This is a genomic window from Clostridia bacterium (assembly GCA_017410375.1).
In the GTDB taxonomy this organism is placed as follows: Bacteria; Bacillota; Clostridia; order RGIG6154; family RGIG6154; genus RGIG6154.
In genome coordinates, this window is the sequence record JAFQQW010000013.1 from 57,672 (window position 1) to 103,229 (window position 45,558).

The 45,558-nt window shown below is 42.3% G+C and carries 43 protein-coding genes (1 of these 43 cut by a window edge); 8 read left to right on the forward strand and 35 right to left on the reverse strand.

Translation table 11 applies throughout. From position 1 onward, the window contains the following. From der to IJE10_01675, 10 genes are all read right to left on the reverse strand, one after another. A protein-coding gene (gene der / locus IJE10_01630) for a ribosome biogenesis GTPase Der (GenBank protein MBQ2966806.1) crosses the window boundary here: on the reverse strand, positions 1–1,041 show its 5' portion. Its footprint begins 285 nt before the window's first position; 1,041 of the gene's 1,326 nt are visible here — the first part of the coding sequence; it begins with the start codon at positions 1,039–1,041; the stop codon falls past the left edge of the window. After that, entirely contained in the window at positions 995–2,359 is a 1,365-nt protein-coding gene (locus tag IJE10_01635; GenBank protein ID MBQ2966807.1) for a DUF512 domain-containing protein, read from the reverse strand. Before IJE10_01635 ends, der begins: the two co-directional genes overlap by 47 nt. Before the next feature lie 133 nt (positions 2,360–2,492). Beyond that, a complete protein-coding gene (locus IJE10_01640; protein MBQ2966808.1) occupies positions 2,493–2,984 on the reverse strand; it encodes a Ureidoglycolate hydrolase in 492 nt (163 codons plus the stop codon). A 45-nt stretch (positions 2,985–3,029) separates the two neighbouring features. Then, the gene (locus IJE10_01645; protein ID MBQ2966809.1) at positions 3,030–3,944 is read right to left on the reverse strand and encodes an aldo/keto reductase; all 915 of its coding nucleotides are present in this window, start codon (positions 3,942–3,944) and stop codon (positions 3,030–3,032) included. 423 nt (positions 3,945–4,367) lie between these two features. After that, positions 4,368–6,413 carry a type I restriction enzyme HsdR N-terminal domain-containing protein gene (locus tag IJE10_01650; protein ID MBQ2966810.1) on the reverse strand — a complete coding sequence of 682 codons (2,046 nt, stop codon included), beginning with the start codon at positions 6,411–6,413 and terminating at the stop codon, positions 4,368–4,370. Positions 6,414–6,574: 161 nt separating this feature from the next. Then, positions 6,575–7,720, reverse strand: coding sequence for a hypothetical protein (locus IJE10_01655; protein MBQ2966811.1), 1,146 nt, complete (start codon positions 7,718–7,720; stop codon positions 6,575–6,577). Between the two features lie 82 nt (positions 7,721–7,802). Further along, positions 7,803–8,216 (reverse strand): EamA family transporter, encoded by a 414-nt coding sequence (locus IJE10_01660; GenBank protein MBQ2966812.1) that lies wholly within the window; start codon positions 8,214–8,216, stop codon positions 7,803–7,805. 84 nt (positions 8,217–8,300) lie between these two features. Then, the gene (locus IJE10_01665) at positions 8,301–9,200 is read right to left on the reverse strand and encodes an amidohydrolase family protein (GenBank protein ID MBQ2966813.1); all 900 of its coding nucleotides are present in this window, start codon (positions 9,198–9,200) and stop codon (positions 8,301–8,303) included. Positions 9,201–9,353: 153 nt separating this feature from the next. Next, entirely contained in the window at positions 9,354–11,222 is a 1,869-nt protein-coding gene (locus IJE10_01670) for an FAD-dependent oxidoreductase (protein MBQ2966814.1), read from the reverse strand. Beyond that, positions 11,219–11,974 (reverse strand): hypothetical protein, encoded by a 756-nt coding sequence (locus tag IJE10_01675; GenBank protein ID MBQ2966815.1) that lies wholly within the window; start codon positions 11,972–11,974, stop codon positions 11,219–11,221. Before IJE10_01675 ends, IJE10_01670 begins: the two co-directional genes overlap by 4 nt. Before the next feature lie 153 nt (positions 11,975–12,127). Between IJE10_01675 and IJE10_01680 the strand changes: the two genes are divergently transcribed. Next, complete coding sequence (locus IJE10_01680) at positions 12,128–12,931, forward strand: helix-turn-helix transcriptional regulator (protein MBQ2966816.1); 804 nt, start codon at positions 12,128–12,130, stop codon at positions 12,929–12,931. 51 nt (positions 12,932–12,982) lie between these two features. Here IJE10_01680 and rpmF read toward each other — a convergent pair whose 3' ends face one another. The 4 genes from rpmF to pta form a co-directional block, all read right to left on the reverse strand. Beyond that, positions 12,983–13,162, reverse strand: a complete 180-nt coding sequence (gene rpmF, locus IJE10_01685; protein ID MBQ2966817.1) for a 50S ribosomal protein L32 — start codon at positions 13,160–13,162, stop codon at positions 12,983–12,985. 37 nt (positions 13,163–13,199) lie between these two features. Continuing rightward, a complete protein-coding gene (locus IJE10_01690; GenBank protein MBQ2966818.1) occupies positions 13,200–13,700 on the reverse strand; it encodes a DUF177 domain-containing protein in 501 nt (166 codons plus the stop codon). Between the two features lie 151 nt (positions 13,701–13,851). Beyond that, positions 13,852–15,039 carry an acetate kinase gene (locus tag IJE10_01695; GenBank protein ID MBQ2966819.1) on the reverse strand — a complete coding sequence of 396 codons (1,188 nt, stop codon included), beginning with the start codon at positions 15,037–15,039 and terminating at the stop codon, positions 13,852–13,854. A 22-nt stretch (positions 15,040–15,061) separates the two neighbouring features. Beyond that, the gene (gene pta, locus IJE10_01700) at positions 15,062–16,060 is read right to left on the reverse strand and encodes a phosphate acetyltransferase (protein MBQ2966820.1); all 999 of its coding nucleotides are present in this window, start codon (positions 16,058–16,060) and stop codon (positions 15,062–15,064) included. A 115-nt stretch (positions 16,061–16,175) separates the two neighbouring features. Here pta and IJE10_01705 point away from each other — a divergent pair, with 115 nt between their 5' ends. Beyond that, a complete protein-coding gene (locus IJE10_01705) occupies positions 16,176–17,279 on the forward strand; it encodes a nucleotidyltransferase family protein (GenBank protein ID MBQ2966821.1) in 1,104 nt (367 codons plus the stop codon). Between the two features lie 8 nt (positions 17,280–17,287). Here the strand turns inward: IJE10_01705 and IJE10_01710 are convergent, their stop codons facing one another. Beyond that, on the reverse strand, positions 17,288–18,238 hold the full coding sequence (locus tag IJE10_01710) for an NAD-dependent epimerase/dehydratase family protein (protein ID MBQ2966822.1): 951 nt from the start codon (positions 18,236–18,238) through the stop codon (positions 17,288–17,290). Between the two features lie 149 nt (positions 18,239–18,387). On the opposite strand from IJE10_01710, the gene IJE10_01715 reads away from it, so the two are divergent. After that, the gene (locus tag IJE10_01715) at positions 18,388–19,146 is read left to right on the forward strand and encodes an AraC family transcriptional regulator (protein ID MBQ2966823.1); all 759 of its coding nucleotides are present in this window, start codon (positions 18,388–18,390) and stop codon (positions 19,144–19,146) included. Between the two features lie 19 nt (positions 19,147–19,165). On the opposite strand, the gene IJE10_01720 is transcribed toward IJE10_01715, so the two are convergent. From IJE10_01720 to IJE10_01785, 14 genes are all read right to left on the reverse strand, one after another. After that, positions 19,166–19,900, reverse strand: coding sequence for a hypothetical protein (locus IJE10_01720; GenBank protein MBQ2966824.1), 735 nt, complete (start codon positions 19,898–19,900; stop codon positions 19,166–19,168). Positions 19,901–19,911: 11 nt separating this feature from the next. Further along, entirely contained in the window at positions 19,912–20,838 is a 927-nt protein-coding gene (locus IJE10_01725) for an AEC family transporter (GenBank protein ID MBQ2966825.1), read from the reverse strand. Between the two features lie 41 nt (positions 20,839–20,879). Next, positions 20,880–22,307: a hypothetical protein gene (locus IJE10_01730; GenBank protein MBQ2966826.1), complete on the reverse strand. Its 1,428-nt coding sequence runs from the start codon at positions 22,305–22,307 to the stop codon at positions 20,880–20,882. Positions 22,308–22,368: 61 nt separating this feature from the next. Beyond that, complete coding sequence (locus IJE10_01735) at positions 22,369–23,502, reverse strand: M20/M25/M40 family metallo-hydrolase (GenBank protein MBQ2966827.1); 1,134 nt, start codon at positions 23,500–23,502, stop codon at positions 22,369–22,371. Between the two features lie 86 nt (positions 23,503–23,588). After that, positions 23,589–23,891: a Dabb family protein gene (locus tag IJE10_01740; protein MBQ2966828.1), complete on the reverse strand. Its 303-nt coding sequence runs from the start codon at positions 23,889–23,891 to the stop codon at positions 23,589–23,591. Positions 23,892–23,893: 2 nt separating this feature from the next. Next, positions 23,894–26,449, reverse strand: coding sequence for an NYN domain-containing protein (locus tag IJE10_01745; GenBank protein ID MBQ2966829.1), 2,556 nt, complete (start codon positions 26,447–26,449; stop codon positions 23,894–23,896). An 88-nt stretch (positions 26,450–26,537) separates the two neighbouring features. Further along, entirely contained in the window at positions 26,538–27,869 is a 1,332-nt protein-coding gene (locus tag IJE10_01750) for a hypothetical protein (protein MBQ2966830.1), read from the reverse strand. A gap of 113 nt (positions 27,870–27,982) precedes the next feature. Beyond that, positions 27,983–29,932: a hypothetical protein gene (locus IJE10_01755; protein MBQ2966831.1), complete on the reverse strand. Its 1,950-nt coding sequence runs from the start codon at positions 29,930–29,932 to the stop codon at positions 27,983–27,985. 27 nt (positions 29,933–29,959) lie between these two features. After that, complete coding sequence (locus IJE10_01760; GenBank protein ID MBQ2966832.1) at positions 29,960–30,913, reverse strand: protein kinase; 954 nt, start codon at positions 30,911–30,913, stop codon at positions 29,960–29,962. Positions 30,914–30,945: 32 nt separating this feature from the next. Continuing rightward, the gene (locus tag IJE10_01765) at positions 30,946–31,866 is read right to left on the reverse strand and encodes a hypothetical protein (protein ID MBQ2966833.1); all 921 of its coding nucleotides are present in this window, start codon (positions 31,864–31,866) and stop codon (positions 30,946–30,948) included. After that, positions 31,863–32,549, reverse strand: a complete 687-nt coding sequence (locus tag IJE10_01770) for a VWA domain-containing protein (GenBank protein MBQ2966834.1) — start codon at positions 32,547–32,549, stop codon at positions 31,863–31,865. The genes IJE10_01765 and IJE10_01770 overlap by 4 nt, the downstream gene beginning before the upstream one ends. A 22-nt stretch (positions 32,550–32,571) precedes the next feature. After that, the gene (locus IJE10_01775) at positions 32,572–33,183 is read right to left on the reverse strand and encodes a hypothetical protein (GenBank protein ID MBQ2966835.1); all 612 of its coding nucleotides are present in this window, start codon (positions 33,181–33,183) and stop codon (positions 32,572–32,574) included. A 16-nt stretch (positions 33,184–33,199) separates the two neighbouring features. Next, positions 33,200–33,571, reverse strand: a complete 372-nt coding sequence (locus IJE10_01780; protein ID MBQ2966836.1) for a hypothetical protein — start codon at positions 33,569–33,571, stop codon at positions 33,200–33,202. Positions 33,572–33,710: 139 nt separating this feature from the next. Further along, positions 33,711–34,349, reverse strand: a complete 639-nt coding sequence (locus IJE10_01785) for a DUF1653 domain-containing protein (GenBank protein MBQ2966837.1) — start codon at positions 34,347–34,349, stop codon at positions 33,711–33,713. Between the two features lie 202 nt (positions 34,350–34,551). Between IJE10_01785 and IJE10_01790 the strand changes: the two genes are divergently transcribed. Next, entirely contained in the window at positions 34,552–35,235 is a 684-nt protein-coding gene (locus IJE10_01790) for a phosphoribosylaminoimidazolesuccinocarboxamide synthase (protein ID MBQ2966838.1), read from the forward strand. 63 nt (positions 35,236–35,298) lie between these two features. Here IJE10_01790 and IJE10_01795 read toward each other — a convergent pair whose 3' ends face one another. Then, the gene (locus tag IJE10_01795; GenBank protein MBQ2966839.1) at positions 35,299–36,057 is read right to left on the reverse strand and encodes a helix-turn-helix transcriptional regulator; all 759 of its coding nucleotides are present in this window, start codon (positions 36,055–36,057) and stop codon (positions 35,299–35,301) included. 147 nt (positions 36,058–36,204) lie between these two features. On the opposite strand from IJE10_01795, the gene IJE10_01800 reads away from it, so the two are divergent. Continuing rightward, positions 36,205–37,539 (forward strand): family 20 glycosylhydrolase, encoded by a 1,335-nt coding sequence (locus IJE10_01800; protein ID MBQ2966840.1) that lies wholly within the window; start codon positions 36,205–36,207, stop codon positions 37,537–37,539. A gap of 165 nt (positions 37,540–37,704) precedes the next feature. On the opposite strand, the gene rpe is transcribed toward IJE10_01800, so the two are convergent. Genes rpe through IJE10_01815 form a run of 3 tightly spaced genes read right to left on the reverse strand, consistent with a single transcriptional unit; the run spans position 37,705 to position 40,715 of the window. Next, positions 37,705–39,267, reverse strand: a complete 1,563-nt coding sequence (rpe, locus tag IJE10_01805; protein MBQ2966841.1) for a ribulose-phosphate 3-epimerase — start codon at positions 39,265–39,267, stop codon at positions 37,705–37,707. 3 nt (positions 39,268–39,270) lie between these two features. After that, positions 39,271–39,717 (reverse strand): ribose 5-phosphate isomerase B, encoded by a 447-nt coding sequence (gene rpiB / locus IJE10_01810; protein MBQ2966842.1) that lies wholly within the window; start codon positions 39,715–39,717, stop codon positions 39,271–39,273. 14 nt (positions 39,718–39,731) lie between these two features. Then, a complete protein-coding gene (locus tag IJE10_01815; protein MBQ2966843.1) occupies positions 39,732–40,715 on the reverse strand; it encodes an alcohol dehydrogenase catalytic domain-containing protein in 984 nt (327 codons plus the stop codon). A gap of 160 nt (positions 40,716–40,875) precedes the next feature. On the opposite strand from IJE10_01815, the gene IJE10_01820 reads away from it, so the two are divergent. Then, positions 40,876–41,607 carry an AraC family transcriptional regulator gene (locus tag IJE10_01820; protein MBQ2966844.1) on the forward strand — a complete coding sequence of 244 codons (732 nt, stop codon included), beginning with the start codon at positions 40,876–40,878 and terminating at the stop codon, positions 41,605–41,607. A 35-nt stretch (positions 41,608–41,642) separates the two neighbouring features. Here the strand turns inward: IJE10_01820 and IJE10_01825 are convergent, their stop codons facing one another. Then, complete coding sequence (locus tag IJE10_01825; protein ID MBQ2966845.1) at positions 41,643–42,512, reverse strand: helix-turn-helix transcriptional regulator; 870 nt, start codon at positions 42,510–42,512, stop codon at positions 41,643–41,645. Between the two features lie 125 nt (positions 42,513–42,637). On the opposite strand from IJE10_01825, the gene IJE10_01830 reads away from it, so the two are divergent. Together IJE10_01830 and IJE10_01835 are read left to right on the forward strand one after the other, a co-directional pair. Beyond that, a complete protein-coding gene (locus IJE10_01830) occupies positions 42,638–43,687 on the forward strand; it encodes a DUF2961 domain-containing protein (GenBank protein ID MBQ2966846.1) in 1,050 nt (349 codons plus the stop codon). Positions 43,688–43,705: 18 nt separating this feature from the next. Then, on the forward strand, positions 43,706–45,262 hold the full coding sequence (locus IJE10_01835; GenBank protein MBQ2966847.1) for an ATPase: 1,557 nt from the start codon (positions 43,706–43,708) through the stop codon (positions 45,260–45,262). A gap of 20 nt (positions 45,263–45,282) precedes the next feature. On the opposite strand, the gene IJE10_01840 is transcribed toward IJE10_01835, so the two are convergent. Then, positions 45,283–45,558: hypothetical protein (locus tag IJE10_01840; GenBank protein ID MBQ2966848.1), on the reverse strand; the 276-nt coding region annotated here is incomplete at its 5' end.

A 45,558-nucleotide genomic window follows, 5' to 3' on the forward strand; every position in this document is an offset into this window, starting at 1 on the left:
ATAGGCAATCTGCTCAAAAAGCTGCGGCAAACGAAGACCGGTTTTAGCCGAAATAAAGATAATGGGTGCATACATCATAAAGTTTAAGCCTTCCTTTACGGTCAGCTTATACTGTGCCATGGTGTTGGTTTCTTTTTCAGGCAGATCCCATTTGTTTACCGCAACCACAATGGCTTTGCCCTGGTCATGGGCATAGCCTGCAATTTTGGTATCCTGCTCGGTTACCCCTTCCATGGCATCAATCATCAGCACAACCACATCCGAACGGTCAACCGCCATTAAGCTACGGACAACCGAATAATGTTCAATATTTTCGTTGATTTTGCCTTTTTTACGCAAACCTGCGGTGTCGGTAAACATATATTTTTGACCGTTCACCGTGGTTAAAACGTCCACCGCATCACGGGTTGTACCGGGAATGTCACTTACAATCACACGGTTCTCCCCTAAGATTTTATTAATCAGAGAGGATTTGCCGGCATTTGGCTTACCCACAACCGCAACCTTGATGGTATCGGTATCCTCTTCCTTGTCATAGTCTTCCGGGAAATGGGAAACAATTTCGTCCAGCATATCCCCAAGCCCTAAGCCGTTCACCGCAGAGATTGCCATGGGGTCTCCGATGCCTAAGTTATAGAATTCATAAAGTTCCATGGGTGCAGGACCTGCATGGTCTGCTTTATTGCACACAAGCACAATGGGCTTACCGCTTTTCTGAAGCATTGCCGCCACATCGTGGTCGGATGAAGTAAGACCCGTTTTGATATCCACCACAAACACAATAACGTCTGCGGTTTCAATAGCAATTTCTGCCTGACGCTTCATCTGCTGTAAGATAGTATCATCACTTTTAGGCTCAATACCGCCTGTATCAATCATCATAAAGGAATGGGTCAGCCATTCGCAGGGCGCGTAAATACGGTCGCGGGTAACACCGGGCGTATCCTCCACAATGGAGATACGGCTTCCCGCAAGCTTATTAAAAAGTGCCGATTTACCTACGTTCGGTCTCCCAACTATCGCAACTATCGGTTTCATAATATCCTCCGTTTCTGCTGTTTCTTGTTTCGTCTCCGTCTACCCCTGCTATTTTTTCAGCCAGGTCATACCCGTTATACGAAACCAGTACCTTGCAATTTAATTTCTGTTCCACCTCGGGAACGGTTACATCATCTAAAAATACATCTGTGTCGGCTCGAAGCATGTTGCTTGGAATAATCAATGCTTCGCCCAAGTCCTTGCCTTTTAAAGCATTAATCAAATCATTTCCCGTAATCAAGCCCGAAACGGTAACCGTTTCGCCGAAAAATTCGTTTTTAATAGCGTATACGGTGCAGTTGTTATCGGGAAGCCTGTCAATCAGCTTTCGCAGGAAATTTCCGCAAAGCTTTCCGGTTGCAACCGTTACTTTTTTGCGTGTACCCCTTTCAATGCTTTGCAATGCATCTGAAAATTCATCTTCTGTGACCCGAATCATGCCTACCCCGTTTTCCAGCTGCGGAAAATCCTCGTACGCATCATATTCAGGAAGCTCTACGCCTGCATTTAAGTAAAATTCATCCGATAGGTAGACAGTACGTCTGCCGTATTTTTTTAAGAATTTTTCCTGCCATGCAGAGACCTGTGCAATAACAGCTTTGCATTCTTCTCCATCAAAAAGCTCAATGGGATACAAATTTTCTCTGTACTTGGTTGCACCAAAGGGCACCACCGAAATGCTGAACACCGCAGGAATCAGTTCTTCTAAATCCGTTAAAGTTTTATCTAAGTATGCACCGTCATTGATATCTTTACACAAAACCACCTGACAATTCATTACAATGCCCGACTCTTTAAAAAGACGCATCCGCGGAAGTAAATTGTCCGCTTTTTTGTTGCCCAACATAAACTTGCGTTTTTCAGGGTCTGTAACCTGTACCGAAATGTTAATAGGCGACATGCGCATAGATGCAATATTTGCAATCTCCTTATCCGAAAGATTGGTTAAGGTTACATAATTGCCCTGCAAAAAGGAAAGGCGTGAATCATCATCTTTAAAATACAGCGATTTGCGCATGCCCTTGGGCATCTGATCAATAAAACAGAAAATACACTTGTTGGCACAGCTTTTCGCTTTGGTCATGAGCGGAAACTCAAAAGTTATTCCCAAATCCTCGCCATATTCGTTGTATATTTCAAGCACTTCAATCGAACCGTCCGCTTTTTGGATTTCCAGCTCAAAGCTTTCATCTGCAGTCAGATATTTAAAGCGCAATATATCGTTTATTTCCTCGCCGTTGACCGAAACCAGATAATCGCCCGGAACAATGCCGCCCTCTTGCGCGATACTGCCTTCTTCAACCTGCACAATTTTTGTCATACAGCCTCCAAAGTACATAAAATCTCAAACTACTCTTAACTTATATTATCGCATAAAAACTAAAAAATGTCAATAAAAAACAAGAAATAGGCGGACAAAAGTCACTGTCCGCCTGTTTTAATCTTTATTCTTTTTATTTTACGATTTCAAACTGCTCTTCCGGCTTTAAATCTACTACGGTGCAGTCGTTTGCATATGTGCATTCCGGCAGAATAATCATGGCAGTAAGACTGTCGCTGTTTACCGGAAGCGGTGCTAAATGCCAGATGGCAGAGTTAATCTTAATAAGTGTGTTTTTCGGCACAACAAACGCCTGCACATGGTCTGTAACCACTGCTCCGCCCGACGCAGGCGCACAATGGACAATCATGTCGTCATTCAAGGGCAAAATCATTTCCCAGGTGGTAGTGTGATACTCCTGCTGTGTGATAATCATTCTGTCCGGTTTTTGCACCACAATAGGCGAATACCCCACTCTGTGGTTGCTGTCGGCTACAATTCTGTCCGGAAAAAATTTATGGATTTCGCCGCAAAGCGGATAGCCGTCCGGCTTATCCATGGCATAAAACTGCCCGAAAGGCGCAAACGCCTCTTTGGTAATCGGTTGTGCTTTTATAATTTTCATCTTCTCTTCTCCTTTTCATTTTTATATACACTTTATTTTACATTTTCAAGGAAGCATATGACCTGCCGCGCGGTAAATTTCATACCATTCGGAGCGCGAAAGCTTCACGTCCGATGCTTTACAGATTTCCGTAAGATGCTCAGGGTTCATGGTGCCAGCAATCAACTGAATGTTCGCCGGATGTCGTAAAATCCATGTCGCCGCAACGCCCGTTTTGGGAAGACCGTATTTTTCACCGATTTCAGCAAGCTTTGCATTCAGTTCCGGGAAATCATCGTTGTCAACAAAATTGCCTTTGAAAAAGCCGTACTGGAAAGGCGACCACGCCTGAATGGTTATGTTTTTTATTCGGCTGTATTCCAGCAAAGCTCCGTCATGCATAACCGACTCGGCATTTTTCATGTTCACATTCATGCCGGATGTCACTAAACCCGCTTCGGTCACCGAAAACTGAAGCTGATTGATAATTAGCGGTTGTTTCACCGCAGTTTTCAAAAGCTCGATTTGCATCAAATTATGATTGGATACGCCAAAATGCTTAACCTTTCCTGCATTTTGTAGCGCATCAAAGGCTTCAGCCACCTCTTCAGGCTCCATAAGCGTATCAGGACGATGAAGAAGCAATGCGTCAACATAGTCTACGCCAAGACGGGATAAGCTTCCGTCCACCGCTTCTAAAATATGCTCTTTTGAAAAGTCATACTGTCCGGGACGGATGGCACATTTGGTCTGAATTTTCATTTTGTCCCTCTGTCCTTTATGCCGTTTCAGATACTCGCCAAAAACCGTTTCCGCCTGACCTTTGCCGTAAATATCCGCATGATCAAAAAAGTTAATGCCCTGCTCCAAAGCCGTATCCATAATGGCATCCACTCTTTTTTCGTCCAGTCCGCCCATGCGCATGCACCCGAGCGAAACCGCCGATGCCTGAAAGGCATTTCCGATTTTTATTGTTTTCATTTTCCCTCTCCTTTTTTTCTATCTTTGTTTTAGTCAATACGCAACACCTTACTGTAAAGACTGTATAATTTAAATGCCAATATTTTTAGCATTGCGAGTCATAAGGTTTAGATGCAACTTGTTTTAGCTAAATTTTGCAACAAGTTGCAAAGCTAAATTATTTCATCTTACTCCATAGCTAAATTACTCCTTTGGAGTAGCTAAATTAAATTCGCTTTAAGCGTGCGAAGCACATTTAGCTGCCATAGGCAATTTAGCTGAACTTGTTCAATTTAGCTCGCGATAGCGAATTTAGCTGCGTTGCTATGCAACGCAATTGCGACACATAAGGTTTAGATGCAACTTATTTTAGCGAATTTAGTTGCGGTCGCAGGTCGCATATGGTCAATTCAAGTTGTTCAAAACAAAATCACTTATTCTGAACTATAACTTTTTCTTTGACATATCATCACGGATAATTAAGTATGCTGTCAATCTCAATATAAAATCCTGAACCTCTTCGTCCGAACAATATAGCAATCTGTCCCTCTTAAACACTCCAAGTTGCACTATATTATTTTCTATCAATTCACCGCATACAGAATCGACATAATCAATGGTATCCTGTGTTTTCTTTTGAGAGCGAACACCATTGTGAAAAATTCTGATATGTTCAGTTTCTTCTTTTATACAAACATCAAGCCTCATCTCTAACCTTGCAATGGGAAGATTCGCCCTGTTAATTCCACAGATTAATGATGTATAACCACCACTTTTTTCACTTTTTGCCCATGTACCTAATACTGCATAATAGACAAGAAGTTCTTTTCCCTCTGTATCTTCAACAAGGAACTGTCTATATGTTCCTGGAAAGCTACCACCGGATGCATTCGTTACTTTAGTATCCACAAGACCATTATCTCGTTTTATCTTTATACCATATCCACTTATATTTTCAACTTTATTTTCCGTATCAAAAAAAGTCCAAAGTAAATTAAGTATATGCGGTGCGACATCATTTTTTGTATTTACACCTAAATACATTCCATCATTTCTGTATTGCTCAATTAATTTTTTCGAATTAATTTCTTTTATACTTGGTCGTTTCAGCTCGATTACACTAAAATTAGCAACAGGAAGCTCTCCATCTAACATTACCTTAAACTCAGGTATAGATAGAATTGCATCATATTTTCCTTCATTATTTCTTTGAAACACAAATGAATCTTTTCCGTTAGTAACACATAAGAATTTACTTTTCATTATGTTGTTGTATCCAAACAGTTGTCTGACAGGCTCTCCTTCTATAGTAATTTGCGGAGCCTTACATTCGATAATGAGTAATGTGTCATTGCCATTTCTTACTGTAATATCAGCTCTTATGGTTGCGTTTTTTTCATAATGAGCCATCGAGTCCTCACTAGCAATATTTTTTTCTGGAATATGACACACATCTAACAAATATCGCAAAACTTGCTGTCTTATTGTTTCTTCAGGTGTAACGGGTATCCCCTTTTTTCTTATCGGATCATAATATTTTTTTCCGCCACTATACTTTACAACTTCAGGTAATGGCATAGTAGTAAATCCTAAATCAATTTTATGTTTCACGAATTTGTTTCCAGCTACCTCATCTCCGTTTATAATCAATGGTGCGGACTGCATTAAATAATCATAATCATACATCCAGTCTTCGAGAAAATGTCTATCCTTTATCAATTCCAATATGTTTTTCATTTCCATATGATAGCCGTCTATGAAATAACAAATAGCTAGTTTTGATAAATAAAAATCATCTTCTTTTATACTCTCAAATACTCTTAAATACAAATGCACTGCCTCTTTTGTCTTATAGCTGTCCATATAAGAATCTGCAAGCATAAGAATTGTATCAATATTATTTGGATTTTTCTTGTATTCTTTTTCCCATATTGCAAGTGCTCTTTTATGCTGAAAATTCTCATCAAAAGATGTTGATACTTCTTGCAATTCTTCAAAAGTCTTCGCGTTTGCAAGTTTTTTATCTAACGCAGATGCGTCAAAGCTTACACAGTTTTCCTCACTACATATCTCTCTAATATAGTTATACACATCGTTGCTGGCATCAAAGGTGTAATCCTTTAAACTATAAAACCTATTTCTTTTATTCTTTGGAACAATATAAGCATCAGTAGCATCGCATATTATTTGCTTCCTACAATTAAGCCAATCATAGTTAACATGTTTTCTTAGCACCTCAGCATTTTTCATACATCCCACAACAACACATTTGTCTTTTGTTGTTTCTTGACAAATTAACACTGTTACATCCTTAATTACTGTAATCAAAGGAGATACATCAAAATAATCTTCAAGACAAATATCCGAATTATCATTAGTTATATGTGTAGCATCAAAGTATGCTTTTCCGTCCATATCACAAATAAAGTTTTCTATATCTTCATTTGCTTGTAAATCCTTTATAACGAAAACACTATTCATATTCTTCATTCGTCCACCTTCTTTCTCAAAGTAACATTTGATTATTTTTTATCCATCTAATAATTCCTGCTCAAGACCGTATAATTTAGATGCCAATGTTTCTTAGTGATAGTTCATGTCAAGACAGAATCAAAAAATATCATACAACCAGTCAACATGTTACACAATAATCAATAATTCAATCCCATCGAGCAATGGAAATCTTCTGTAAATTCATTTACACCCCAGGAGATAAGGCGTTCATATTCGTCGTAATCACGTCGCCCTATCGCCCAAGCAGAAGCAAAAAAGCCTGCGTCTTTGATTTTTGTTGCGATTTCCTGTGTATACTCACCAAACTTATATTCAATGCCCACACGACACAAATCAGTATTTATATTAAGATTTTTCATTAAATCAATTTTTGAATCATCCCATTTACCCACATCATAGGTGTATCCGTCAATTTCTGTTCCAAACACACTATAAGCAGTTTCAAGAATATCTATACCGAAGCTTTTGATATGAAAGCTCTTCAATAGTCCACGTTTTTCAAGCATATCCCTGACCTCATTCCACTGCTCTGCTGTAAGTCCCGGATGTGTACTGAACATTGGCTTCATACCTGTTCTTACACATAGATCAAAGAATTCTGAAAGCAGTGGCATTTTTGCACCTTTGAATATTTCATTTTTGTATGAGCCATATTCCCAATTTGAAAGCTCCTCATAGGTTTTATCCCATACGTATATTTGGTCAGTTGGAGGATTACCTTCTGAATCCCTTGCAGTTTTATTAATGGTATCATCGTGTATACAAACCAAAACACCGTCAAGAGTAACCTTTGGCACTACAATGCAGGTTTGAAAGTGGCACTCTGCTGCAAGCTCAAATGCAGGGAGTGTGTTATTGGGGCAAAGTCCATAGAAGCCAAGATGTGCATTGTGTCTTATTCCGCATACCCAGTCCTTTGAGTCCACATCATTTGTTGTTATAAAATCTTTCATATATAATACTGTTCCTTCAGGAATCTGAATGTTAACAGTAAGCTTCATATTTCTTAAGAAAATCGGCGGTACACGCCATAACTGACGGGTAAATTCTGATTTTTTACCGATCCTGTATAAATGCGATTCATAAAATGGGGTATCCTGTCCATCTGCTGTCAGAGCAAACTGGATTTTGGGTGCAATTTCCCCGGTATATGAGCATGTAGCATTATACACAAGACATCCTGTTGTTTGTTCAAATTTGTGAGTAAGAGAAAAGTTTTTTTCAATTTTTAAAGTATCGTTCAAAAAATTCCCAAAGGATAACATATCGTTAAAGCAAATCATATTTACATCTCCTTTATTAATTTATACAATTATACCCTTATAGTTCGTGTAAAGTTAAGCAAAAAAATAGATAAATTGAAATTTAAAGAACCATTACTATAGTTCCAATTCCAATAAGGATGCAACCTATCAACGATTTCATTGTAAATTGCTCATGCAAGAAAACAAAAGCTAAAACCAAAGTAATTACAACACTCAGTTTATCAACAGGAACAACCTTGGATGCTTCACCCATTTGCAGTGCTTTATAATAGCATAGCCATGAGGCACCCGTTGCCAATCCTGACAGAATAAGAAACCACCAACTCTTTTTGCCTATATCCATTATTCCGCCCTGTGCATTTGTGAGAAACACCATTCCCCAAGACATAATTACAACAACAACTGTTCTTATTGCAGTTGCCAAATTTGAATTAACGCCTTCTATACCGATTTTAGCCAGTATCGAAGTGAGTGCTGCAAATATTGCAGACAGCAAAGCGAATACAAACCACATAACGATTACCTCTTCTCTTTTTTCATTTCTTTCATTATCCATTGATTCTAACCATTTGTATGCTCATGTTATTAAAGCCAAAAATCAGTCCGCGTTGAGTAGTCTTAAGGCGTTTTCTCTGCAAATATTTTTGTATGCGGTAAGACTAATATTGCCGTTTGCATAAGCATCGTCCAAAAACGCACACATTTCTTTCGCAGTGCCGTTTAAGGTAGTCGGCGAGCTGATATCGGTGGCAAAGAAAATTCTTTCGTTAAACTCCTCTATAAATTTATAGGCAAATTCTTTATCCCTTAAAAAGGCATTCAGTCCGCTTTTGGCAGAGATATCACACAAAAGCCCCGGATACTTTCTTAAAAGTGCTGACACTCTTCCCTCTTTTGTGATTTTACCCGTTGGAAATCTGTTTCTGGTGTCTTCCGTAACATCTGCAGAAATTTCGGACCAGAAGGTCATGGCATGTGCCAGAATTTTTAGTTTCGGGAACGCTTCCAAAACCTTTTCCAGTCGCGGAAGTCCTATATCGTCTGCAACACCGCACCCTTCCCCCATCTTTCCGAAATGAATGGTAACAGGAAGTCCCGACTTTTCGATATGCGAAAAAAGATTGAGAACCTTAGGGTCATCTATGTACATATTTGCCTGAAGCTCGCCTACCCCTTTTGCCCCTTGTTCTTTAAAATAGTCAAGGTAATAAGAAAGGTTATCCTCAGGGGAATTGGTTGCCATTCTGGGGTCTAATGCACAAAACCACCAGCCTAAAGTTTCGGGATACTGCGCAGAGAGTGCTCTGGCATCTCTTGATGTTATCGGGTCGTGCATACGCTCGGGCGCGCATCTTGCCATTTCTACACCCTTTTCAATACCCAGCGCATCATAAGCAGGCCGCAATTCTTCAGGGGTGGGCCAGGTGCCGCCCCGTAACCGCTCAGGTCCGCCTGCAAAATGTGCATGCACATGCATATCTATTTTTTTTACCGTCATTTCTGCAACCCTCCCGGTATTGTATAATTTCACAAGCCTGAAATTCATCGTCCTCTTTTTCAAGTGAACGTGTATATATTAATTCTACCACACACACAAATGAATTGCAACTCCAAAAATAAACACCGCAAAGAATCTTTTGCGGTGTTTGTGTTATTTATTCCAATTTTCGATTGCAGAAAATGCAATGTTTCTGATGCACTGCACCATATTGCCCTCACTGCTCTTTTTCGGGCGGGTGGTGATTCTTTTGTAATAGCTGTCATCCGAAAAAGCGGTTTTAAACGCCTCTTCGATTTTAGAACGCAGATTTTCGTTTGCGTTTCCGATACGTAAAAGTGCCGCAACGGCATTTGTGATAAACTGGAAATACACGCCGTTAAAAGCAGAAATTGCATACCGCGTGGTCAATTTATCGCTGTGGTAAACAGGATTTTTAATTTCGTTTTCATCGCAAATCATCTGAATGAGTGTATCAACAATTTCGGCATCTCCGAGTCTGCCCAGCCAGTAAATCGCCATGTAACCGCGCTGGTTATTGTTCTTCCGGCAATCTTTAAGCATGGTGTCATCACGCATGGATACCATATCTCTTAAAATCGGCAAACAGGAAGCATCTCCAATGCTTGCCAGTGCAAAAGACGCATGTTTTCTTGTGTTCTCATCTTCCGATTCCAGTAATTTTTTCAAAATCGGCACTGCTTTTTCACCCATCTGTTTTGCCGCCCAAATGGCTTCGCCCGGCTTATCGGTTGCAAGTGTTGCCTCTAATTTTTCAGGCTCTGTTACAAATGTAACATCTATTACAGGCAACTTGTCGCCGTTTGCATCTTTCGCACCGTCTACACGAACACCGCGGTTATCCGCATGATTTAAGCATCCGCTCTTTATCAGTCTGTCACGCAGTTCTTCATAAGGAATTTCTTTTAAAGCACAGTTTTCACGAATGGCTAAAAATGCCATGTCCGCCGCCACTTCCGCAAGCTTTTTCATATCGGGAAGCATTCGCACACAGCTTGCAATGTCTCTGTCCACACCCAAGGCACGGCAAGGCACAAGCAAGCCGTTTACGCCTTTCGGAATAATCGTTTTAAAGGAAATGGGCACCGTTACGTTATACGCACCGAGGTTTGCACCCACTGCCCAATCGCAAAGGGCATCTCCGTCAAACGCAATGTCCCAGCCATGCTTATCCAAATCCGCATATGCATAATAAACAGGTGTTTTCGTTTGTTTATCTGAAAACAAATCCACAACCGTTATCTGTTCTTCCGAAAGAATACGTCTGCCCTCACGCACACCGATTAAAGGCATGTGTGCCACAAAACGCATATCCTTTCTTTCTTCCGACATTTCTAAGGCTCTTGAGAAAATATAGGCCTCCGAAAGGGCTTCGTCGTCCCGCTGGTCTACACGACCGAAATCAATGTTTGTAAACCGGTAACGGGTTTCATCATACATCAGAGAAACCATGCTGTAAGGCTGTGCCTGACCGTCCCAGGTTCTGCCGTATTCGCTCTCACAGCCTGCCATATGTGCGGTTACCGCATCCCCTGTGCAGTCCATTAAAACCTTGCATCCGATATTTATAAAGCCATCAGCCGTAAACACCTTAACGCCCACAACTGTGTCCTTCTCTTTATATACACCACAAATGCTTGCTTCGTATAAAATCTCTACACCCTTATCCAAAAGCTCTGCTTCCACAACCAGCTTACGGCTTTCAGTATGTACACATCCGAACTGCTCGTTAAAGTCATTGACTTTTTCGTCAGTATCCATGTGCCGACCGCCGGGATAACCGAAATAATGCCAGGAAATACCACCTATTGTATTGGTTCCGCCAATGCAGTTATAGCTTTCAACGCCCAAAACCGACAAGCCGTTTTCTGCCGCATACAATGCCGCAAGTGACCCCGCAGTTCCCAATCCGCTTACCAGCACATCCACATGTTTTTCAAAGGTGACCTTCTCAACGTCTGTAGCTGTTACTACGCCGTTTTTTATTTCAAAAATTTTCATTTTGCGTCACCTCCGAAAAGCACGCCTGCATCAAAGGCAAGTACGGGATTTTTATACGCCTTAGAGGGTAGATACACTACGCCGTCCTCAGGCACAGAGTAATCTGAATCTATCGCATAATCAAACACATTTGCCACGCAAAGAAGCTTTGCACCGTCCGGCAAATGTTTTACCGCCTCATATACCTTTTTCCGCGCCTCACTATAGCTTGCTTCTTTCTCCATCGGGATACGCAACACCGCATTCCGTTCAAAGCCCCACTTTTCGCAAAGCATACCGGGCATTTTGCAGAATCCGTCTTTCGTATCGACAGAGAAATTGAAGGTTTTTTCAGAATACATAAAAGCATGTACACGGGTATCCACCACACGCTTTGCCTTAAAGGTACGATAGCCTTTAACGCCATGTACAGTGCACAAAAATTCGTTTTCTGCGGCTTTTTCCACCGAAATAATTTCTGTGTTTAACAGCACATTTTTGCCTTCTAACAGCTTGTAAAGCGACGGAGCGCAGTCATATAAGCAAACACGTTGCCCCTCAAATGCCTTCTTTTTTGCAAACACGTCCAAAAGCTTCTTTGCTTCTTCAGTTACGGGCTTTTGCTCGTAATCCTGCCCGAAATGCAATGCACCAAAAAATTCATAGCCTGCCTCGGTACTTCTTTCCACGATCAGACATTTTTTACCGTATTTCTCAGCAATACCTGCCGCCGTAAAGGTTGCACCAAGCACGATAACTTCATACTGCACCAAAAAGTCACTCCGTTTCCGAAAATTTTCTATCTGTTACAAGAATATCATGTTTTTGGGCATAATTCAACGCATTTCTTATCATAAAATTCCGTTTTTTTGCAAAAAGCTTGAATTTTGTATAATTTCATGCTAAGATAAATATGGGTGATAACAATGATTCGAATAAACGAACGGAACTTTTCTATGGTAACCATTCAGAAGAACAGCTCTTCTCCGGCAAACCGAGAAACGTTTTCCTTTACCAATTTCAGAATCTGTCTGGTTCTGCACGGAAGTGCCGTGTGGAATATCAATGACCGCTCCTTTACGGTAGAACAAGGCGATATTATCTTTTTAAACAGCAGTCAGAGGCGACGTTTCATTTCGTTCGGCAAGGACGGCTTTTCCCTTGCTACCTTCTGCTTTGACCGCTCTGCCTTTACCAATCTGCATCATTTTCTGTTTTTGTTAAACTGCGTAAAGGAACACCACGGTGTAATGAAAAACCAACCGCTTGCGCCTTTTTTAAAAGAAATCTACTTAGAGCTTCAGGGCAATCACCCGTTACGCTTCGAAATGGCATCTGCTATGCTCACGGAATTTTTCATTCGCCTGGAACGGCAGACAAGCTTTACGCCCGATACGCAAATTGATATCAACGGCGCTTTGCTTGATATTTTAGACTATATTGACGCCAACATCACCGAAAAATTAAGCCTTACAAGCCTTGCAAAACGAGCAGGTCTTACCGAAAGTTCTTTTTCCCGCTGGTTTGCAAAGGTAAACGGTGTTTCCTTTAAAAAATATGTGATGTCCAGACGTATTTCTCTTGCAATTATTTTGTTACAGACCACAAACTTAAAGACGGTAGACATCGCGCTTGAGTGCGGATTTGACAGCATCAGCGGATTTTACGATGCCTTTAAAAAGGTAACGGGCACAACCCCGAGCCACATTTCAAACATGAATTTAATCTAAATAAAAAAAGACCTCACGAGGTCTTTTTTTTATGCAAATATTTGTGATGATTTACGCTTCAACCTTAACAACTTCCTTACCCTTATAGAAACCGCAAGCAGGGCATACTCTGTGTCCAAGTTTGAATTCACCGCACTGGGGGCATTTAACCATTCCGGGAATGGATAATTTCCAGTTTGCTCTTCTCTTATCACGTCTTGCTTTAGATACCTTTCTCTTTGGAACTGCCATGTTCACACCTCCTTATAGTAAATGACTAAGACTTAAATTAGTCAAATAATCCTCTTAATGCTTCAAATCTCGGATCCCATTCATCGTCTTTGCAGGTACAGCTTTCCATATTTAAGTTTTTACCGCACACTGAACAAAGACCCTTGCAATCTTCTTTACACAAATGCTTTGTGGGAAGTGCGCCGAACGCAAACTCACCAACCGTTTGTGCAAGGTCGATTTCATATCCTTCAAAGCGAACCGCCTCTTCATCTTCAGAAAGCACGGTTGCCGCACGGACATAGTTTTCCGAAACCGAAAACTTTATGGAATGGGTAGTGTCTGCTCCGCATCTGTCGCATACACAGGCATACTCACCTTCAGCCTCAGCCTCCAGCATGATTACACCGCCTGCATGCTTCATTTTGCCAACCACTTTAATGGGCTTTTCAAAACGAACCGATGTGGGTGCAAAGGAAAACGCACTTAAGTCCAGATTTACCGAAAGCTTTTCTTCACTGTTATCGTGCTTTAAAAGTTCCGCCACGGAAATAAGCATAGTTTACCCCCTAAATTCCATACAGTACTATTTATTATACAAAGTTTTTGCGCATTTGTCAAGCATTTTTTTCAAATTTTCAAACTTTTTTACCTGATTCCCTTTCGGCAAAAAAGCGACTTTAAAAAGTCGCTTTTTTGTTTTTATTTAATTAGCCAACCAAAGCTTTGGTTTCCATTGCGATTGCGAGTTCTTCGTTGGTGGGGATAACCAGAACGCGAACGGAAGCACCTTCCGCAGAAATATCAATTTCTTCGCCGCGGATTGCATTCTTTTCGTCGTCAATCTTAACGCCCATGAACGCAAGACCTTTTGCTACGTTTGCACGCATTACCTTGTTGTTTTCGCCAACACCTGCGGTGAAAACAATGGCATCTACACCGCCCATAGCTGCTGCATAAGAGCCGATGTATTTCTTAACCTGATAATCAAACATGTTAAGACCGATTTCAGCAACCTTGTTGCCTTCCTTTGCGGAAGCTTCAACGTCTCTGAAGTCGCTGGAAACGCCGGAAAGACCCAAGATACCGGACTTTTTATTCATGATGGCATCAATTTCGGATGCAGACAAGCCTTCTTTTTCCTGCAAGAAGGTTACAACAGCCGGGTCGATGTCACCGCAACGGGTACCCATAAGCAAGCCTGCAAGAGGTGTAAAGCCCATGGTGGTGTCCATGCTCTTACCGCCATCTACTGCGGTAATGGAAGAACCGTTACCCAAGTGGCAGGTTACAATCTTCAAATCTTTAATGTCTTTGCCGAGCATAGCTGCTGCTCTGCCTGCAACATATTTGTGAGAAGTACCGTGGAAGCCGTATCTTCTGATTTTATACTTTTCATAGTATTCATAAGGAAGTGCATAGAGATAGGATTCAGCAGGCATGGTCTGATGGAATGCAGTATCAAATACAGCTACCTGCGGAACGCCGGGCATTGCTTCTTCACAAGCTGCGATACCGGTGAGGTTTGCAGGGTTATGAAGGGGTGCAAGGTCGATGCATTCTTCCAATGCTGCTTTAACGTCTGCATTGATTACAACAGAGCCACTGAACTTTTCACCGCCGTGTACCACACGGTGACCTACGGCAGAAATTTCGCTCATATCGGAAATCACACCGTGTTCTTTGCTGAGGAGTGCTTCCAAAACTGCAGAAATTGCTTTCGCGTGGTTGGGCATATCAATGTTAAACTGCAATTTTTCACCGTTTACACTGTGGTTCAAAATACCGTCGATACCAATTCTTTCACAAAGACCTTTTGCCATAACTTCGTTACTGTCCATATCAATCAACTGATATTTCAGCGAGGAGCTACCGGCATTGATAACTAAAATTTTCATTTCATTTTCTCCTTTTATTGAATTATTGATTCTGAGCCTGTACACAGGTGATGGCTACAACGCCTACGATATCGTCTGCACTGCAACCTCTCGACAGATCGTTAATGGGCATTGCGATACCCTGAGTTACAGGGCCGTAAGCTTCTGCTTTTGCAAGACGCTGAACCAGTTTGTAACCGCTGTTGCCTGCATCTAAGTCCGGGAATACCAATACGTTCGCCTGACCTGCAACAGAGCTGTTTGGAGCCTTGGACTTACCAATTTCCATATCGATAGCCGCGTCAACCTGCAATTCACCGTCTACCTTCAGTTCAGGATGTGCCTCTTTACAAATTCTTGTTGCTTCCACAACCTTATCTACATCGGCATGCTTTGCACTGCCCATGGTAGAGTGCGAAATCATAGCAACCTTTGCTTCTTTTTCAACCAAAAGCTCAAAGGATTCTGCAGAGCAAGCTGCAATGGCTGCAAGCTTTTCCGGATCGGGGTTCTGCTCTAAACCGCTGTCTGCAAAAATGAAAGTACCCTTTTCGCCGTATTCGCAGTTCGGAACAACCATTACGAAGAATGCGGAAACCAATTTTACACCGGGCTTTGTTTTAATAATCTGCAAGCTCGGACGCAGGGTGTTTGCAGTAGAATGGCACGCACCGGATACAACACCGTCTGCGTCGCCTGCTTTAACCATCAGGCATGCATAATACATGTAATCGCCAAGAGCGGTTTTCTTTGCTTCTTCATAGGTTAACCCCTTTGCTTTTCTGAGTTCCACAAAAAGGTTTAAATATTCCTCGGTTTTCTCGTAGGTGTAGGGGTCAATGATGGTTGCCTTGGAAATGTCAAGACCCTTGCTGTTTGCCTCTACCTCTTCGGGTGTACCGATAATGATAATGTTTGCCAGATCTTCTTTCAAAACGGTTTCTGCCGCTTCAAAAGTTCTTCTGTCCATAGATTCGGGAAGAACGATGGTTTTCTTATCCGCCTTTGCTCTTTCCTTAATTCTGTCCAAAAATGCACTCATTTGTACTTCCTCCTTAAAATTTCACTCTTATCTTTACCATTATAAACCTTTTTTAGAAATTTTTCAATAGCTTTTTTCATTTTTTTGTGTTATAATGAAAAAAAGAGGTGATTTTTTGAAAGTTGCAGGCATTATTGCAGAGTACAATCCCATGCACACGGGACACATATATCAGCTTTCCCAAGCAGATGCGGATGCCAAAGTAATTGTGATGAGCGGAAACTTTGTGCAACGGGGCGAGCCTGCCCTTTACGATAAATGGCAAAGGGCGGAAATTGCCGTTAAAAACGGTGCAGATCTGGTATTAGAGCTTCCCGTGAGCTTTGCGGTTGCTTCTGCCGAGCGGTTCGCTTTCGGAGGCGTGTCAGTCCTTGACAGGCTTGGCATCATTTCCCATCTTGTGTTCGGTGCAGAAAGTCCGCTTTCGGATTTGCAGTCTGCCGCATCAAAGCTTTCGGGCGATGCATTTGAAGCATATATGCAAAAGAATGCAACCGGTGAAAAATCCTATCACGAAATCCGCAACGAACTGGTTGAACCTGATCTACTGAAAGGCTCTAACAACATTTTGGGCATTGAGTATTTAAAGGCGTTACAAAAACTAAACAGTTCTGTTACACCCGAGGTTATTTTGCGGAAAGGTGCAAACTATAACGAGCAAGCACCCAAAGACGGCTTTGCTTCGGCAAGCTATATCCGAAGTGCTTTACTTAAAGGCGCAGACTGCTCCGCCTTTCTCCCCTATGCTTTGCCCCAAACAAAGCTTGTTACTGCAGAGGACATGTTTCCCTATTTAAAATACAAGCTGTTGACCGAAAATATTGCAGACATTGCAGAAATCCGTGAGGGCATAGAAAACCGCATAAAGGAATGCGCATTAACTGCAGATTCTTTTTCGGATTTGCTGAACAAAATCAAAACAAAGCGATACACCCGCACCGCCATTTCCAGAATGCTGACTCTTGCATTTTTAGGCATCGAAAAGAAAAATCTGTCCGAAGCACCGCAGTACACAAGAGTACTTGCAGCAAACAACCTGGGTTGTGAATTACTGGGCACCATGCGAAAAAGCGCAACCATTCCCATTGTCACCAAAGGTGCTGATGCACCCGATTGTGAGGATGCGAAGCTTGATTTTAAAGCCGGAGATTTGTACGCACTGCTTTCGGACGCACCATCGTCAACAGACTACCTGAAACATCCTTATATACAAAAATAAAGTGTGCATCAGCACACTTTGTTTTTTATTTTTTCAATCTCTGTTTTTATGCCGTCGCGGATGGGTACAAAATCCGACGCCTTAAGACCCGTTGCCTTTAAGATTTTGCTGTTATCTATTTTACGGTCAAACAGTCGGTCATACTTTAAAATAAAGGGATCGGATCGTACTTTAGGCTCGTTTTCAATATACTTATCTGTGTCTACCCATTGAAATTTGGCACCGATGAGATCAGTATAAATGTCTGCCACCTCATCCCAGGTCAGGTTTTGTGCACCGGATACGGTGTATGCCTCTCTTAAAGTCTCTTTTTTAAACAAAAGATTGGCAATCAGCTTGCCCGAGTTGCCTGCCCATTCCAGTCCGGCTGTAAGATTCCTTGCTTTTTCAGGAAGCAGAATTGTTTGTCCGTTTTCGGTCATTCTCAAAACATCATGTCCCGAACGACAAACCAAATCCAGCCGATTTTCCGAGAACGAAATGACCGGGCGCACCACCGTCCAGTTATCCGTACCTGATTCTTCCCGCAAAAACCATTCGCATCTTGTCTTGGATGCGGCGTATTTTTCAGTTTCATGAAACAGCTTGTCCTCCAAAACATCCAGAAGCAACGGTGCTTCTTCGGTAATCGGATGCTGTAAATCCGCGTACACACGATAAGAAGATAGAAAAATCAAATGCTCTGTTTTGGCAGATAACAACCGATGCACCGGCTTATAATCCTCCACATCAAGATAATGTATAAAGTTTACAATCCCATCATAATATCTGTCTTTCAGAAAGGCTTTTAGCGTTTCCAAATCTGCATTAACCTTGTGAAAGCAAAGATTTGTGTTGTCAGAAACTTTATCCTCCAGACAGATTACATCCACGAAGCACCCTTTTCGCAAAAGTTCTTGTGCTGTATAAGTGCCAAGCGTTCCGCCACCGCCTATTAACAATACGTTTTTATTTTTCATTTTGCTCCCCCCACAGGTTTTTAAATTTGTTTTATAAAGCTCAAAGGTACACCGGTTCCTGCATACACAGTATAGCATATTGACTTTTTCTTAAAAATATAGTATTCTATAAAAAAGAGGTAGAATTCTATACTAAAACGAGGTTTTTTATGCTGAATAAGATACTTTACTATACAGGTTTTACATTTTTTCGATTTCGTTACAATACATATCATTACACCGATAACCGACAAGGCTCCCCGACTAATTATCTGGCATATCTGATTCAAGGACAGTGCGAAATTATATCCGAAGGCAAAAACTTAAAATTGAAAGCCGGGGACTTGTTTTTTATTCCAAAGGGGTTAAGATATCAATCTGTCTGGAAGGGTGAAAATGGCATCGACTTTCTGTCGTTCGGCTTCTCGGAACTTCATATTAAAGTACCTTTTGACTTTGACTTGCAAATACTCCCCTGCAACGCTGAAATTGTGCAAAAGCTTATGCGCATTCCAACCAACGGCAAAGACATTGACTGCAAAACACTAAGTCTTTTTTATGATGCCATGTCCGACATCTTGCCACACATGCAAAGTGTAACCCCAAAGGATGGCGCACTTGTTGAAAGGATAAAACGATGCATCCGTCAGCATCCGTACGTCTCCATGCAGGAGCTTGCCGTTCTTTGTGCCATCAGTGAGCCGTATTTGTATGCCGTGTTTCGCAAAAATGTCGGCATAACGCCAAACGAATACAAGCAAAAGGTTTTATGCAAAATGGGCATATCTCTTCTCCTGACCACCGACAAAAAGGTGGAAGAAATTGCAGAAATTCTGCATTTCAGTTCCGCTTCCTATTTTAGAAAGATTCTGAAAAAACATACCGGAAGCACCCCAAAACAAATCCGGAAAAAAAGAAAAAGTGCGTAACTATCGTTACGCACTTTTGTTATTTAATTCTAAACCGTAAAGTTTTGGTTGCATCTTTATTTTCACGTTCCGTTATGGTAATCAGCTCTTCTATACGTTCTGCTTCATCCTTATTTACTTCATCTTGCTCAAAGGTTTCACCGCGCTGATGTGCACATAGCACCAGACCGTCATAATCTTTCGGGCATTGTACTACATATTCTTTTTCCAACACACGATTATATCCCGGTACATTCGGATTCCACACAGTAGAAAAACTGTATGAAATTTCTGTTTCTTCACCGTTTATGTCAAGCTTAAAACTGTATGTATTGGCTTCTTTTGTGGTGTTACCTGTTGTATCCTTTGCCGTAAGCCATGTGCCCGTATAATAGTCATACAACGATGATTCACAGCCCCAGCTTAAAAGCTGATTGGTGGTCGGCTTATCTTCAATCGGGAAATAGCAGTATGCAGTAAATGTCACTTCTTTTCTGCCGTCTCCGAGGTCTGTTTCGGTTCCCGACTTCACTTCCCAGTAAGCTGTTTTTCTCTGATAATTCGTTCCGTCTTTGTGCCGATACATAATGCCGTTTTCCAGCTCAAACTGCCCCTTATTCACAAAGGCGTTTGCTTCAAGTCCGTGTTCTTCAAAGAACGGAAGCGGTTCTTTCTGCTGTTTCTCGGTTGAATTTGATGTTTTTTCTCCACAACTTACCAAAAGCAAAGAAACGCACATCAAAACAACAATCCAAATCATTGAACTTTTTCTCATATTATTCCTCCTTAGTATACATATCCCATAATCAACATAACAATCGGAATGGTGATAATAGATAAAAGTGTAGTCGCAGATACGATTTGTGCCGAATATTCCGCATCTAACTTAAACCGTACTGCAAAAAGGGTTGTAACCGCGGCTGTCGGACATGCGGAAGAAATCATAATCGCCTGTGCCACACCGGTATCCAATTTTAAAAGCATACAGATGCCCAAGGACAAAAGCGGATACACAAGCAGTCGTAAAAACGACACAATATACAAGCTTCCGTTTTTGATAATCTCTTTAAATTTAACACCTGCCAGGTACGAGCCTAAAATAATCATGGCAAGAGGTGTGTTAAGGCCTGCCATAAACGCAATGGGTTGCATAACAAGTGACGGCAGTTTAATTTCGGTCATAAACAGTGTGATGCTGACGACCGTTGCAATTACGCCAATATTTAACACCACATTTTTCAAAGACAGACTGCGGATGTCCTCGGTAAATACATACACACCAACCGTCCAGTACAAAAGGGTAAACATGGCAAGATAGGACGAGCCGTAAAACACGCCGTCTGCTCCAAGCACCGCCTGCAAAAGCGGAATTGCCATAAATCCGCAGTTGGAATACACCGCCGCAAACCGATTGATTCTATAGCGGTTTGTGGGTTCTTTTCTGAATATCAATTGCGAAAGCAACGTAGATGCCAGAATGGAAATGACACTAAAAAGCGCCCCCCACAAAAGCCCTGTTGCAAGTGCAGGTGTGTAAACCTTTGCCTGATAGGACTGTATCAGCACACAGGGCGTTACAATGCTTAAAAGAATGTTTGTAAGCTGTGATACCCCGTCTTTATTAATCCATTTTAATTTCATGCAGGCAAAGCCGATGGCAATCAAAATAAAGATTACCGCTACCTGATTGAATACCTTTAATGCTATGTCCATATTATGCTTCCTTTCGTTTACTCAAGATGTAGTTGCCTGTGCTAAAAAATATCTGCCTCAAAACAATAAACATTACCATAACTCCAATTATACTCACTGCCGTTATGGCGGTCAAATGTTATCCAAAAACAACGGGTGCGACTCCCCATTTTTATCGGGAACACGGTTCCCCACCCACGGAATCCGCCATCCGGGTAGTTAAAAACGGCTTTTTTCATCCCGTTTTTGCTGTAAATGCGATATTCCGATGTTGCATTAAAATCGTTGCCGCAAACAAAGAACAGTTCGCCCTTCATTTTCACAAAAGAACCGCCTGTTTCTGCACCGTCATATCCTTTTCCGATATAGATATAACCTTTAAAAGGGTCTTTGGACGCAAAGAAAACATATGTATATTCCTTTGTTTCAAGATCGTTTCTGCATATTGCCATAAGCCATCTGTCATTCTCTTCATCATAGAAAAAATCAGGGTCTTCATCTCTGAAAAAGCCTGCAAAATCGGAAATATCATCCGCATCTGTCGCAGGTTTCATAAATTCAACATCAACGACATTCACACCAAATCTTGGTTCCCCATCAAATTTTCCATACGCTAAGATATGCTTATGCTCAAAGGAGCTCACCCAAACATACCACTGCCTATTTTCGCGATGGTATATCAAAGAAGGTGCGACATAGTTTCGCCATTTACCATCACCGCAATCATAAAACAAAGCGCCTGTCATTTGAAACTCAGCCGTTCCCGGTATCCACGAAAATACGCCTTGAAAAGCGCCTTCCTGCATACGAACAGATGCCGTAAAGTATACCTTTCCTTGCTCAAACACGACTTCTCCGTTTTCATATTTTACAGATCTTATGTCTGCAACAGAAACGCCATTATCCATATAAGAAAGAACGGCAGTTGTCGTAACGCATCCTGACGCACATAATGAAACATAGCCATTTGAAAACAACGCATATTGATTTGAATCTTCAAATTTTTCCGCATAAAATGTGCAAACAAATTCCGGCTTATTATTTTTCTTAAAATAAACATCAAAAGCACCGGGGCGACAGCTTACAACCATGGTGAAATCTGTTTTTACAAAATCAGGAAGCATCGTTTCCTCTGTATAATCGCCACACAAGTACATCAGCTTTCCTTTTTTCACCAAAACATTTGCTTCTGCGTCGGGCAACTGAAAGCAAAAGCCTATTTCTCCATCTGTTATCTTTGCCGAAACTTCATAACTTGCATAAGGGAAAAAGTTACAAAAAATCCGCTTGACCATTCCGTTTGTCACCGTATACAAATTATTTTCAACCAATTCTTTGCAATCTTCGCTTTTTCGAAGTATCGGATACAAATCGCCTCGTGTATTGTTGACAAAATCTTTAAGAAACGTCATCTCACCAAGCATAATCTTTAAATTTTTATACATCGATATGCTAAACTTGCGTTTAAATTCTGTATCAAACAAATTCATATCTTTTTCTCCTTTCTGCTTATTTCCATATTCGTCATATCTATATTGCGACACATAAGGTTTAGATGCAATAAATCAGTGCTGCTATTCTTTTGGCAGCTTCTGCTAACGAATCTAATCTTATCCATTCATTTACAGAATGTATGTTTTCGCCATCAGTCCCCAGATTGTCTACGCATGGAATTCCACACGCGGTTATATAAGCTGCATCAGATCCACTTAAGCATTTCCGTTCTGTTAAAACCGGAAGTCCGTTTTCCTTATAGATTTCATTCATTTTTTCAAGCAATTTAGTATTTTTATCACTCAAGCTCATAGCCGGTCGGTAGCTTATTTCCTTTAGTGTACAAGAGCAGCCTTCTACTGTTGTGTTATTCGCAATTCTTAAAACTTCTTGTTTTGCTTTTTCTAATTCATCTGCAGTTGAAAATCGTATATCAGCATAAAGACAACAACTTTCCGCTACGGTATTTGCGGCAGTTCCGCCTTGAATTATGCCACAATTACAAGTAAGACCGTCAGCATCTTTCATTTTTTCAAGTTCAATAATTTTATATGCCGCTTCTGTTATGGCATTTGACGCTTCAGCACAACGAGCCGAGTGCAATGCCTTTCCATGTATTGTTAAGCAATATCTTAATATTCCTTTGCGTTGTAAAACAGCAGTATTGCCCTTGATTCCCTCTAAGTTTAAAAATGCTATTGAATTTTCAGCTTTTTTGCATATATATTCAATTGTTTTTTTGCCGCTTGTGGCACTTCCGTTTTCTTCATCGGATTGCAGTAACAAATGAATAGGACGCGCGTTGAATCCACACTTTTCAAGTGCATCCATTGCCATCAGCGCCGCAACAATACCGCCTTTACAGTCCATTACTCCCGGTCCGTATATGTTTACTCTATCACGCTTTACTGCAGGAGTCCCAAACGCACCAACCGGATACACTGTGTCCATATGTCCGGAAACGCTTACAGGCTCTCCTTTCGCATCACAATTCAAGGTCAGACAAATTGCATCTCCCGATATTTCTTGCTTACAAACCTCTGTTTTCCAATTATGGCGCTTTGCTATATCGAGAAAGTATGCACCTACATCATCAACACCCTTTTTAAATTCTGTCGGACTTTCAATGTTACAAACATCCTCCAATATATTAAGATACTTTTCTTGCAGTTCTTCTATCGTTTCAAACAATTGCTGACATATCATAAATTAATATCCCCATTCTGTAAAAATTCGACATAATCCTTATTCAGTTCACGTGAAGTGGAAAACAAAAATCAGATTTCGAAGTCGAGGCAAGAGCGACTTGCGGTGAAGGGGCGGACCTTGCCGTCTGCAACTGCAACGTGGTCGGGATGTACTGCGTAGCCCTTCAAGGCTTCCGCACTTTCAAAGGTGGAATCTAACATTAAATCTGCGTTAGAGCTTGCCAAACCCTCGGTGTAAACCTTAATTTCGGTAAGTCCCGGGATTTTACCGAAAAGCCCTTCTAACCCCTCTTTAATTCCCTTTTTGATTTCAGCCTTCTGCTTTTCGTCAAATTCTTCCTTCAATGTCCATAAAATTACATGCTTTACCATTTTTATTCTTCTCCTTTTAAATATTGTCTCACAGTTTGTTCCACTTCTTTAACCTCGCCTAAAAAGGCGACGGCAGGAATACGGAGTGCTCCGCTTCCTAAAATAATCATCTGTTCCATATAGTCAGAGGTCACAACCCGTACTTTATGTTTTTTACCCAAGTCATGACACGCCTTTTCAATATACATATCTGCCGTCTCTGCCGTTTTGGTATACACCACATGGATGCCGTGTCTGTCTTCTATTGACCCAGGATTTTTCTTAACCTTGTAAGCATCAAACACTAAAATCAGTTCAATTTCCCTGACCGCCTGATAGGTACAAAGAATTTCAATCAACCTCTCTCTTGCATGCTCTAAGCTGTTTTCCGCAAGACTTTTCAGCTCATCCCAGGCAAAAATGACATTGTATCCATCCACCAAAAGATATTCCGGACCTTTAGGATTTGGCATTCCCTTAAACACATACGGCTTATCCTTTTTAACCTTTGGCGTCTCAAAAATGTAGTCAGGCTGTACTTCGCGCACTCTGCCGTAGGTGCGTTCAAAAATCTGCTTTAATTCTTTATCCGAGGATATACGGCTGAGTGCCGAATGTACCTTTTGAGCGGTAACCGTTTCAACCTCGGCTTTTGCGCTTTCCAACACGCTATCCAAATGCATATAATCGGGAACTTCATCCCATTTCACCAAAAAGCCTGCACCATGAGAGCAAAAGACCGAATCTGCCGGGTTTTCGGTATCTAACTCCGGATTATAGCCGATTTCGGCAATCACTTCTTCTGCATTTAAGCACGGCTCATAGCCTTTAAGCATCAACGAAAGCCTGCCCCGACCGCGGGTATACGCAGTTACCGTGCTGTGATAATTCCGCATAGCGGAAACAGGCGCCGTACCTTGCAAAACAGACATATCCTCCACCGTTTCGGGTGCAGAAAAGGTACCGTTCATTTGCTGAATATCGGTCATGGCACGTCCGACCGCATCGGTCGGCACTTCTAAAGTAAAGGAGTACCAAGGCTCAAGCAACACATTTTCCGCCTGCATCAGACCTTGCCGTACTGCTCGGTAGGTGGATTGTCTGAAATCCCCACCCTCGGTATGCTTTAAATGCGCCTTGCCTGCCGCAAGGGTGATTTTCACATCCGTTAAGGGTGAGCCGGTCAGCACACCCACATGGGTTTTCTCTGCCAGATGTGTTAAAATCAGCCGTTGCCAGTTTTTATCCAACACATCCTCGCTGACGTCGGTTTCAAGTTGTATACCGCTTCCCAAAGGCAAAGGCTCTAACAAAAGATGCACCTCTGCATAGTGTCGAAGCGGTTCATAATGTCCGACACCCTCTACTTTGTTCTTTATGGTTTCTTTATACGCGATACTGCCTTCGCTGAACTCCGCCTCTAAGCCGTACCGCTCTGCAATCAGGCGTTTTAAAACCTCTAACTGCACTTCGCCCATGAGCTTGACATGAATTTCCTGCAGTCGCTCATTCCAGAGGATACTCAGCTCAGGATTTTCCTGCTCCAACTTTTTAAGCTTGCCCAAAATGGTGTGCATATCACCGCCACCGGGAAAAGAAGCGCAATAAGATAATACCGGCTCTAAAATCAAACCCTTATTATCTTTTTCAATACCAAATCCTTCCCCAGGGAAAGTTTGGGTAAGTCCCGTTACGGCACAAACCGTACCTGCAAAGGCTTCGTCTGTCGTTTTAAACTTGTTGCCCGAATAAATGCGGATTTGGTTGACCTTTTCTGCCCATCCGTTTTTTTCAAGCTGTGTTTTTACTTTTAAACTTCCGCCCGTAACCTTTAAATGCGTCAGACGATTCCCTTGCTCATCTTCCGAAATTTTGAAAACTTTTAAACCGAAATCCTGCTTTTCATTCGGCAAGGTTAAGCTGTCAAGCCCCTCCAAAAAAGCATCTACGCCATCCATTTTAAGGGCTGAACCAAAATAGCAAGGAAACAGGTTACGCTTTTTCACCGCTTTGCGAATCGCATCCTGTGACACCGCTCCGCTATCTAAAAATTCGTTTAATGCCTCCTCATCGGTTTCGGCAATTTTTTCAAAGAAATCCTCTTCTTTTTTGCCAAAATTGATGAAAACTGCGTGTAGTTTTTGCTCCAACGCCTTTAAAAACGCATAGGGCTGGATTTCGGACAAATCCATTTTATTGATAAACAAAAATGTAGGAATGTTATAGTGCTTTAATAGCTTCCAGAGGGTTTCGGTATGGCTCTGTACGCCCTCTGCACCACTGACCACGAGTATAGCATAATCCAGCACGCAAAGGGTGCGCTCAGTTTCGGTGGAAAAATCCACATGCCCCGGGGTATCCAACAGCATAAACTCGGTATTTTCGGTTGAAAACACCGCCTGCTTGGAAAAAATAGTGATGCCCCGGTCCCGTTCTATGCTGTGGGTATCTAAAAAAGTATCTCTGTGGTCTACTCGCCCAAGCTTTCGGATTTCGCCCGTTTTGTAAAGCAAACTTTCTGCTAAAGTGGTTTTGCCCGAGTCAACATGCGCCAAAATACCAACCGTTACTCTTTTCAAGCCGAAGCACCTCCCTTTTAGAATCAAATAAAGAGCCTGCAAAGCAAGCTCTTTTATTATACAAAATTTTTATGCTTTTGTCAACGCATCAGGCAAGAACAATTTTAATCAGATAGGTATCAAACATTTTCACGTTCAGGTGAAGTGTAACTTCATTTGCGGCAAACATTTCTTCACGCACCAATTCTAAATTGTGGTCGGTATCCAAAAGATAGTATTCCACTTTTGCGTTTTCTTCTAAGTTTGTAAGATTGAGCGTTACCCTTTCCGGTTCCGCTTCGTCTACATCCCTGTATCGGGTTAACAGAATCGCACTTTCCTTGCCGTCTGTGGCAGTCAGAGAATAAATATCGTCGTTCAGATAACCTGAAGCTTTCACCTCTGTTCCGAGCTGATAAAGTGTGCTGTAGGCTTTGATGGAGTAATATGCCTTCTGAGGCTGAAGATACTGATCATACAGTCCGCACCAGAGACCGGGGCGCGCATCATAATACATGAGCATGGAAAGACTGCTTGCCTGCCCTGTAATCATACCGCCCGTAACAAACGAAGCACCTTTCAAGCCATTAATCTGCTTCATGGTATAAACGTATTCTTCGCCCAGCCACGCCTTTACATAGTTCCATTCATTCAAAATGGTTTCTGTACCCTCTAAGCCACATATTTTAAGTTCTTCCTCGCCGGCTTGCACATAGTCCATCAAAAACTTAGGTTCTCTTGCATACATATGATAGGAATAAAAGTCCAGCGGTACATTTTTCTCTTTCGCGTTCTGTAAAAACGCACGTCTAAATTTGGTATAATGGGGGCCGCAAAAGGCAGGGCCTCCGATTTTAAGATGAGGAAAACAAGCTTTTAAATGCTTTGCCGCAATGGAATACAATTCAATAAACTGTTCTTCGGTACCCTGCCAGCAAGGGTGAGAGCCGTCAAAATTCTTGCATTCAGGCTCGTTCCATATTTCCCAGTACTCGATATCATAATGAAAGCCGTTTGCCCAGCCTTCGGTATAGTGCCGAATAATATGCTCGCAAATTCTTGCCCATTTGTGGAAATCCTTGGGCACACGGGTGCCGTATTTATATTCATGTTCAATGGAAGCACCCAAACGGTAAAACACCTTTGTGCCTGCCGCAATGGTATTTTCAAGATATTTATCGGTCGGCTCAAAAACATAGGAGGCAGGATCATTTTCGTCCGCATCAAAGTTTTTGAAGATACGGTGCACGTCTACAATATGCTCACCACCGTAGCTTGCATAAAAGGACGCATCATGATTTCTGGCATATGGAATACCGGCTTCTTTATAGGTTTCAAAATTAGACATACCGCGCACATTTGGAAACGCCGGACCGTTGTTTACCGCATGCATCGGTTTTATAACACCACTTGTGTCTTTTAAATCAAACTGAATATTCATAGATTCTCCCCCTTTTTCTTCATTTTAGCATATTTAAGATGCTTGTCAATACCTTTTGCCGTTTTCGAAAATTTTTCGTAAAAAAAAGAGCAGAACTCTGCTCTATTTTTATTTTATTCATTTGAAGCAATGATAACCGAATAGCTTTCTTCATTCCAACCGACATTTAATCCAAGTCCCTCCGCAATTGCTCTTGCAGGAACCAAAGTTCTGCCGTTTAACAAAATGGGAGTTATGTCCAACATATAAGACTGCCCGTTTACATCCATCACACTGCTTCCGATGCTGAGTTTAACCGTTCTGTCCCCACGAACACCCGTTACGGTTTGGGTTGCTTCGTCCCAGGAAACAGTTGCGCCCAAAGCCTCAAAAATCTTACGCATAGGTACCAATGTTCTGTCATTATAAATCACAGGATTCTGGTCAAATTCCACCTTTTCGTCCGCTACATAAACCGACACCGTTTTATCGTCTGCCAAACCGATTTGTATTTCATAGCTTTGAGAGGTGTTTGTTGCCGTGCCCTGTGCGACTGCCGAAAGAACGTGTTTGCCGTTTTGGTATTTCGTTGCGTCAATATACGCGGTAAAGGGAGGTCTGGTCTCGGTTGCCACCCATTCGCCGTCAATATAATAGGTCACGCTCTGTACTTTTTCATTATACAAATGCGCGTATGCAGAAACGGGGAAAACCGCATTTACATAAGTACTGTTTTCAATCGGACGATAGATTGTATCTGCTTCATCCATAAAACTATCCTGTGCAAAAACACCGCCTTTTACATAGTTTAAATAGGTTTGTTTCAGTGCCGGATTACTGGAAAGCCGATAATCGTCTACGTCTCTGTATACCTGGTGGTCAAAATATGCCATCAGCTTAACCTGCGGATACACCATGGGTAAATATCCGAAATACTGTTCTAAGTAATTCACCGCAAAATCTGTTGTATTCTCACCGGTTGCCGAAACATGATGTCCGCAACCGCATTCGGAAATCATAATAGGCTTACGGTTACCATACGCCTCCACAAATTCGCGAAGCGCAAGCACCGGGTCTGAGTTTTTGCCCTTTTTAAAATACACTTCATCCATCTGCGTTGCGTTAATGTTCCCCTGATAATGCGGAGAGGCATACAAAGAAACGCCTACCCAGTCCACATATTGATCTCCCGGATAATAATCGTTGATATTCACATTCCATGCCGGTGCTACGGTCGGCGACCACACCATTGCAACATTTGGATTGCTGTTTCTGAAAATATCCGATACATAGCGATACGCCTGCACAAATTCATAGGGTGTGTTTTTGTTGCCCCAGGCATCAAACTCAGCGGCAAATCTTAAATAAATTACCACATCGCTGTATTCTTTAATTACATCTGAAAGCATATACAAAAAGGATGCGTAATTCGTAATATTTGAAATGTTATAGCCCTCCTGCGGACAGTTTAAAGCAAGCTCCACCGCCAGACCGCTTTCGCGTGCTTCCTTCAGCATCAGCTTATTAAAATCAATTGTGCTATAGTCACCCAGTTCCTGATACACCAAAATCATAGATTCATTGGGTATTTCCGGGCGTACCATTCCGTTTATGCACGCACCGTACAGTACACCACTCTTTTTTTCGCCTCTTGCCCCAAAATGGGTCGCTGTACCCCCGTCTGTATACAGACTGAGGTTTGATGAATACTGCTGAACACGCAAGGTGTTGAGCTTTATCTGTCCGTATGTAACAGACGAATCATTATACTGCAATTGCAGCAATTTCTGAAAATACGGCACAGACTCCCGGTACATACCTAAATTTTCATATGCTACAGCCACCTGCTCATAGCGTGCCCCCAGTGCATCGGTTGTCTGCGTATTCACAGGTTCTTTTTCCAGAAGATTAATGGATTCAATACCATACTGAATGATTCCTGCATTATCCTTGCTGTTGAGTGCTTTGACATATTTGTCGTTAACAGGCCAGAAGGAATTTGGAAACTTGTATGCAGAAACCGTACCAACCATTCCGCACAACAATACAACAACCAAAATTAAACAAATACTTTTTTTCATCATATCACACTTACATCCTTTTATAACAAATTATAAATCACCGGCTGAATTGAACCAGTCTGTTTCTATTTCTGTAGTTTTCTGATTTTCAGTCGCAGGCGTCGTAAACGAAAAAGAATTCCCGTACACAATTCTGGTGAAAAAGTCCATCAGCTCCTGTGCAGAAGGTCTTTTTTCGGGATTTGCATCCAGCATACGCTTTATGCATTCAGCCAGAATGGGCGGCATATCATCCGAATCAGGCATCACAAACCCTTTTTCCAATGCCACTTCGTATAAATAATCATACTTTTCTTTATCGAAATAAGGCAACCTGCCTGTAAAGTATTCATGCATCACCAGACCCAAACTGAAAATATCGCTCTTTTCGTTAATCCGCACTTCTTGTCCCATCATGGCAAGAAAGGTTTCGGGCGCCAGATAAGTTGTATCTCCGCCGATTTCTTCTCCGCATGGAGGCTCGTCCAAAAAGAATCCGCCGTCGAAGTCGATAATTTTAACCGAATAATAGCCGGATTCCGTTTCCTGAATCAGAATGTTATCGGGTTTCACATCAAAATGTGCAATACAAGCCTTGTGCAGACACAAAAAGGCATATGCCACAGAGCGCAGAAGCACAAATTTTGTTAAATTATCCAGTTTTGAAATCCGCTCCACCTCCAACGCAGCAGAAGGAACCTTTTCCATGGTCACATAATAGTGGCTGTCGTAACGAAAAAATTCTTCAATGCGCACCAGATTCCCATGGCTGGCACGGTTGATTGCCCGATAGAATTTGGTGAATTTCTCTTCAAAATCCCAGCACAACCGTTCTTTACGGGTGCGCATCTCCTCCGACATCACCGATGCATCCACCGGATAAATCGGCTCCAGCAACTCTTTTATAAAATATGTTTTTCCGTTTTTGCGTGCAAAAGCCCATTTGGAAAAACCGCTGTTTTTATTATTCAGTTCTGTGAGTAATTCATACCCGTTGATAATCATGCTATTCCCCTTATTGCTTTTTAACGCATTTTTTAAGTTCGGTTGTACCTATAGTAATCTCGTTCGTACTTTTTCCAGTCATTTTCCGTATTCCCGGCATTTTGAACAAAGGTTTTGTACATATACTTCGCCCGTTCGGTGTAGTACTGCTTTACCGCCTCAAAGCTTTCAAAACCAAAGGCTGCCAGACACAGGGTGTGGTCATCGCCTGCAAACTCCAGTATTCTTTCGTTTAAGCTCGTTTTCCACGCCTGAATGCTTTCGGCACAAAGCAATGTCTCCAAAAGCATATATTCAAAATCCATGGGTGTTTTCATGTATGCAAAGCAACCGTCTGTTGCTGTGAATAAAATGCACGGCATTTTCACACTGATGTTTTTTATATTTAGTCGATAGTCATCATTCATGCTGATAACGTTGGTAAGCGCACCATCACCCGAAAGATTGCTGTATGCATCCTTGCAATCCACATCATCAAGACTTAACTGATGCAGACCCGTATCATCTAACATATAGCATCTGGAATCTCCCGCCCAAAAACAGTCGACCTGCAGTTTTTTACCATCGGTTTCCGCTAAAATTCCTGCTGCTGTTGTCGGAAAGCTTAAGCCGAGGCTACCTAATAGTCTGCCTGACTTATCACCAAACGCATCGCACACACTCAGAGCACGCTTTATATATCCAGGCAAACTTTCCGGATTGCCATTCTCTGTCTCGAACCAGCTTTGAACGACGCCTGCCACCGCACGGGATGCCACATACGCGCCGGTAAGCCCGGTATAGTTTTCATATCTGCGCGACCCGCTTCCGCCACATCCGTCAAAAACAGAAACCAGTGTTTTGCCGTTACGGCAACCATAACAATAGCTGTCCTCCCCTTTCATGCTGACCATCTCACCTGCCAGACAGAAGAGGATACTCAAATCTGATTTTATTTCTCTGAATTTTCTCATATCGTATTCGTAATCGTATCTATAATCTGGCTGTATTCCAGTTCACTTAAACCTTCGCCTGCTTTAGACGGAAAATGAAGCACCTTGTCCCAGTTCTTGGAAACCAGATTCCAGTCCGGCTCATCGGGTGCATACAGCAAAAGACGTTTTGCCTGCTGATCGATATAACCTGCATGTTTCTGATCTCCCCACCATTCCGTAAGGTCAGCCATATCCTGCGCCATACCGTTAGGATAGAATTTACTGCTTTTCCCAAAGCCAAGCGGATGTGTTGACGCATCTGTCCAGACAACAATAACCTGTCTTTTCTTCGTCCCTTCTTTTTCCCAGGCTGATTTGATGGCATATGCCAGCGCCTCAAGACCGTCCTCCGGATCATCTCCGCCGCCGTCCGCCTCAAGACTTCTTACACACTTTTCAAAATCCTCAGCCTGTTCGGGCAACTTAAAGAAATTTGTTACAAGCATCGCCTGATCCGCATCCGCAAGATAATCACGAAAGGCAATCACACGCACCCGAAGCTGGGTAATATGCTTGTTTTTTTCTTCCATTGCACCTGTAATATCCTGATAAAAATTCAGTGCATTGTTTTTTACAATATCCAGAATCGGTTCCATACTGCCCGTACAATCAATGCAAAACACCATGTCCACATTGTATGTCATTTTATAATTGCTTGCCATTTACTTTCCTCCGTTCCCGTTCTCAGTTTCCTGCTTCTGCCGTTTGCGCTTCAGGTACAGGTTCACTTACCGTGTCCGGCTGTGCTACAACCGCAGGCACAACCACCTCCTGTGCTTTTTTCCACTTTTCCGCACTTTGTTTTACTTTTTCGGAGGAATTGGAGTAAAAGCTGTTTAAAGCCTCTTCCAGATTCCCTTTCGGCATATCCTGACTTGTCGCATTATTAAGCTGTGTTTCAGAAAGAACCGTCTGCAGCTCTGCAATCTGCTTTTCCATCTGCGCAATTTTTTCCGCATGCGGATTGTATAAAAAGTTCATTGCAACGCCTGCTATGCCGATAACCAGTGCAAGTCCCGCAATCAATGCCGCCGATTTTGCTTTTTTTCTGCTCTTTCTGATTTTTGCCTGCAACTCCTGTTCTGTATTCAAAAGCCTGCGAATCGCTTCATCCGAAAAGCTCCCCCCGTTTTCGTTGTAGGACGCATTCCCTTTTTCTTCCGCAGTCTGCTTTACTTCATAGCTTAATATATCCGAAAAACCGCCGCAACTCGCTTTGGGTGGCAATAACGCACCGCAATGCTTGCAGACCGTAACACTGTCCGAATTGTTTTTTCCGCATGTTTCACACAGCATATTCATCTCTCCTTTTTCACAAACTCGCTATCGCAATAACAATCACAATCACAACCAATAAAAGAGCCCACAGTAAAACAGGCACAAATAAGCTGTCTTCTTTTCCCGAAGCATCCGCTTCCGCCCATTTCTTCACATCTTCTCCGCCGTCTTTAAAACCGTGCTTGGCTCCGGTATTGGAAAAAGATGCGTCCGAATTTTCCGTCTGACTATGGTCATACGAACTGATTGCCGCTTCCTCTGCCCAGGATTTTACCACACGGGCATTTGCACGTTTGGCACGACAAAAATAGCATTCCTGCCCTGTCATATCATTTTCCATTTCACAGTTCCAGCATATCCAGGCAGCTTTTTCCCGTTTATACCGCATTATAATTTTTGTTTCCATTCCGGATAAACTCCTCGATAATGTAATCACATTTATTATAACAATTTATTCCCTGTTTGTCAACTTTTAAAGCAAGTAACCGCGCGGATTCTTTTCAGAGCCTCCACGCGGTTTTTCATTGTATTTCCACTATATATTTTCACACCTTGCGATTTTCTGCCGCTTCACGGATATACTCTTCAAAGGTATCCAAAACCTTACGGAAGCCTACTTTAGGTAATAACCGGATTGCCTCCTCCTTGTCCACCCAGCGATAAGCACGTATTTCATCCCGCTTGATGCGCACAGGTCCTCTCGTTTTTGCCAGGAACAGATGCACATACTTAATACGGTCATTTCGCAAAGTATATGTAACGGTTTTGCAGGGCTGTCGGAACAGCTTTACAGACATGCCCGTCTCTTCCTTCACCTCACGAAGTGCGGTCTGACGACGGCTTTCTCCTGCTTCCATATGCCCTTTCGGAAAGCTCCAGCTTTTTGACCCGCATTGCAAAAGCACCAGGTACTCAATAATCCCTTCGCGCTCTCTGTAAATGGCAGCACCGCAAGACCGCTCTGCCACCGGGTGCAGATAGGTAAAACGGGACACAAGCTGTCCGTCCTCGTTCTCCACCTGCTCATTCCACATCGAGGCAGGACGTACCCAAAGCTCGCCCGTGTCATACATCGCCTTATACAACACCATTTTTTCCAGGGTTTCGGAATGGGTCACAAAATCCACAACCTCATATTTGTTTCCTTTATAGTGCTGATACACACCTTTTCTTATTTCTTCCAACGTCTTACGTTTCCTTTCTTACCTAATGAAAATATTATATAACAAACCCTGCACATCTGTCAACCTTTATGCAGATTTTTCGACACTTTAAACAAAAAAATAAATTTTTTTAAAAAAACACTATACAAATTGTATATTTTATGTTATAATAATTCGTAATATTTTTGATTCTTTGATTCAATGGAAAAGGAGATGTCGTATCATGAAAAAAATCTACGAAGGAAAAACCAAAGACGTATACGCCCTGGACAACGGTAATGTTATGCTTAAATTTAAAGATGACTGCACCGGAAAAGATGGTGTGTTTGATCCCGGTGAAAACGCGGTAGGTCTTACCATCGAAGGTATTGGTAAAGAAAACTTAAAAACTTCTATTCACTATTTCGAGCTTTTGAAAAAAGCAGGCATCAAAACACATTATGTAAGTGCAAACGTTGACGATGCTACCATGGAAGTACTCCCCGGCAAAGTATTTGGTCACGGTTTGGAAGTTATCTGCCGTTTGGTTGCAACCGGTAGCTTCATCCGCAGATACGGCGAATACATTGAAGACGGTACCGTTTTAGAAGGCGGTTATGTGGAATGCACCTTCAAAAACGACGAAAAGGGCGATCCGCTGGTAACCGGCGAGGGTTTAGCTGCTCTTGGTGTAATGAGCCCCGAAATGTTTGAAAGCATGAAGGAACAGACCTTAAAAATCACAAAAATCGTTGCAGATGACTTGAAATCCATCGGTCTTGACTTATGGGATATCAAATTTGAGTTCGGCTACAACAATGACGAAGTCATTCTGATTGACGAAATCGCATCCGGCAACATGCGCGTTTACAAAGACGGCACCATTGTTGATCCCGTTGAACTCACAAAACTTATCTTGAACAGATAATCATCTTAAACAGATAATCATCTTAAAAGCATAAATCCCGAAGCCTTTTGGCTTCGGGATTTTTTACACTTTACAATACAGCTTAGAAGGCGGAACACCATATTCCTTTTTTACGGCACGGCTGAAATATTTTTCATCTGAAAACCCGGACAACTGTGCCGCCTCTTTTACAGAATACTGTCCGCCCGAAAGAAGCTTTTCAGCATAGGACATTCGTTTCAGCAAGATGTATTTCGCAGGTGTTGTGTTGAATTTTTGCAAAAACAGCTTTCTGAAATAGGTGCTGCTCATATGTGCCTTTTTCACCACATCCTGCACCGAGAATTGTGTATCCGTAAATTTTTGCTCCATATATTTTACCGCTTCTTCAAAAGCTTTAACCGTTTCGGTGGAAAGCTTTTGAATCTGCTGACGGGATATGCTTTCCATAATTTCACACATCGTTGCTAAAGCATAGTAATAGTACCCCTCATCCTTTTGCTCCCAAATGGCATAAAGTTTCTGAAACAGCCATAAAACCGAAGGTGCATTCTGCAGTTTAAAATTTTCCATTTCTGCTCGGCTGTCCGATTCAAAATGAATGACCAGTATCTCGTTTTTTTCAGGATAATCTGCTTTATACGCATAGTTTGCAGGCATATAAAACACATCGCCCTGCTCTGTGTTTGCAATCAGATTATCATGATAGAGTGTTGCTTTTCCGCTGCATCTGTACACAAGCGCACAATACGGTCTTGGAGCAACGCTCACAGAAGACTTTTCCCAGGTCATACAATGCACACCCCTGATTTTCAAGCTGATATTTTCATTCAGTACGGACATCTATTCTCTCTCCTTTACCAATAGCATACCATTACACATCCCAAATGTCAAGTTATAAAAAGTCCACCTTTTGTTTGCTTCCGTCGGTTGTAAATCAAAAGTTACCTTGGTATAATAAAGAAAAAAACAGAAACGGAGATGTTTTATATGTGTTATATTTTAGACACAACAATACACTTGCCAAAAAAAGCAACTCACCCTTTTATAAAGGAACTGTTATTCAATTACACACCCGGTAAGGATTGGAATGTTTTATATGATGCTGAAGAAAACAGCATCACCGTCGGCGACTTTGAAAAAGCAGCTTCAGAGAACGGCGAATATGTCGTAAATGTTACCGCAGGCGGCGTTTACATTAAAGGGTTAAACTACTCTGCCCTGATGCGTGGGTTTATGACTTTTCTAAATAGAATTAAATGCTTAGATCCCGGTGTTTTTGCGTTGGATATTTGCTCACTCCGAGAAAAGCCTCTGATTAATTTTCGTGCTGTTCACCTTTGTATATTCCCCGAAACGAAGCTTGATTTTTTCAGAAAATGTGTCAGGAGCTGTGCCATCTCCAAATACTCCCATATTGTTTTTGAATTCTGGGGCATGCTAAAATACGACTGCATGCAGGAGCTTGCCTGGCCCTTTGCATTTTCTAAGGCACAAATCAAGGAAATTGTTGCCGAAGCAAATGCTTTAGGTGTTGAAATCATCCCGATGTTTAATCATTTGGGACACGCCTCTGCCTGCCGTGAAATACACGGCAAGCATGTAGTTTTAGACCAGAACCCTACTCTTTCTTATATGTTTGACTCATACGGCTGGATATGGAATTTTAAGCGTGAAGATGTGTACACACTTCTTAGAAAAATCCGCGAAGAGTTGATTGACGTTTGTGGAGACGGAAAATGGTTTCACTTAGGCTGCGACGAGGCTTATGCCATCGGAAAAAGTGAACAAAGCGCTCTTGAAATGGCAGAATATTTAAACAAAGTATCTGCAGAATTGAAAGAAAACGGACGTCGCGGTATCATCTGGCATGATATGCTGTTGCCGCAAAATGAATTTGACAGCTATTACGCATATTCCGATAAAGCTGTTTCGGAAATTCTCCTTAATAAGTTAGACAAAAACCTGTTACTTGCCGACTGGCAATACACGGTACACAACGAACTCTGGAAAACATCAGAGGCATTAAAGAGCCGCGGTTTTGATGTGGTGTGCTGTCCCTGGCACAACCCCAAAAACATTCACGAAGCCTTGGACACGGTGACAACGCACAACCTCTTTGGTGTTATGCACACCACCTGGAACACCTTACAGCATGGCTTCAAAGAAATGGTTTATGGCGGTGTCATTTACTACGGTGCCGACCGAAACGATGTGGACATACAAAGATTTTACTGTGCATCCGTTGCAAGAGTGGCTATGCCGTCAAATGGAAAATACGAAAAATCCGGATGGGTAGAAACATCTACAGGTCCCGGACTATAAAAAGGAATGTGAAAAAAGTCCGGAGCACAAAAACACAAATATAAAAGCAAACAAAGCTTGTGCAAACCTACAAACAAGCCACAAAATGAAGAAACTACGCATTTTTGATATGCACCCCAAAAGTGTTCAACTTTTGGGGTGCATATCAAAATAGAGAGGGTACTTTTATAAGAGTGCACGCAGTTTTTCGGTACCTTCTTTTATAGTATGCTCCTTGCGGAACACGCTGGAGGTGCCCACCACAAAAATGTCTGCACCTGCGTCATACATTTTAGGTACGTTTTCAAAACTGCAATTGCCGTCTACCTGAAGTAAAATATGCTCCAAACCGCGTTGCTGCAGTATTTTGCGCATATTCTGAATTTTTTCAAAGCTTTCGGGCACAATTTTTTGTCCTGCGAATCCGGGATTCACCGTCATAATCAGCACCATGTCAAGCTGTGGCAATACTTCATCCAACATTTTCAAAGGTGTTGCAGGATTTAACGCCACCGCGGCTTTGGCCCCCTTTTCTTTTATCAAGGTAATCACCTTTTGCAGATGGACGGTGCTCTCCCAGTGCACCGAAATGATATCACCCGACTTGATTTCAAGCTTTTCAATAACAGACTCGGGATTTTCCGCCATGATGTGAAAATCAAAGGGTAAATCGCTTGCAGGTCTCAGCTTGTTCAAAAATTCCATGGGCATCATAAGATTGGGCACAAAATGATTATCCATAATATCGCAATGAAGCATGTGGATGCCGGCTTCCTTGATTTCAGCCAATGCCGCACCCATGTTCAGCACATCTGCGCACATGATAGACGCCGAAAAGTACGGCTTTCTGTGCTTCGGTATGGGCAAAAATGCCGCGCCGTACAAGGGAGAAAGATCACCCAAGTCTGCCTTTTTCAAAATTGGAAGTGTGTCTGTGGCGTAGCAATGCGCTTTGATATAGTCAATCACGGGGTTTAAATACATGTCCTCCTGCGCCGAAAGACCGCCGCTGAACAGCACGCAGTCGGGCGAAAGCAGATTGATAATGGCAACCAAACCGCCGCCTAACATTTCGATGGCAGACTGCAATGCATTTTTCGCATTCACATCCCCGTTTTTTGCCGCTTCAAACAAGTCGGAAGCCGTCTTGTTTTCGCCAAACAGTTCCTTTGCGGTAATGTCCAAGCCACCGCCTGCACAGTATTTCTCCAAACATCCGTTCTTGCCGCAGCCACAGGGTCTGCCGTTTTCCTGAACCGGCAAATGCCCCAGCTCCCCGGCACAACCCAGAGCACCGTCATAAATTTTGCCGTTCAAAACAATGCCGGTGCCAATGCCGGTGCCTAATGTGACACAAACCACCGATTTATATCCCTTGCCGCCGCCAATGAAGTACTCACCCCATGCCGCGGCTCTGGAATCCTGCACAAGCCGTGTAGGAATATGGGTTTTTGCCTGCAATTGCTGACCAAAATCCTCGGACAGAATCGCAATATTCGGCACTTTTAAAATTCTTGTTCCGTCCGTGCTTACCGTGCCCGGGATGCCAATACCGCAAGACAAAACATTTTTTTCTTCTATCCCTGCCTCCCGGCAGAGCTTTTGAATCTCGCCTGCAATATGAGAAAAGGGATCCAAAGTAATGTCTGCCACATAGCTTTTGCTGTGACAAAGGAGGCTTTTGTTCTCTGCGTCGAACAAGCCGATATGTATTTTGGTACCGCCGATATCTATGCCGATTTTAAACATTTCTCAAAGTTCTCCTTGTTCAATGGCAGAAATCATGTCGATGCGTGCCTGATGTCTGCCGCCCTCGTATTCGGCGTTTAAAAATTCCTCCACAATCATTTCAGCTGTGGCAATGCCGATCACTCTTGCCCCGAAAGCAATGATGTTGGCATTGTTGTGCTGACGGGTAAGACGTGCCGAATACGGGTCGGAGCAAACCGCTGCGCGGATGCCCTTAACTTTATTTGCCGCAAGAGAAATTCCAATACCGGTGCCGCAAATCAAAACACCCAAATCGCATTCTCTGCCTGCCACCGCGTCCGCCACCTTTTTCCCGTATATGGGATAGTCACAGCGCTCGGCGCTGTCTGTACCGAAATTGACCACCGTGTGTCCTTTCTCTTCCAAGTAACGGGTGATATGATTTTTCATATCCACCGCCACATGGTCGTTGCCGATTGCAATTTTCATCTATCCAAAACTCCTTAGTCAATGATATAAGGCTCAAAATCTTCTCTTTCAAAGTCCACAAGTGCCTTCATGTATTTGCCGTATTTGGTTTTCAGATCGCCCTGCGCCTGATCAAACATGGAAACAGGATACACCTTTGTGGGAACCGATTTAAAGTTCCAACTGTTATCGCCAAGCATACGAACAGCGTTTGCACAGCTTGTAACAAAAAGATCCTGTTCTCTCGGATGTGTGCTGAGGCAGTCGATTGCCTTTACATTGAGCATCTGCACATCCACAAGACGCTTGCCGCCGGTGTGATATGCACCAACTGCCAACTGACCGCACTGACGGGTCATCTGAATGGCAAGGTCTAAGCCTTCTTCGGTTTCGGTCCATTCCATAACCGTCTTAAAGCCAAAGCCCTGACTGGAAAATTCTAAGTCGTTACCCGGAACATCTTTATAATGCTTAGGCAAATCTTTTACTAAATATACTTCATCCGCACCATAATGCTTTGCGTTATCTAAGCATTCCTGACGAATATCTACCGCTACCACATACGCACCGCGTTTTTTAAGCAAGCTGATGGCACCGCAGCCCATGTAGCCGCAACCGACCACTGCCACTCTGTCTCCTACTGCTTCGATTTTAACTTTAGAAACTGCGCTGATTAAGCAAGCCAAAGGCTCTAAAACCGCCTCTTCATCCTTTACGTTATCCGGAATAATAAACACACGTTCTTCAATTGCACGCTCATATTCGCCACGACCGCCAAATAAACCGCTGACTCTGTCGCCCACCTTAAAGCGGGTAACACCTTCGCCCACTTCATACACTACACCAATCGGCTCGTGCCCGAAAGAGGGGGCTGTCCCTTGCTCCCAATCGGTATGCTCGGACATGCAAACGCCACAATACTTCATTTTTACAATCAACTGATTGGGTGCCTCGATTTTGGGCATTTCAGCGTCACGCATTGCGGTTTTACCCGGACCTACACTTGTTAATCTTTTCATCATTTTTCCACCTTTCGTTTTTTTGTACTTTTGATTACATCTTAGCACGAAAACACCGAAAATAACATGGAAAAAAACAATATATTTTTGTAAAATACCGACTTGTTGGTTGACAGTCTCTCTTGAATATGGTACACTTTAGAAAAAAGGAGGTGTGGGTATGGTTATTTCTCTTGGCGGCAAATCCGAAAAAATTACCTATTGCAATTTACACACCCACCATAACGAATGGGAAATTATACAAATTCGCACCGGCGAAAATCGGAGCATTGTTGACGGAGAAACCTATGATGCAAAGCCCGGCGACATTATGGTCATTCCCCCAGATGTCCCCCATGGCTCTACTGCCGAAGGCATTTTTACCGATATGTATTTCCGTGCCGACAACATGGATTTTTCCGTAGTCACAGTGGTGCACGACTACGACAACGCGGTGCGTCCATTGTTTGACATGCTGATTAAAGTGTGTACCGAAAAAGAAACCGACTGGCAACCCATTTCCTCTTGTTTGGGAGAAGCCATTTGCACCTACATTAAAAAATATGCCAAAACCGACTACAAATATCCGTTTGTGACAGACATAAAAAATAAAATGTACGAAGAGCTTTCCAACCCAAACTTCAACATTTCGGACGAGGTGCGGAAAATCGGGTACAATACCGACTATTTCCGTCGTTGCTTCCGGGAAGAATTGGGGCTTACACCGCTGGAATATCTGACAAAGCTTCGGATTGACGAAGCCGGACGTCTTTTAACCCAGCGCACCTTTCAATCGGTGGAAAAGGTTTCGCGCCAATGCGGATTCTCCGATTACTATTACTTTTCAAAGCTGTTTAAAAAACAAACGGGACTCTCTCCCAAAAACTACCGAAAAAAATACACAGAACATTAAAAAATGGGCTGTAATAAATTCACAGTCCATTTTGTTTAATCAGAAAAATGTTTTTTCCGATACTCGGTGGGAGAACAGCCTTTGTGCATTTTGAAAAATCTGCTGAAGGAATAAATGTCGGTAAAATGCAATTTTTGAGACAGTGCCGTCACAGAAAGATTGGTTGTTTTTAAGGCATTTTCTATATACGCAAGCCTTTTTTTGCGATAGTATGCCATAAGGCTTTGATGATACATGTTTTTAAACTTCCGGAGCAAAGTATACTTGTTTATATAAAACTGCTTTGACAAATCGTCTAACGTTATGGCAGACAGAAAGTTGTTATCAATATAGTTCTTAACTGCAATAACCAGCTCTGCCATTGTATCGGTTTTCGTGATGTGTCCTGAATCAAATTGCGTTAAAATACAGTCCAAAAGCTCTAACATTTTCGCCTTGCACAGCAGCTCGTAATTGTACGCCTGTTTTTGATAAAGCTCTATAATTTCAAAAAAGATTCTTTGAAAATTCTCCCTGTCAAACGGAGTAAAAACAAAAGGGATAAGCGAGCCGAACACATCGGGCTGTATCATCGCCCGTTCGTGCTCAGCCATATCTTCTGCAGATTTAAAAGACACAAATCTTTTTTCACTTTTTCCATCATACGAAACATCAAAATGAATATGAGGCTGACTGAAATCAAAAGATTCCACACTCTCAAACTCATGCAGAATACCGGGTCTTAAAAACACCACATCATTTTTCTTGCACAAATACGCTTTGTTATTTACAGTAATTTTACATCTTCCGCTTGTGACCAGTATAATTTCATAGTCAAAAAGCACTCTTTTATTGATTTTAAACGGCGCCTTTATGTCTGAATGCATCGCCACTCTTATGTATGGAGAAAACTCGTTTTTGTTCAAGAAAACACCGCCCTTGCATCAATAAATGACAAATATTTTAATCATACTTGCCATTTACACTTTTTCCTTACAGTACTATGATTATACTATAATATAAAATAAAAATCAAGGAGGCTGTATAAAAAATGAATTTATCCCAAATGCAAAATTTTGAATCCAGGTCAATTTCTGCTGAAAATTTCAAAGGCGAAAAAGGAAAAGGCGGAATGGCTGCGCACGGAACGGGCGAAAACTGTGCAAGGGATTTAGGTGTTGGCTGGAAGATCTCCCCTTCCGTTTCAATTCCTGCAGGCGAGGTGTTTGAGCTTGCCGATATTGACGGCTCGGGCATCATTAAACACATCTGGATTACAGACAACTGCCCCAGAAACAGAATGCTTGTCATCCGCATGTACTGGGACGGCAGTGATACACCTTCTGTAGAAGTACCCTTAGGCGACTTTTTTGCCGCAGCCGAGCATCAAAGCTATGCACAGCTTACATCGCTCCCGGTTTGTGTGAACCCCAAAAGAGCCTTTAATTGCTACTGGGATATGCCCTTTTACAAAAAGTGCAGAATCACTATTGAGAACCTGCACACAGACTGTGTAACGGTTTACTATCAGATAGATTATGTTTTGGGCGAAGTGCCTGAAGGACACGGCTATTTCCATGCACAGTTCAGAAGAGTCAATCCCCTTCCCTATAAAGAATGCTACACCATTTTAGACAATGTAAAAGGCAACGGTCATTATGTGGGCACCTATATGTTCTGGGGTGTAAACAATACCGGATGGTGGGGCGAAGGCGAAATAAAGTTTTTCCTGGACGGAGACAAAGAATATCCAACCATTTGCGGAACAGGAACGGAAGATTATTTCTGCGGTTCATACAATTTTGATATTGGCGGAAAATATCAGGAATTCTGCACACCTTATTCCGGCATGTCGAAAGTCATTCGTCCTGACGGCTTATACAATTCTCAACAGAGATTTTCCCTTTACAGATGGCACATTACAGACCCGATTTACTTCAAAAAAGATATAAAAGTCACCATTCAGGCACTGGGTTGGAGAAACGGCGGTCGGTACTTGCCGTTACAGGATGACATTTCATCTGTAGCATTCTGGTATCAGGACAACATCTGCAAAACATTTCCCGCATTTCCCACAGTAGATGAACTGGAAATTATATAACAGAAAGCAGGTTTTACTATGATTACAAAAAATATAACAGAAGGAAACACCGCTCTTGGTATTGAGCTGGGCTCCACCAGAATAAAAGCCTGTCTGATTGATGACAGCTACTCTCCCATTGCAAGTGGCAGCTTTGAATGGGAAAACACCTTTGAAAACGGCTACTGGACATACAGCTTAGATGAAATTCACCGCGGTGTGCAGGAATGCTTTGCATCTCTCCGACAAAATGTAATGGATACATATAACATCAACCTGACAAAGGTTGGCTCCATCGGCATTTCGGGTATGATGCACGGCTATCTTGCCTTTGACAAGGAGGATAATCTCCTTGCGCCGTTCAAAACCTGGCGAAACACCACAACCGCGGAAGCTGCAAAGAAACTGACAGATTTATTTCAGTTTAACATTCCGCAGCGCTGGAGTATTGCCCATTTGTATCAGGCAATTCTAAATGACGAAGAGCATGTACAAAAAATCGCACACATCACTACACTATCCGGGTATATCCACTTTCTTTTAACCGGAAGATGGGAGCTTGGAAGTTGTGAGGCATCCGGGATGTTCCCGATACTTAACGACGATTATAATGCAGAAATGCTGGACAAATTTGAACAACTGATTTGCAAAAAACAATTCCCGTGGCACATCCGCGATATACTGCCCAAAGTAAAAAAATGCGGAGAAATCGGTGCAACGCTAACGCAAGAAGGTGTGACGTTCCTTGATGTGTCGGGTAATTTAACTGCAGGAATTCCTCTTTGCCCGCCTGAGGGTGACGCGGGAACGGGCATGGTTGCCACCAACAGCGTAAGACAAAAAACGGGAAACGTTTCAGCAGGAACCTCTGTTTTTTCCATGCTTGTATTAGAAAAACCTTTAAACAACATGTATGAAGCAATTGACATTGTCACAACGCCCGATGCATCACCCGTAGCAATGGTTCACAGCAACAACGGCTGTTCAGAGCTTGATTTATGGGTAAAAATGTTCGGAGATTTTGCCTCTATGATTGGAGCAGATATTGACAAGTCAAAGCTATATACTTTGCTGTATGAAAATGCATTAGCAGGTGATGCGGACTGTGGAAAAGTGATGTCCTACAATTTCCTCGCAGCCGAGCCGGTTGCAGGTGTAAAGAATGGCTCTCCCTTATATTTCCGCACACCGCAAAGCAAAATGAACTTAGCAAATTTCTTCCGTTCGCAGCTTTATGCAACGGTTGCGGTACTGAAAATCGGTATGGATATCCTCGTAGAAAACGAAGGGGTTCATGCAGAGAATTTTAATGCGCACGGCGGACTTTTTAAAGTTAAGGGTGTTGCGCAGCAATTCCTTGCAAACGCACTTAACACCAGGGTTTCGGTTACCGAGACCTCGGGCGAAGGCGGTGCCTGGGGCATGGCATTGCTTTCTGCATATATGATGAAAAAAGAAACCCTTTCTTTAAGTGACTGGCTGGATACAAAGGTTTTCGGAAGCATTGAAAAAGAAACGTTATCCCCCGATGTTAGCTCTGCTGACGGCTTTAACGAATATTTCAAGCTTTACAAATCAGGACTTAAACTTATGTAATAAAAGGAGCTGTAAATTTATTACAGCTCCTTTTTGGGGGATAGGAAAAAATGTTTGGAATGGACAAACTGAGCCAAAACCGCGATATAGCGCGGTTTGGGGTTACCCGAAGGCTCGTCAGAGCAAACGATGCATTGGGCACCCTTCGTTTTACAACGAAGGGTTTCTTTTGCGCCGTTGCTCTTCCTCTTTCGCAAAAAGTTTTCACCGAAATACTTTTTGCGAGCCAGCCGAAAAGTATTGCTCGCAAACTTTTCGGCTAAAAGGAGGTGCAGAGTATAAAATGAGCAAAACAC

Excerpts from the sequence above, each read along its gene's own strand:
- IJE10_01765 (MBQ2966833.1), bottom strand. The coding sequence starts at position 31,866 with ATGAGAAAATTCAGAGAAATAAAATCAGATTTGAGTATCCTCTTCTGT.
- IJE10_01790 (MBQ2966838.1), top strand. The coding sequence starts at position 34,552 with ATGAAAAAAATCTACGAAGGAAAAACCAAAGACGTATACGCCCTGGAC.
- IJE10_01815 (MBQ2966843.1), bottom strand. The coding sequence starts at position 40,715 with ATGAAAAGATTAACAAGTGTAGGTCCGGGTAAAACCGCAATGCGTGAC.
- IJE10_01665 (MBQ2966813.1), bottom strand. The coding sequence starts at position 9,200 with ATGACGGTAAAAAAAATAGATATGCATGTGCATGCACATTTTGCAGGC.
- IJE10_01640 (MBQ2966808.1), bottom strand. The coding sequence starts at position 2,984 with ATGAAAATTATAAAAGCACAACCGATTACCAAAGAGGCGTTTGCGCCT.
- IJE10_01730 (MBQ2966826.1), bottom strand. The coding sequence starts at position 22,307 with ATGAATTTGTTTGATACAGAATTTAAACGCAAGTTTAGCATATCGATG.
- IJE10_01750 (MBQ2966830.1), bottom strand. The coding sequence starts at position 27,869 with ATGAATATTCAGTTTGATTTAAAAGACACAAGTGGTGTTATAAAACCG.
- IJE10_01695 (MBQ2966819.1), bottom strand. The coding sequence starts at position 15,039 with ATGAAAATTTTAGTTATCAATGCCGGTAGCTCCTCGCTGAAATATCAG.
- IJE10_01820 (MBQ2966844.1), top strand. The coding sequence starts at position 40,876 with ATGGTTATTTCTCTTGGCGGCAAATCCGAAAAAATTACCTATTGCAAT.
- rpiB (MBQ2966842.1), bottom strand. The coding sequence starts at position 39,717 with ATGAAAATTGCAATCGGCAACGACCATGTGGCGGTGGATATGAAAAAT.
- IJE10_01800 (MBQ2966840.1), top strand. The coding sequence starts at position 36,205 with ATGTGTTATATTTTAGACACAACAATACACTTGCCAAAAAAAGCAACT.
- IJE10_01720 (MBQ2966824.1), bottom strand. The coding sequence starts at position 19,900 with ATGAGAAAAAGTTCAATGATTTGGATTGTTGTTTTGATGTGCGTTTCT.
- IJE10_01660 (MBQ2966812.1), bottom strand. The coding sequence starts at position 8,216 with ATGTGGTTTGTATTCGCTTTGCTGTCTGCAATATTTGCAGCACTCACT.
- IJE10_01715 (MBQ2966823.1), top strand. The coding sequence starts at position 18,388 with ATGCTGAATAAGATACTTTACTATACAGGTTTTACATTTTTTCGATTT.
- IJE10_01690 (MBQ2966818.1), bottom strand. The coding sequence starts at position 13,700 with ATGCTTATTTCCGTGGCGGAACTTTTAAAGCACGATAACAGTGAAGAA.
- IJE10_01835 (MBQ2966847.1), top strand. The coding sequence starts at position 43,706 with ATGATTACAAAAAATATAACAGAAGGAAACACCGCTCTTGGTATTGAG.
- rpmF (MBQ2966817.1), bottom strand. The coding sequence starts at position 13,162 with ATGGCAGTTCCAAAGAGAAAGGTATCTAAAGCAAGACGTGATAAGAGA.
- IJE10_01680 (MBQ2966816.1), top strand. The coding sequence starts at position 12,128 with ATGATTCGAATAAACGAACGGAACTTTTCTATGGTAACCATTCAGAAG.
- IJE10_01770 (MBQ2966834.1), bottom strand. The coding sequence starts at position 32,549 with ATGGCAAGCAATTATAAAATGACATACAATGTGGACATGGTGTTTTGC.
- IJE10_01755 (MBQ2966831.1), bottom strand. The coding sequence starts at position 29,932 with ATGATGAAAAAAAGTATTTGTTTAATTTTGGTTGTTGTATTGTTGTGC.
- IJE10_01775 (MBQ2966835.1), bottom strand. The coding sequence starts at position 33,183 with ATGCTGTGTGAAACATGCGGAAAAAACAATTCGGACAGTGTTACGGTC.
- IJE10_01655 (MBQ2966811.1), bottom strand. The coding sequence starts at position 7,720 with ATGATTTGCTTTAACGATATGTTATCCTTTGGGAATTTTTTGAACGAT.
- IJE10_01635 (MBQ2966807.1), bottom strand. The coding sequence starts at position 2,359 with ATGACAAAAATTGTGCAGGTTGAAGAAGGCAGTATCGCGCAAGAGGGC.
- IJE10_01725 (MBQ2966825.1), bottom strand. The coding sequence starts at position 20,838 with ATGGACATAGCATTAAAGGTATTCAATCAGGTAGCGGTAATCTTTATT.
- IJE10_01650 (MBQ2966810.1), bottom strand. The coding sequence starts at position 6,413 with ATGAAGAATATGAATAGTGTTTTCGTTATAAAGGATTTACAAGCAAAT.
- IJE10_01670 (MBQ2966814.1), bottom strand. The coding sequence starts at position 11,222 with ATGAAAATTTTTGAAATAAAAAACGGCGTAGTAACAGCTACAGACGTT.
- IJE10_01740 (MBQ2966828.1), bottom strand. The coding sequence starts at position 23,891 with ATGGTAAAGCATGTAATTTTATGGACATTGAAGGAAGAATTTGACGAA.
- IJE10_01760 (MBQ2966832.1), bottom strand. The coding sequence starts at position 30,913 with ATGATTATCAACGGGTATGAATTACTCACAGAACTGAATAATAAAAAC.
- IJE10_01795 (MBQ2966839.1), bottom strand. The coding sequence starts at position 36,057 with ATGTCCGTACTGAATGAAAATATCAGCTTGAAAATCAGGGGTGTGCAT.
- rpe (MBQ2966841.1), bottom strand. The coding sequence starts at position 39,267 with ATGTTTAAAATCGGCATAGATATCGGCGGTACCAAAATACATATCGGC.
- IJE10_01830 (MBQ2966846.1), top strand. The coding sequence starts at position 42,638 with ATGAATTTATCCCAAATGCAAAATTTTGAATCCAGGTCAATTTCTGCT.
- pta (MBQ2966820.1), bottom strand. The coding sequence starts at position 16,060 with ATGAGTGCATTTTTGGACAGAATTAAGGAAAGAGCAAAGGCGGATAAG.
- IJE10_01710 (MBQ2966822.1), bottom strand. The coding sequence starts at position 18,238 with ATGAAAAATAAAAACGTATTGTTAATAGGCGGTGGCGGAACGCTTGGC.
- IJE10_01780 (MBQ2966836.1), bottom strand. The coding sequence starts at position 33,571 with ATGGAAACAAAAATTATAATGCGGTATAAACGGGAAAAAGCTGCCTGG.
- IJE10_01645 (MBQ2966809.1), bottom strand. The coding sequence starts at position 3,944 with ATGAAAACAATAAAAATCGGAAATGCCTTTCAGGCATCGGCGGTTTCG.